Genomic DNA, 56,936 nt, shown 5'->3' on the forward strand with positions numbered 1-56,936 from the left:
GGTCCACAGGCTGCCGGCCCAGACTACGGTCAGCAGGAGAAAGATCCGATGCGGCAGCGGCGGCAGGCTCGAGTAGGAGGAGGAGAACACGCAGCCCCGTTCAGACGTAGCGAACCGTGATGACTTCGTACTCGCGCTCGCCGCCAGGGGCCAGCACGATCGCCACATCGCCCTCGAACTTGCCGATCAGCGCGCGCGCGATAGGCGAGCTGACCGAGATCTTGCCGCTGTCGAGGTCGGCCTCGTCGTCGCCGACGATCTGGTAGCTCACGGGCTTGCCCGACTCCAGGTCTTCCAGGTCCACGGTGGCGCCAAACACGATGCGGCCATCGGTATCGAGTTGGGTCGGGTCGATGACCTGCGCGGTCGACAGCTTGGACTCCACTTCCAGGATGCGGCCTTCGATAAAGGCCTGCTTTTCCTTGGCGGCGTCGTATTCGGCGTTTTCGGACAGGTCACCCTGCGCGCGCGCTTCGGAAATGGCATTGATCACCGCGGGACGTTCGACGGCCTTCAGGCGCTGCAGTTCCTCTTTAAGCAGCGCGGCGCCGCGCTTTGTAATCGGAATCGTGCTCATGTCTTCGTTCTGCAAAAAAATGAGCCGCAGCGGAGCTGGAGCCATGCACCGGCATCGCTGCCCGGGGCACTTCCGCTCAACCGCGGCCTTTCAGGTTGTCAGGTTGGATCGACCCATTGGCCGGACGCTTGCCCGGTCGGCGGATCGACGGTATTGCTGTTAGTTTAGGCCATGACGGCTGCCCGCAGCAACTGCGGGCAGCCCCAGGGGGCCCAAAGGGGCCGTCAGGCCAGCGAGGCGTGCAGGCCTTGCAGGTCGTAGACCTCCAGGCTCTGCATGTGCTTCAGACCCTCCACCGCGGCGCGCGCGCCGGCGATGGTGGTGTAGTACGGCACCCGGCTGGCCAGGGCCGAGATACGGATCGAACGCGAGTCGGCGATGGCGGTGCGGGTTTCGTCCACGGTGGTGAACACCAGCGCCAGTTCGCCGTTCTTCAGCATGTCGACGATATGCGGGCGGCCGTCCTTCACCTTGTTGACCACGCGCACCGGGATGCCGGCGGCTTCGATGGCCGAGGCGGTACCGCGGGTGGCAACGATGGGGTAGCCCATATCGTGCAGCATGCGCGCCACGCCCACGGCGTGCGGCTTGTCGCTGTCCTTCACGGTCAGCAGCACCGTGCCCTTCTCCGGCAGGCGCGAACCGGCGGCGAGCTGGCTCTTGAAGAGCGCTTCGCCGAAGGTCTTGCCCACGCCCATCACCTCGCCGGTGGAGCGCATTTCAGGTCCGAGCACCGGATCGACGCCGGGGAACTTGTTGAACGGGAACACCGCCTCCTTGACGCTGTAGTACGGCGGCACCACTTCGTCATGGATGCCTTGCGAATCCAGCGTCTGGCCGGCCATGCAACGCGCGGCGATCTTGGCCAGCGACAGGCCGGTGGCCTTGGACACGTACGGCACCGTGCGCGAGGCGCGGGGGTTCACTTCCAACACGTAGACGATATCCTCGCCGTTGACCTGCTGGATGGCGAACTGCACGTTCATCAGGCCGACCACGTTCAGGGCCTTGGCCATGGCGGCGGTCTGGCGCTTGAGCTCGTCCACGGTGGCTTGCGCCAGCGAGTACGGCGGCAGCGAGCAGGCGGAGTCGCCCGAGTGCACGCCGGCTTGCTCGATGTGCTCCATCACGCCGCCGATAAACACGCGCTGGCCGTCGCACAGCGCGTCGACGTCGCACTCGATGGCGTCGTTCAGGAAGCGGTCCAGCAGCACCGGGGAGTCATGCGACACCTTGACGGCTTCGCGCATATAGCGCTCGAGGTCGCGCGGCTCGTGCACGATTTCCATCGCGCGGCCGCCCAGTACGTACGACGGACGCACCACCAGCGGGTAGCCGATCTCGGTGGCCAGGCGCAGCGCTTCGTCCTCGGCACGCGCGGTGCGGTTGGGCGGCTGGCGCAGGCCCAGCTCATGCAGCAGCTTCTGGAAACGCTCGCGGTCTTCCGCGGCGTCGATCATGTCGGGGCTGGTGCCGATGATGGGCACGCCGTTGGCTTCCAGGTCCAGCGCCAGCTTCAGCGGGGTCTGGCCGCCGTACTGAACGATCACGCCGACGGGCTTTTCCTTGTCAACGATTTCCAGCACGTCTTCCAGCGTCAGCGGCTCGAAGTAGAGGCGGTCCGAGGTGTCGTAGTCGGTCGACACGGTTTCCGGGTTGCAGTTGACCATGATGGTCTCGTACCCGTCCTCGCGCAGCGCCAGCGCGGCATGCACGCAGCAGTAGTCGAACTCGATGCCCTGGCCGATCCGGTTCGGACCGCCGCCCAGCACCATGATCTTGCGATTGGTGGTGGGCTCGGCTTCGCACTCGCCATGCTCGGCTTCATACGTGCCATACATGTAGGCGGTATTGGTGGCGAACTCGGCAGCGCAGGTGTCCACGCGCTTGTACACCGGACGCACGCCGGCGGCATGGCGCGCGGCGCGCACGGCCTTGGGCTCGGCGCCCATCAGCTTGGCCAGGCGGCGATCCGAGAAGCCCTTCTGCTTCAGGTGGCGCAGCTCGGCGGCCGACAGGCTGTCCAGCTTGCGCGCCTTGACCAGGGTCTCGGTCTTGACGATGTCTTCGATCTGGGCCAGGAACCATGGGTCGATCGCGGTCTCGGCGTGCACTTCTTCCAGCGACATGCCGATGCGGAAGGCGTCGCCCACGTACCAGATGCGGTCCGGGCCGGCTTCGCCAATTTCCTCGACGATCTCGTCGCGGTCGGTGGACTTGTCGTCCAGGCCGTCCACGCCGACTTCCAGGCCACGCAGCGCCTTCTGGAACGACTCCTGGAAGGTGCGGCCCATGGCCATCACTTCACCCACGGACTTCATCTGGGTGGTCAGGTGGCTGTCGGCCTGCGGGAATTTCTCGAAGGCGAAACGCGGCACCTTGGTGACCACGTAGTCGATCGACGGCTCGAACGAGGCCGGGGTCGCACCGCCGGTGATCTCGTTCTTCAGTTCGTCTAGCGTGTAGCCCACCGCCAGCTTGGCGGCAACCTTGGCGATCGGGAAGCCGGTGGCCTTGGACGCCAGCGCCGACGAACGCGAAACGCGGGGGTTCATCTCGATCACGATCATGCGGCCGTCGGCCGGGTTGATCGAGAACTGCACGTTGGAGCCGCCAGTATCGACGCCGATCTCGCGCAGCACCGCCAGCGAGGCGTTGCGCAGGATCTGGTATTCCTTGTCGGTCAGGGTCTGGGCGGGCGCCACGGTGATGGAGTCGCCGGTGTGGATGCCCATCGGGTCCAGGTTCTCGATCGAGCAGATGATGATGCAGTTGTCCTTCTTGTCGCGGACCACTTCCATCTCATACTCTTTCCAACCCAGCAGCGACTCTTCGATCAGCAGTTCGCGGGTCGGCGAGAGATCCAGGCCGCGCTTGCAGATTTCCTCGAATTCCTCGCGGTTGTAAGCGATGCCGCCGCCGGAGCCGCCCAGCGTGAACGACGGGCGGATCACGATGGGGTAGCCGCCGGTAGCGGTTTCCTTGGCGATCTGCGTCTGCACGGCCAGCGCTTCTTCCATCGAGTGGGCGATGCCGGACTTGGCAGAACCCAGCCCGATCTTGGTCATCGCCTCCTTGAACTTCTGGCGGTCCTCGGCCTTGTCGATGGCTTCCGGCGATGCGCCGATCAGCTCGACCTTGTACTTGTCCAGCACGCCATGGCGATGCAGGTCCAGCGCGCAGTTCAGCGCGGTCTGGCCGCCCATGGTCGGCAGGATGGCGTCGGGACGCTCTTTTTCAATGATGCGCTCGACCACTTCCCAGGTAATCGGCTCGATGTAGGTCACATCGGCCGTGTTGGGATCGGTCATGATCGTGGCCGGATTGGAGTTGACCAGGATGACCTTGAAGCCTTCCTCGCGCAGCGCCTTGCAGGCCTGGGCGCCGGAATAGTCGAACTCGCACGCCTGCCCGATGATGATGGGGCCGGCGCCGATGATCAGGATGCTCTTTATGTCTGTGCGCTTTGGCATTGCACGCTCTCATTATTGGCCGGCCCCCACGTTCGCGCGGACCGCACCGGATATCAGGATTCGATTCAGTTCAGGGTGGCCGTCGCCAGCTTGGCGCCGAAGCCGATGAATATGGCGCCCACACCGCTCGCCATGCCCGCCGACAGGCGTCGTCGGCGGCGAAACGCCTCGGCCAGCCTGGCGCCCACGAAGATGATCGCGGTCAGGTAGGCGAAGCTGCACAACTGGCACACCAGCCCCAGCGCGACAAAGGACAGCGCCGGATAGCCGAACTGCGGATCGACGAACTGGATGAAGAAGGAGATGAAGAACAGGATGGCCTTGGGGTTGAGCAGGCTCACCACCAGCGCCTTGCGGAACGGGCTGACGGCACGGTCCACAGGCATCTCGCCCTGTGCCGACGCCCCGCCATCGCTGCCGCGGCTGGACCAGCCGCGCACGGCACCGCGCAGCATCTGGAAACCGATCCAGCCGAGGTAAGCGGCACCGATGTACTTCACCACGTAGAACAGGCCCGGGCTGGCCTTCAGCAGCGAGGCCACCCCCGCCGCCGACAGCACCATCAGGATGGCGTCGCCCAGGAACACCCCGCAGGCGCCCTTGTAGCCTTCGCGCACGCCACGCTGCGCGGCGACGGAAAGCACATACATCGAGTTCGGGCCCGGCAGCAGCACGATAAAAATCGTGCCGAGCACAAAGGTCCAGAAATCGGTAATGCCCAGCGCGGTATGCATGAAGGCGTTCATGGGATCGTCCTGCGGTCTGTCTGTCTACTAATCTTCTCGTCTTGTCTTCTTCGCTGCGCGCTTACTGGCGTGCGTCCGCCATCATCTTGGTGAAGCGGTCGAACAGGTAAGCCACGTCGTTCGGGCCCGGCGAGGCTTCCGGATGGCCCTGGAAGCAGAAGGCGGGCTTGTCGGTCAGCGCGAAACCTTGCAGCGAACCGTCGAACAGCGACACGTGGGTGGTGCGCACGTTGGCAGGCAGGGTGTCGGCGTCCACCGCGAAACCGTGGTTCTGCGAGGTGATCACCACACGGCCGTCCTCCACGTCCTTCACCGGATGGTTCGCGCCATGATGGCCGAACTTCATCTTCAGCGTCTTGGCGCCAACTGCCAGCGCCATGATCTGGTGCCCCAGGCAAATGCCGAAGGTGGGGATGCCACGCTCGATGAACTCGCGGGTAGCGCGGATCGCGTAGTCGCAAGGCTCGGGGTCGCCGGGGCCGTTCGACAGGAAGATGCCATCCGGGTTGAGCGCCAGCGCGTCGGCGGCGCTGGCTTGCGCCGGCAGCACGGTCACCTTGCAGCCGCGTTCAGCCAGCATGCGCAGGATGTTGAACTTGACGCCGTAGTCAAAAGCCACCACGTGGAAGCGCGGCGACTCCAGCTTGCCGTAGCCGGTGCCCAGCGCCCATTCGGTCTGGCTCCACTCGTACGGTTCCTTGACCGAAACCACCTTGGCCAGGTCCATGCCGGCCAGGCCGGGGAAGGACCGCGCCAGGTCGATGGCCTTCTGCACATTGTCCTCGCCAGCCAGGATGCAGCCGTTCTGGGCACCCTTCTCGCGCAGGATACGGGTCAGCTTGCGGGTATCGATGCCGGCGATCGCCACCACCTTTTCCTGCTTCAGGTAATGGCCGAGGGAATGTTCCTTGCGGAAGTTGGAGGCCAGAAGCGGCAGATCCTTGATGATCAGGCCGGCGGCATGGACTTTCGTGGCTTCGACATCCTCAGTATTGACCCCGACATTGCCGATATGCGGATACGTCAGCGTGACGATCTGCCGGGAATAGCTGGGGTCGGTGAGGATTTCCTGGTAACCGGTCAGAGCGGTGTTGAACACCACTTCGCCGATGGTATGGCCGGAAGCGCCAATGGAATAGCCACGAAAGACCGTGCCGTCTGCAAGCGCGAGAATGGCGGACGGAAAAGACGGTAACACGGGTAGGCTCCTGCTGGATTCACCCTGTGACCGACCTGCTCAACGCCTCTTGCCCCGTTGTCCGGCGGGGCGACAGGCAGCGTGATGGACGCGATGCTTGTCGCCGGGGCCGTTCGCCTGGTGCTCGAAACGCCACACAAACTAGTGCGGCGGAGCCAAGGCGAAATGGGGGCGGCGGAAGGTGGAATTCGGTAGGCGCTAGGGTGAGGGGTTCTGAAAGCGAAACTTTTGGATTATACCCCGCGCCACCCATTTTCTCAAGTTATCAAGGACTTGCGGACGCAGCAGGGCCGCTGCGCGCGTCCGCCGGCAGGCCGGAACGCCCGGCCGGCACCGCTCATTCGCTGGCAGGCACCACCGCCGTCACCTCGATCTCCACCTTGGCACGGGCCTCCACCAGATCGGCGACCTCGACCGCCGTCATGGCCGGGAAGTGACGCCCGATGGTGGCCCGGTAATGCTCACCGATGGCGCGGTAGGCGGCGACATATTCCACCTTGTCCTTCACGTACCAGGTCATGCGCACGATGTGATCGGGACGCGCTCCGCCCGCGGCCAGCACCGCCACGATGTTGCGCAGCGCCTGGCCGACCTGCTCGGCAAAGTCGTCGGTTTCGAACTCGCACTGGCCGTTCCAGCCGATCTGGCCGCCGACGAAGAGCAGGCGGCTGCCCACCTGCATCTCGGTCATGATGCCGTTCGAATAGCCGCGCGGCGCGGCCCAGTCTGGTGGCTGGAGAATCTTCATGGTCGGTCTTCCGTAATCAGTGATTGGGTTCTGGTTGGTTCGCACCACGCCTCAGACGGGCGCATGGGTGCGGGATGTCAGGCGGCGCGCGCTTACCGCGCCGCGGCTTCTTGCCCCGGCGCCAGGAAGCGCTCCATGCCGGCGCGGACCTCCGGCGGCAGCGCGCGCGGCATCATTTCGCCGGTATCGACGCACACCAGGCGCTGGGCGATCTCCACGCGGTGGTCCGCGGCAGGCCCGACGAAGCGCACCTGCAAAGAGAAACTGGTGCGCCCCAGCTGCGTCACACGCAGCTCCCGCGTCAGCAATTCGCCCAGCCGGCTGGGTGCCACGAAGCGGCAGGATACTTCCGCCGTCGGCACGCCGGCCTGTGCCGCGCCATGCATAGCGTCGAAGGACCAGCCGAGTGCCTCCCGGAACCAGTCCTCGACCAGGTCGTTAAGCATCTCGAAGTAGCGCGGGAAGAACACGATGCCGGCGGCGTCGCAGTCCTTGAAGCGCACCCGGACGGTGTTGGTGAACACTTCGCTCACGGCTGGCGCCCTCCTCCGGCCGCGCCGGCCTGTTCCGCCATCTGCCGCAGGCGGAAGCGCTGCAGCTTGCCGGTCTCGGTGCGCGGCAGCGCATCGACGAAGATCACCCGGCGCGGATACTTGTACGGCGCGATCTCGGCCTTGACGTAGGCCTGCAGCGCGGCGCACATCTCCTCGCTGGCCACCACGCCGGGGCGCAGCACCACGTAGGCGGCGACCACCTGGCCGCGCTCGGGATCGGCCATGCCGACGACGCCGCATTCGGCCACCGCTTCGTGCCGCATCAGCGCGCTTTCCACTTCCGGCCCGGCAATGTTGTAGCCGGCCGAGACGATCATGTCGTCGGAACGCGCCTGGTAGTAGTAGTAGCCGTCGGCATCGGCCATGAAGGTGTCGCCCGGCAGGTTCCAGCCGTCCCTCACATAGCTGGCCTGGCGCGGATCGTCCAAATAGCGGCAGCCGGTGGGGCCGCGCACCGCCAGCTTGCCGACCGTGCCGGGCGGCACCGGTTGCATCGACTCGTCGACAATCTGCGCGACATAGCCCGGCACCACCTTGCCGATGGCGCCCGGCCGGACTTCCGCACCGGCGCTGGAGATGAAGATATGCATCATCTCGGTGCCGCCGATGCCGTCGGTCATCTCGATGCCCGTGGCCGCCTTCCAGCTCTGGCGCGTCGCATCGGGCAGCGCCTCGCCGGCCGAGACGCTCTTCTTCAGGCTGGAGATGTCATAACCCGGCGCCAGCGCCGCCATCTGCCGGTAGAAGGTCGGCGCGGTAAACACGATCGTCGCGCGCCAGGACTCGATCAGCGCCAGCAGGCTCTCAGGCGTGAGCCGCTCGGCCAGCACGGTGGACGCTCCCACCCGCAGCGGGAAGCACAGGATGCCGCCCAGGCCGAAGGTAAAGGCCAGCGGCGGGGTGCCGCAGAAGATGTCGTCCGGCCCCGGCTTGAGCACATGACGCGGGAACAGGTCGCACATGGCGATCACATCGCGGTGGAAATGCACCGTGCCCTTGGGCTGGCCGGTAGTCCCGCTGGTGAAGGCGATCAGGCAGATGTCGTCGCTAGCGGTATCGCACGCGTCGAACGACTCGGGCTTGCCGGCCATGGCGGTTTCCACCGAGCCTGCGCCGCTGCCGTTGAAGTAGCGCACCTGCGCCAGGCTCTGGCAATGGTGCTCGTTGCCGGGATCCAGATTGGCTTCGAGTTCTTCGCGCAGGCGCTCGTCGCACAACGCCGCGCTGACCGCGGCACGGTCGATCACCTGCTTGAGTTCCTTGGCGCGCAGCAACGGCATGGTCGGCACCGCGATCAGCCCCGCCTTGACCACCGCCAGCCAGCACGCTGCCATCATCAGGTTGTTGGGGCCGCGCAGCAGCACGCGATTGCCCGGCACCAGCTTCATGTCGCCGGTCAGCACGTGGGCGATGCGGTTGGAGAGCGCTGCCAGTTCGGCATAGCTGACGCTGCGATGGGCGCCGTCCTGCTCGTAGCGGATCGCGATGCGCTCGCCCCGCCCTTCGCGCACATGGCGCTCGACCAGTTCCAGCGCGCAGTTCATGCGCTCCGGATATTGCGTGTCCGCGCTCAACAGCAGTTCCGGCCACTGCTGCGGGGGCGGCAGGCGGTCGCGTGCAAAGGTATCTAGGTGGGCTGTGCTCGCCATGGTTGTCTCCGCTTCCTTCATTCTGGTGATGCTGGTAAGGGCTGTCCGGCCGCGTCGATCACGCTATGCGCGATGCTGTGCCAGCGTTTCGCGCGCGATGATCAGCTTCTGCACTTCGGTGGCGCCTTCGTAGATCCGCAGCGAACGGATCTCCCGGTACAGGCTCTCCACGCGCGTGCCCACCTTGACGCCGAGCCCGCCAAACATCTGCACGGCGCGGTCGATGACCTGCTGCGCGTTCTCGGTGGCCACCATCTTGGCCATCGCCGCTTCGCGCGTGGTGCGCACACCGGCCACATCGCGCAGCCACGCGGCGCGGTAGGTCAGCAGCGCGGCCGAGTCGATGGCGGTGGCCATGTCGCCGATTGCCGCCTGGGTCAGTTGCAGGTCGGCCAGCACGCCGCCGAACATGGGCCGCGCGATGGCGCGCGCGAGTGCTTCGTCAAGCGCGGCGCGGCCGAAGCCCAGCGAGGCGGCCGCCACCGAGGCGCGGAAGATATCCAGCGTCATCATGGCCACTTTGAAGCCCTGCCCTGCTTCGCCCAGCCGCGCGCCAACCGGCACCCGGCAGTTCTCGAAACGCAGCGTGGCAAGCGGGTGCGGCGCCATGACATCGATCCGCTCGGCGATGGTCAGGCCCGGCGTGTCCGCGTCCACCACGAAGGCTGAGATGCCGCGTGCGCCCGGCGCTTCGCCGGTGCGGGCGAACACGCAGTAGAAGTCGGCGATGCCGCCGTTGGAAATCCAGGTCTTCTCGCCATCGATCACGTAGTGATCGCCGTCCAGTACCGCGCGGCATTGCATTGCCGCCACATCGGACCCGGCATCGGGCTCGGACAGTGCGAACGCAGCGATCGCCTCGCCGCGCGCCACGCGCGGCAGGTAGCGCTCGCGCACGGCGTCGCTGCCGGCCAGCGTGATGGCGCCGCTGCCCAGGCCCTGCATGGCGAAGGCGAAATCGGCCAGGCCGTCGTGACGGGCGAGCGTCTCGCGCAGCAGGCACAGCGAGCGCGAGTCGAGCGTTTCGAGCGCGCCGCCATAAGCAGCGGGCACGCAGTAGCGCAGCCAGCCGGCCTCGCCAAGCTGGCGCACCAGCGCGCGGCAGGCGGCATCGGTGTCGCTGTGATCGACCGCGAGCGAGGCCGTGGCCCACGCGTCGAGCCGTTGTTCCAGTTCGCGGTGCGCGTCGCCGAAGAACGGCAGGGAGAGATAGCTTTTATCGGACATGAAGTTCGTACCCTTTCAGTCGCCTTCGAACACGGGCCGCGTCTTGGCCACGAACGCGTCGTAGGCCCGGCGGAAGTCCTTGGTCTGCATGCAGATGGCCTGCGCCTCGGCCTCGGCCTCGATGGCTTCGTCCAGCCCCATGTTCCATTCCTGGTGCAGCAGCTTCTTGGTCACGCCGTGGGCGAAGGTGGGCCCGGCGGCGATTTGCGCGGCCAGCGACTGGGCTTCGGCGAGTACCGCGTCCGGTGCGTGCAGCGCGTTGAAAAAGCCCCATTGCAGCCCTTCCTGCGCATTCATCGCCCGGCCGGTGTACAGCAGCTCGCTGGCACGGCCTTGTCCGATCACACGCGGCAGCAGCGAGCAGGCGCCCATGTCCGCGCCTGCCAGGCCTACCCGCACGAACAGGAAAGCGGTCTTCGCCTGCTCGGTGCCCAGCCGCATATCCGAGGCCAGCGCCATCATCGCGCCGGCGCCCGCGCAGATGCCGTCGACGGCGCTGATGACCGGTTGCGGGCAGGCCCGCATGGCCTTGATCAGGTCGCCGGTCATGCGCGTGAATTCGAGCAGCTCGGGCATGGTCATGCGGGTGAGCGGGCCGATGATTTCGTGGACGTCGCCGCCCGAGCAGAAGTTGCCGCCGGCGCCGGTGATCACCACGGTCTTGATGTCCGTGGCGTAGCACAGCGCGCGGAACAGATCGCGCAGTTCGGCGTAGGAATCGAAGGTGAGCGGGTTCTTGCGCTCGGGGCGGTTCAGCGTCACGGTGCCGACCTTGCCGTCGGCCGAGACCGACCACAGGAAGTGCTGCGGCTGGTAGCCGGCAAAGCTGCGCTTGTGGTGGCGCATGTCCAGTGCTATTTCACTCATCTCGTCTCTCGCTTGCCTGTTCTGGTTTTCTCGAATTCGTTCGGGATCAACCCGCCATGACCTCGCCGCCGGCCACTGCGATGGCCTGCCCGGTGATCGCGCTGGCGGTGGGCTGGCACAGCCATGCGACCGCGTCCGCCACCTCGTCCGGCTGCACCAGCCTGCCCTGCGGATTGCCCTTGGACAACTCGGCCCGGGCCTGCGTCTCGGTGCGGCCGGTCTTGCTCATGATATTGGCAACCGCATCGCGCACGATGTCGGTCTCGGTATAGCCAGGGCAGACCGCATTGACGGTCACGCCGCTGCTCGCGACTTCCAGCGCCAGCGAGCGGGTCAGTCCGATCACGCCGTGCTTAGCCGCGCAGTAGGCGCTGACATAGCCGTAGCCAACCAGCCCGGCCGTGCTGGCCACATTGACGATGCGGCCCCAGCCGCGTTCCAGCATGCCCGGCAACGCTGTCTGCATGCAGAGGAAGGTGCCGGTCAGGTTGACCTCGAGCATGGATTGCCACAGGGCGAGATCCGTCCTGGCGAAGCTCGCGCTGCGCGCCTGCCCGGCGTTGTTGATCAGCAGGTCGATCGGGCCCGCGCGGCCGGACGCTGCCGCGAACGCCGCCGCCACGCTGTCGGCCTGCGAAATATCCGCCGTCACGGTGCCGAGCATGGCGGGCGCGACGACCGCCTCGGCGAGCGCATCGGCTGTCGCTGCCAGCGTGGCCGCGTCGCGCCCCAGCAAGGTGACGCTGGCGCCTTGCGCGAGCAGGCGGCGCGCAATGGCCGCGCCGATTCCGCGTCCGCCACCGGTGACCAGCGCGTGCCGGCCCTGCAGGGAAAGATAGGCGCTCATGCTCAGTGATCCTCGGGCTGACGGGCTTGCCGTGCCTGTTGCGCGGCCCGCTCCAGGTTGGTTTCCAGCTGGCGCTTGCCGGCCTGGTATTGCTTGGGCCATGCCAGGTCGCGATGGCCCAGCCGCGCGGCTTCGTGGATGGTCCAGGCGGGGTCCGCCAGGTGCGGGCGGGCAATCGCGCACAGGTCGGCACGGCCGGCGGCGATGATGCTGTCGACGTGGTCGGCTTCGAAGATCGCGCCGACAGCGATGGTGGCAATGCCGGCCTCGTTGCGGATGCGATCGGCAAACGGCGTCTGGTACATGCGCCCGTACACCGGCGCCTGGTCAGGACTCACCTGCCCCGAAGAACAGTCGATCATATCGGCGCCCGCAGTCTTGAAGGCACGTGCGATCTCGATTGCATCGTCCGGCGTGATGCCGCCTTCGACCCAGTCGTGTGCCGAAATCCGCACCGACATCGGGCGCTCCTGGGGCCACAAGGCGCGCACCGCCGCAAAGACTTCGAGCGGGTAGCGCAGCCGCGCAGCCAGCGAGCCACCGTATTCGTCGCTGCGCTGGTTGGTCAGCGGCGAGATAAAGCTCGAGAGCAGGTAGCCGTGGGCGCAGTGCAGCTCGAGCCAGTCGAAACCCGCCTCCGCGGCACGCCGCGCGGCGGCCACGAAATCGTCCCGCACCTGATCCATGTCCGCGCGGCTCATCTCGCGCGGCACTTGCGACACGTCCGGCATATAGGGCAACGGCGAGGCCGACATCACCGGCCAGTTGCCGCTGGCAAGCGGGTAGTCCATCGCTTCCCAGCCGAGCTGGGTAGAGCCCTTGCGCCCGGCGTGGCCAATCTGCATGGCGATGCGCGCGTCGCTGTTGGCGTGCACGAAATCGACGATGCGGCGCCAGGCGTCGCGCTGCGCGTCGTTCCACAGACCCGGGCATCCCGGGGTGATGCGCGCATCCGGAGAAGTACAGGTCATTTCCGCCACCACCATGCCGGCGCCACCGAGCGCGCGCGCGCCCAGGTGGGTCAGGTGGAAGTCGCCGGGCACGCCGTCCTCGCAGGAATACATGGCCATGGGCGACACCACCACGCGATTCTTCAGCGTGACGCCGCGTACGCGGAACGGCGTGAACATCGGCGGCACCGCGCGCGCATCCGCGGGTTGCCCGGCACTGGCAACGTTGGCCGCGGCCTGTGCCGCGAGCCAGCGCTCGAAGCCCTCGACGTAGCCCGAATCCCGCACGCGCAGGTTCTCGTGCGAGATGCGCTGCGAGCGCGTCAGCAGGGAATAGGCGAACTGCTCCGGCGCCATGCCCGCATAGCGCTCCACGTTCTCGAACCATTCGGTGGAGTTGCGCGCGGCATTCTGGATCTTGAGGACCTCGACGCTGCGGGTGGCCTGGTAGCGCTCCAGGGCCTGCGGCAGCACGTCGGCGCCGCCCGGCCCGGCATCGCGGATATTGTTGGCGAGGTCGATCGCATCTTCCAGCGCCAGCTTGGTACCGGAGCCGATCGAAAAATGCGCGGTATGCGCGGCGTCGCCCATCAGCACCACCGGCACAGGGCGGCCGTCGGCCAGCGTGTTCCAGTGCACCCAGGTGCCGCAGATCACACGCGGAAAGCGGATCCAGTTGGCCGAGCCGCGCAGGTGAGTGGCGTTGCTGATCAGCGCGTTACCGTCCAGGTAGCGGGCAAACAGGCGCTCGCAGAAGGCCACGCCCTCCTCCTGGCTCATCTGCTCGATGCCGGCGGCGCGCCAGACCGGCTCGGGCGCCTCGACGATAAAGGTGGAGGTGTTATCGTCGAAACGGTAGGCATGGGCCTGGAACCAGCCATGCTCGGTCTTTTCGAAGGCGAAGGTAAAGGCGTCGAACAACTTGCGCGTGCCAAGCCAGACAAAGCGGCACAGGCGGGTATCGATATCGGGCTGGAAGGTCTCGGCGTAGCGGCCGCGCACGCGGCTGTTGATTCCGTCGGCGGCGATCACGATGTCGGCCTGGTATTGCTGCGCCAGCGCCTGGTCATCCGTGACGTCGGTCTCGAAGACCAGGTGCACGCCCAACTCCTCGCAGCGAGCCTGCAGGATATTGAGCAGGCGCTTGCGGCCGATGCCGATAAAGCCATGCCCGCCGGAACGCATGGTGCGCCCGCCGATATGGATATCGATATCGTCCCAGTGGTTGAATGCCTCGTTGATCTGCTGCGCGCTGACCGGATCGGCCTGCTTGAGGTTGTCCATGGTGGCGTCGGAGAACACCACGCCCCAGCCAAACGTGTCGTAGGGCCGGTTGCGCTCCACCACGTAGACCTCGTTGGCGGGATCCCGCAGCTTCATCAGCAAACCGAAGTACAGGCCCGAGGGGCCTCCGCCGATACACAGTACTCGCATCTTGTCGTCTCCTGCGCGCCGGCCCGGATCCGGCTGGCCCGGCCCCTCGCGGCACATGCGATGCGCGGGAGCGCATCTAGATCATGCTTAAATAATTGATGCTTAAAATATTAGTCCGCATCAGACCGTCGTGCAAGCACAATCTCTGACGCGGTGCAGCGCGTGCCCCGGCAGGCCAGCTTAGCCAACCCGGCAGCGGCGGATACGCCGCGTTTCCAGCCCTAAAACATGCCTCTGCCGCCGCCCGCCCTCCGGCGCGCGGCGGCCAGAACAGCCTTCAGCCTTGCATCGCCGCCTGGAGTTGCGCCAGCGCGGTGGGATCTTCGATCGTGGTGAGATCGCCGGGGTTGCGGCCTTCCGCCACCGCCTGCATGGCGCGGCGCAGCAGCTTGCCGGAGCGGGTCTTGGGCAGCGCATTGACGAAGAACACCCGCGCCGGGCGCGCCACAGCACCCAGTTGCCGGTCCACGGTCTTCATCACGTCGCCTTCCAGCGCCAGCCGGTCGGCCTGGGTTTCGATGCGGCCCGCGTCACGCGCGATCACGAACGCCATAGCCACCTGCCCCTTCAGCGCATCGTGCACGCCCACCACCGCCACCTCGGCCACCGCCGGATGCGACGAGATGCTCTCCTCGATCTCGCGCGTGCCCAGCCTGTGGCCCGCCACATTGATCACGTCGTCGGTGCGGCCCAGAATAAAGATATAGCCGTCCTCGTCCTGCACACCCCAGTCGAACGTCGAATAGCAGCGGCGGCCCGGCACGCCGGACCAATAGGTCTTGACGAAGCGTTCATCGTCTCCCCACACCGTGGTCATGCAGCCCGGCGGCAACGGCCCGTCGATGGCGACCACGCCTTTCTGCCCCGACGCGCATTCGGCGCCGGTGGCTTCATCAATGATCTTCAGGTCGTAGCCATAGACCGGCACGCCGGGCGAGCCCAGCTTGGCCGGCAACGGATCGATGCCGCGCTGGATGGCGATGATCGGCCAGCCCGTCTCGGTCTGCCAGTAGTTGTCCACCACCGGCTTGCCGATGCCCTGCTGGATCCAGCTGGCGGTGGGTTCATCGAGCGGCTCGCCGGCCAGGAACAGCAGGCGCAGGCTGGAGAGGTCGTAGCGCGTGAGCCAGGCCGGGTCCTGCTTCTTCAGCACGCGAATGGCGGTGGGCGCGCTGAACATGATGTTCACACGGTACTGCTCCACCAGTTGCCACAGGATGCCGCCGTCCGGGCGCACCGGCGTGCCTTCGTACATCAGCGTGGCCATGCCGGCCAGCAGCGGCCCGTACACGATGTAGCTGTGCCCCACCACCCAGCCGATATCGGAGCTGGAGAACATGGTGTCGCCAGCCTTGCCGCAGAAAATGTAGTCCATCGAGGTAGCCAGCGCGACCGCGTAGCCGCCGGTGTCGCGCTGCACGCCTTTTGGTTTTCCGGTGGTGCCCGAGGTGTAGAGCACGTAGGATGGCTCGCTCGATTCGAGCCAGACACACGGCACGCGCGCCGCGCCCACGCGCTCGCGCCAGGCTGCGTAGTCTTCGTCGCGGCCGGGCGTGAGCGCCATCGGCGCGAGCTGGCGATCCACCAGCAGCACGCGTTCGGGCTTGTGCGCGGCCAGCGTCACCGCCTCGTCGAGCAGCGGCTTGTAGGGCACCACCTTGCCCGCGCGCGAGCCAGCGTCCGCGCTGACGATCACACGCGGCTGCGCGTCGTCGATGCGCGCGGCCAGGCTGACCGAGGCGAAGCCGCCGAACACCACCGAGTGAATGGCGCCGATCCGCGTGCACGCCAGCATGGCAAAGGCGGCCTCGGGAATCATCGGCATGTAGATCAGCACGCGGTCCCCCTTGGCCACGCCCATCTGCTGCAGGATCGCGGCCATGCGGTTGACCTCGTCATGCAGCTCGGCGTAGCTGTAGGTGCGATGCTGGCCGGTTTCGGTCGACACATAGATTAGCGCGGGCTGGTCCGCGCGCGCCGCCAGGTGACGGTCGACGGCGTTGTGGCAGAGATTGGTGCGCCCGCCAACGAACCACCGGGTAAATGGCGGACGGCTATCGTCCAGCACGGTCTCGAATGGGGTTTCCCAGTCGATGCGGCGAGCCTGTTCGGCCCAGAAACCTTCGGGATCGCTCACTGAGCGCGCGTGCAGGGCACGGGTAGCCGTCATGGCTTGTCTCCTCCGCTTGAATGCGGGTTGTCTATATGCAGTTTGTCTTTGTGTCTTTGCCGGGCGAACCACCTGATGCTGGCTGCTGCCGCCCGTTAGTTTGCCACCATTGCTGGCGCATGGCGGCCGGCTTGCCGCAGCCGAGCCAGCCCACCGGTACCTGCAGTCTGGGTACGCCGGCTTACGCAAGGCTTACCGCTGACGCACCGCACCAAGCAAAAAGGGCGTGCCATTGGCACGCCCTTGATCTGGCTCAAACCTGCTGGCTCAAACCCGTTGGCCCGAGCCCGGCCCGCGCGGTCAGCGCGCGTGCGCCTTGGTCTTGGCAGGCGCCGCGGCAGCCTTGCCGGCTGGCTTCGCGGACGGTTTGGCGCCGGCGCCCTTGGCTGCCGGGACCGCCGGAGCGGCTTTAGCCGTCCTGCCGGCTCCGGCAGCAGCCTTGTGCGGGACCGCCTCGACCGTCACACGTTGACGGCCCGCCGCGCGGCCCTTGGCGGTTGCCTGCACCGGCTCGCCGCGAACCGGTGCCGGGACGGAAGAAGTGGACGGCGTGTCAGGGCCACTGGCGAAACGGGCCGCCGAACGCGCGGGCACCATCAAGACCAGGCTCTGCCCCGCCACCAGCTTGGTGCCGGAAAGCTTGTTCCAGGATTGCACCTGCCCGGCCGACACGCCATAGCGATGCGCCAGCGAAACCACAGTGTCACGTCGACCCGCCCGCACCACCACACGGCGCGCGTCCGGCACATCGGGCTCGACAGCCATCATGGCGCTCTCCGCCAGCGTGGCGCTGATGTCCTGGCTGTGATTCTCCGAGCGCGGCACCACCACGGTGGAACCGGCCTTCAGCCGCATGCCCTTGGGAATGCGGTTGATCTCGCGAATGGTGTCCGCGTCGATATTCAGCCGCGCCGCCAGCGCCTCGATGCGCTCGCGGTTATCCACCGTCACCGCTGTCCAGCTTGACAGGCCGCCCCGGTAGGTGTTGAGGTTGTACTGGAAGCGCTCGGCGTTATCGAAAGGCAGCAGGATCTGCGGATTCGCCGCGCCCAGGATCACCGGCCGGTTGAAGGACGGGTTCAGCGCCTTGAACTCGTCGATCGGCATATTGGCGAGCTTGGCCGCCAGCGAAACGTCGATATCGCGCGAGGTGGTCACCGTGACGAAGTACGGGTGGTCGGGAATATCCGGCAGCTTCACCCCGTACATCTGGGGGTTGGCAATGATGTTCTTGACCGCCTGCAGCTTGGGGACGTAGTAGCGCGTCTCGTTGGGCATGGTCAGGCTGGCGTAGTCCGTCGGCAGCCCGCGCGCCTGATTGCGCGCGATGGCCCGGGAAACCGCGCCCTCGCCCCAGTTATACGCCGCCAGCGCCAGTTGCCAGTCGCCGAACATGTCGTACAGCCGCTGCAGGTAATCCAGTGCCGCGTCGGTCGAGGCCAGCACATCGCGGCGCTCGTCGCGGAACATGTTCTGCTTCAGGTTGTAGGTCTTGCCGGTGCTCGGAATGAACTGCCACATGCCGGCCGCCTTGGCCGTGGACTCGGCCTGCGGGTTGAAGGCGCTTTCCACGAAGGGCAGCAACGCCAGTTCCGTGGGCATCTTGCGGCGTTCCAGTTCCTCGACGATGTGATAGAGGTAGCGGCTCGAGCGCGCGACCATCCGTTCCATGTATTCCGGCCGCTGCGCGTACCACTGCGTGCGATCGTCAACCAGCGTGCCTTCCAGGTCCGGCATGCCGAATCCGCGGCGGATACGGTCCCAGATGTCGCTCGACGGCCCGCGCAACCAGTCGAGGCTGTCGCGGTCCAGGTTGATCACGGCCGCGCTGTTGATCGAATTGAGCGGATCGGGCTTCGAATACGCAGGTTTGGAAGCGGAGGCGGTCGTGCTGACGCCATCGGCGGCGCCGGGCGGAGTTGGCGTGCCGGCACACGCTGCGAGCAGCGCGGCACACGCAACGACCGCCAGTAATCGACCAATTTTCATTAAGTTCTCAAATCGTGACGCTAAAAATTTGCCTGATGCTAAGAAAAAGCGGCTTTCGCGTCAATGAAATTTTCCCTGCGGCGGCGCCAGGGCAGCGCCGCCAGGAACATAACGGGTACACGGAAATCGCCCTCCCGGCTTGCGGGGTCAACGGCTGGCGGGTCCGCCACGCCGGCATATGGCAATAAGGAATCAGCGGAAATTGTCTTTCCAGCCACGCAGCGCGCCGAAGGCCGCCGCGTCGTTGGCTGCCGGGCCACCCGCATGGGCCGCCACCGCCAGGCGTACCGAGGGTTCGCGCGAACGCAGGAAGGGATTGACCTCCCTCTCCTGCGCAACCGTGGTCGGTACAGTGGGCGTGCCGGCGGCGCGCAACGCATCCACGCGCGCCTCCCAGGCTGCCAGCGCGGCATTGTCCGGCTCTACTGCCCGCGCAAAGCGCACATTGCTGCGCGTGTACTCGTGGGCGCAATACACGCGGGTGGCGCCGGGCAGCGCCGCCAGCTTGTCCAGCGAGGCCAGCATCTGCGCCGGCGAACCCTCGAACAGCCGCCCGCAGCCGCTGGCGAACAGCGTATCGCCGCAGAACACGGCCGGACCGGCGCCGGGCAGATCCGCCACGTAGGCAACGTGACCGGCGGTGTGGCCCGGCACGTCGAGCACCTTGAGCTGCAGCGCGGGATGGGCCACCTCCACGGTGTCGCCTTCGCGCACGGCCACGGTACGCCCGCCGATGCGTTCGCCGGCTGGCCCGATCACGGGCAATGGCGTGCCATCCGGCGCCGCCGGATGCGCCGCCAGCAACTCGGCCACCCCGCCCTGGTGATCGCCATGATGATGGGTGATTACAATAGCGCCCAGCACCAGCCCCGCGCGTGCCAGGAAAGCCGCGACCGGCGCGGCTTCGCCCGGGTCCACCACGGCGGCGCAGTGACCGTCGTGGATAGCCCAGATATAGTTATCCTGGAATGCGGGAATCGGCTCCACCTTCAACATGCGTGCTCCTATGTCCAAGCGTCCGATTATAAATTGGGAAGACTGGCTTGCCTCGCCTCCCGGGCAATACATGCTCCAGTGGGAGCAGGGTCAGTACGACCGGACCGTCGTGGATATCTTCGGCTACCACGCGGTGCAGCTTGGCCTGCCGCACATTGACACGCTGCGCGAAAACCGCATGCCGTTCTCAGCGCTGGCGCTGGCCCCCGGCAGCGGCCCCCATGGCCCACGCGCCCAGGCCGACGCTCGCCAGTTGCTGTGCCGCTTCGACGAACTGCCGTTCGAAACGCAAAGTATCGATCTGATCACCCTGCCCCATATCCTGGAGTTTTCGGAAGATCCCCACGAGGTGCTGCGCGAGGTATCGCGCGTGCTGATGCCCGAAGGCCGCGTCGTGGTGACCTGCTTCAACCCCATGAGCCTGTGGGGCGCGCGCCAGGGCCTCAAGCGGCTGGGCGCCGATCCTTTCCTGCCCAACGACAGCCAGTCGATCGGTTTCGTGCGGATCAAGGACTGGCTCAAACTGCTGGGTTTCGATATCATCCGCGGCCGGTTTGGCTGCTATTGCCCGCCCTACCACACTGAGCGCTGGCTGCAGCGCACCGCCTTCATGGAAAAGGCCGGCGACCGCTGGTGGCCGATCTTCGGCTCAGTCTATATGATTTCGGCGGTCAAGCGCGTGCGCAATATCCGCCTGGTCGGCCCCGCCTGGAAGAGCCCCAAGACGGCACTCTCACCCGTCGCCGCGCCCGTGGCCTCGCCCACGGGCACCCACGGCAAGGCGCCCGGCGACGAGCATTGAGCGCCACTGGCGCACACCCAATCACCCCGGTCGGCACCGCGCGCTATTGCCGTGCCAACCTTAGCGACAACGCAATGCAACCCAACGAAATCGAAGACGTCATCATCTACTCTGACGGCGCCTGCAAAGGCAACCCTGGCCGCGGCGGCTGGGGCGCTGTGCTGGTCTCCGGCAGCAACGAAAAAGAACTATTCGGCGGCGAGTCCCTGACCACCAACAACCGCATGGAAATGACCGCCGTGATCGAAGCCCTGCGCGCGCTCAAGCGGCCGTGCCGGATCAAGGTCTACACCGACTCCCAGTACGTGCAGAAAGGCATCGGCGAATGGCTGCCGGGCTGGAAGGCGCGCGGCTGGAAAACCGCCGACAAGAAGCCGGTGAAAAACGCCGACCTCTGGCAGGAAATGGACAAGCTCGCGCAGCAGCACGATATCTCCTGGCACTGGGTGCGCGGCCACAACGGCCATCCGGGCAACGAGCGCGCCGACGCCCTCGCCAACCGCGGCGTGGACTCGCTCAAGGGTTAAGGACCGGCCCCGACGGCCGCCTGCCCCGCCCCTCCGGTTAGAATGCCCGCCATGCGACAGATCGTTCTCGACACCGAAACCACCGGCCTTAGCGCCGCCACCGGCGACCGCCTGATTGAAATCGGCTGCGTGGAGCTGCTCAACCGCCGCCTCACGGGCAGGCACCTGCACTTCTACGTCAACCCGGAACGCGATATCGACGAAGGCGCTATCGCGGTGCACGGCATCACCGTCGAATTCCTGGCCGACAAGCCCAGGTTCGCGGAAGTGGTGCACGAGATCCGGGAGTTCATCCAGGACGCCGAACTGATCATTCACAACGCGCCCTTCGACCTTGGCTTCCTTGACATGGAATTCAAGCTGGTCGGGCTGCCCCCGTTCCGCGAGCACGCGGGCAATGTGATCGACACCCTGCGCGAAGCGCGCCAGATGTTCCCCGGCAAGCGCAATTCGCTCGATGCGCTGTGCGACCGCCTCGGCATCAGCAATTCGCACCGCACCCTGCACGGCGCACTGCTCGATGCGGAACTGCTGGCCGAGGTCTACCTCGCGATGACGCGCGGCCAGAACTCGCTGGTCATCGATATGCTCGACGGCGGCGGCGCGCAGAGCGATGCCGTGGCATCCACTGACCTCTCGCGCCTGGACCTGCCGGTGCTGATGGCCAGCGAGGAAGAGACAACCGCGCACCTGGCCGTGCTCAAGCAACTGGACAAGGCGAGCGGCGGCAAGGTGGTGTGGCAGGAAGACGCGCCCGCGGCTGAAGCCGCGTGAGCCTGTCAGGAAAGCCCGAAGCGATTTTTTGCAGAAATTCCCAGAAAGGGCTTTACAAGATACAAGCGCGCTGACATAATCTTGTTTCTCTGCAGCACGGCAGCAACAACGCAGCAGCAGGGGTGGTTAGCTCAGCGGTAGAGCACTGCCTTCACACGGCAGGGGTCACAGGTTCAATCCCTGTACCACCCACCAAAATTCGGTGAGGAATGAAGGACTTGCGGCGACAGCCCAAGTCCTTTTTTCTTTGGGTGAAAAAATGACCGCCGAAGCCATTGCGACGCCTTGCACCGAAGATGCCGTCAAACCCAGGTGGGCGGCCCGATTCTGCGACTCCCCTGATTCCGTCCATTGTCCAAGCGGCGGCGGCCACTGCGGGAAGGTGCCGGGACCATGGCCATCCGGATTCCCCCACCGTCATTCCTTGGTACCATCCAGCCCCAGACTCGCACACAAGCCAAGATGCGCCGCGCTTCCTGCAATGAAATCCATGGAGATCATGCCGTGCAATACAAGAAGGTGTTGGCAGCGATGGCCTGCCTGATATCGGCGGCATGCACTACGACTACGCCCGCGCCATCTGCTGGCCGACAGATGTCAACGTATGACATGGACACCGAATACACGGTTGAATATGTTCCAGACGGCTTCACCCTGATGGTCAACTATCGCTATTCGCAGTTCATCGTGCGATCCAGCTCGGCCGATGCGGCGTGCAAGGCAGCGCTTGCCAGCGTAGCCAACAGCCTGGCCGAGCGCCGGCAACGGCCGATCGAGCCGGTCAACGAACAGCTCGTCAAGGTCACTACCACCAGGAGCTGGTCCGGCAAGGTGGCCGCCTGCTCCGCCTCCGCGCCGGTAGCCTGGAAACGCTGACACAGGGGCACAGGTCCACTTGAGAGGCCCCCGGCCCGGAGGGATGGCGACGGGAGGGCCTCCTGTGGAAGATGTCCGGCACGGCAGCGACGGCGCGCCGCCGCCTCAGCCGCCGCCCTTCGCGGCATCTGACATGGCCGGAAAGACGGTCAATCCTTGCGAAGCATCCAGTTTCTGGCGGAACTCCGCGCAGGCCTGATCTTCCTGGATTGGCAGTTGCCCAAACAAGCCCTTCCACAGGAATATGGAGAAGTAAATCTTCAGGTGCTCAGGATAGTCGGGCGCCTCTGGAGCCATTGCAACGCTGAGCGCAAACAAGCCTTCCAATCTGATGCTCCCCCAAGCTCCGGGAGCGCTTGTGGTGCAAGGACCTATCCCAAAGAGGAACTGAGTCGGGACGGACTGCTCAGGACAAGCCAGCACTAGGTCCGAGGGGCCCAAGGCCTCATCATGCTCATCAAGCCGCCCTACCGACGGGACACGATAGACCGCGACGAGATTCAGGCCGGTGATACGGCTCAAGGGCTCCATGAAGACGCTCTCGTCTGGCCGGTGGTCCAGGTGGACTTGCCCTGTTGCGTGATACGACAAGTTCCTGGTTTTCGGTTGCCCGATCCGGTCAGAATCGGCGCCCGCGCTTTCCTGAACGGTGCCGGCGCGGACGAACCGGATATTCAGCGAGCCCTCATCTTCGATTGCGTATCGCGCAAGCCGGCGGTAACCGCCTTTGCTACCCACTAGAATCCAACCGCCAACCTTCTCAGCCATTTCGCTTCCTGGGGTTTCCTGATCGTCCTGCCTGCCTGGCCGCGCCCGTCCACCAGCGGGACAGGATGGGCCTGCAGGAATTCGCGCCGCTCGCCCGGCACCTTAGAAATTCGCCACCACGCCACCCATCGGCGGCCGATAGTCCAGCAACCGCGACAACTCCGCCGCAGCCCCCCTCACCTGCTCCACCATCGTATCCAGCCGCTCCGGATCGATCCGCGAAGCCGGGATAGTGGCCCCAAGCGCCGCCACCACCTTGCCGCTGCGGTCGCGCACCGGCGCGGCGATGGTCGAGATGCTGGTTTCGAAAAAGCCCTCCTGCAGCACATAGCCGCGCTGGCGGTCGCGCTGAACCATGTCGAACAGGGCTTCCACGGTCTTCGGGGTGCTGTCCGAGAAGACTTCCAGTTGCGGCTCGGGATAAAGTTCGCGCAACGCCTCCAGTGTCAGGTCTTCAAGCAGCACGCGGCCGAGCACGGTAGCGTGCGCCGGCAGGCGGGTGCCAACGTTGACCGAACTGGCGAACGGCGTGGGCGCCACGGACTTGGCGACATAGACAATGGAGCGGCCGTCGCGCACCACGAGGTTGCACGGGTAGTTGATTTCGTCGCGCAGCCGGTCCAGCAGCGGGCGGCCCAGCTCGGTCAACTCCAGCGAAGCGAGGTAATCGAAACCGAGGCGCAACACCGCCATGCCGAGCCGGAACTCGCGGCCGCCGTCGGTGCGCTCGACAAAGCCCATCATCTCCAGCGTGGTCAGCAGGCGGAACACCGTGGAGCGCGGGACCTGGAGCCTGCGAGCCAGTTCGGCCGCGGACAAGGTCTTCTCGTTGCTGCTGAACTCGCCCAGCAAGCGCAGGCCGCGTTCAAGTCCCGGCACGATGTACTTGTCCTGGAGATCGGTTGGCTCGACAGCGTCTGTCATGGTGATATCTCTGCGAATGAAGTGCTTTGGCGTTGCTATATGGTACCGGCTTTGGGCCTGGCCCCGCCCGATGCGGGCCGCGCACCCCGACCCCGGCGCGCCATCCCGCGACTGACCGATATAACACGCCCGGCGTCGATCCTCCAGCACTTCAATCACCAGACCGGTGCCGGGACCCTACCCCTTCAGGTATTCCCGCAGCCAGGCCGCGCATTCGCCGGCGTGCTGCGCCGGCCAGCGCACGGTAATGGTCGCATTGGGCTGGCGGACCTCGATGCAGATATCCGTGAGTGGTCCCCGTTCCGGGCTTCCACCGCCGCTAGCGGCCGCCGGCGAAAACAGCCGCGACCACCAGCCTCCGGTGCCATTTCCGTTGACCCGCCCCGCTGGTGCCTGCGCGATCGCTGGCCGCGCGGGGATTGCCTCGCCAGCGGCAACGGGCGAAGCGGCGGCCACTGGCTCGGCCGGCAGTTCGGCGACCGCCTTCGCTTCCTCCGCGGCGGAGCCACCCGGCGCCGCAGCCTCTGCTGGCGCCACCAGCCGTGCCGACAGATTCGCACCGAACTCCTCCCACATCCGGTCCGCTTTCGTCTTCATCACGCTCAGCCCGAATGTGCCGAGCCGGCCCAGCACATCCACGTTGATTTTCATGCGCAGCTCGGTCTGGCCGTCCGGCTGCCCGGTCAGGAAGATCTCGCTGGACTGCTTGAGCGAACTGGCCACCGAGGCGTCCTCGCCGGTGCCTTCGCTGCGCAGGTAGTGGGGCGCTTGCATCTCGACGATGGTGGTCTTGATCTTGAAGCGCGCGCTGACAAAGGCGATCTTGACCTGGATGTGGGAGATGTACTCCACATCGCTGACCACTTCGATCGACTGCATGCCCGGCACGCACCCGCCCATCACATTGGGATCGAGCAGCAGTTCCCACACACGTGCCGGCGTTGCGCCGACGACAAGGGTTTTTTCAATTTCCACGCATCTTCTCCGCGGCGGACAGAATGGATTCGACGATGCCGACGTAACCGGTGCAGCGGCACAGGTTGCCGTTCAGTCCGGCACGGACTTCTTCTTCTGTGGGGTTGGGGTTGTGCGCCAGCATGGCGCAGGAGGTCATCAGGAAGCCGGGGGTGCAGTAGCCGCACTGCAGCCCGCCGCATTCCATGAAGCTTTGCTGCAGCGGATGCAGCTCGCCGCCGGCGCTCAGGCCTTCGACTGTGGTGACGTCGCGGCCGCGCACCTGCACGGCGAGCATCAGGCAGGACTTCACGACTTCGCCATCCACCAGCACGGAGCAGGCGCCGCAGATGCCGGTCTCGCAGCCGCGCTTGGTGCCGGTCAGGTTGAGATCGTCGCGCAGCAGGTCCGACAACAGGCGCCGCGCCGGCACGTCGACGCTGTGCGCTTCGCCGTTGACGGTGAGTTCGATATGGATCTTTTGCATGGGAAATCCTTATTCCGCCGCCAGCCCGAACAGCGTGACGATGCTTCGCCGCGCCACGGTCCGGACCATCTCGCGGCGATAGTCCGCGTTGCCGCGCATGTCGGAGACGGGGTCGATATCGGCGGCCACGATGTCAGCCGCCTCGGCCGCCACCTCCGGCGTGACGGCCTTGCCGGCAAGGAAGGCTTCGGCACGCCGCAGGCGTGCGGGAATCGGCGTGGACGCTCCCACTGCAAGCCGCGCCTCTATGCAGGTCGGCCCCGCGCGGCGTGCCAGCAGCGCCACGCTGGCCAGCGGCCGGTGTTCCGCGGCCGTGCGCAGAAAGCGGGCATAGTGGCCCACCGCATCGGGCGCGGGCGCCGGAATGCGGATCTCGGTCACCAGTTCATCGGGCTCGAGGGCCGTGGTGTAGTAGTCGACAAGAAACGCTTCCATCTCCAGCACGCGCTCGCCGCGCCGCCCGGCCACCACCACCTGCGCCTGCAACGCCATCAGGCAGCCCGGCGGATCCGTGGCCGGGTCGGCATAGCAGAGATTGCCGCCGATCGTGCCCTGGTTGCGCACCTGCGGATTGGCGACACGCCCGGCCATACTGGCCAGCATCGGATAATGCGCCTGCACCAGCGGCGAACGCGCTACCTGCGCATGCAAGGCAAGTGCGCCGATGCGCAGTCCGTTGCACGCGTCGTACTCGATCTTGCGCAGCGCATCGAGCCGGCCCAGCGATACCAGGTGCGCCGGCGTGAGCATGCGCTGGCGCATGCCGAGCATCAGCGCGGTGCCGCCGGCAATCACGCGGCACTCGTCGCCGAGGTCGGCCAGCATGTGCCCCGCCTCCTGCACCGAGCCCGGTTCCAGAAATTCGAAATCACGCATGGTGCGTCTCCTTTTCCTTGCGCTCGCGCAGCGCGGCCAGCACCTTCTCCGGCGTGATGGGCAGCGAGGTGATGCGTACGCCGATCGCGTCGTAGACGGCGTTGGCGATGGCCGCGGCGCCCGGCAAGATGGCGGTTTCGCTGGCGCCCTTGGCGCCGTAGGGCCCGTTCGGATCATTGGACTCGACCACCTCCGTGCGCAGCGCGGGCACGGCGTCGGCGGTGGGCATGGTGTAGTCGGCAAAGTTGCCGTTCAGGATGCGGCCATCCTCGATCTGCAGATGTTCGTACAGCGTCCACCCGATCGCCTGCACGGTGGCGCCATGCGTTTGCCCGTGCACCGCCAGCGGATTGATGGCCTTGCCGCAGTCGTCCGAAACGAAGCTGTCGATCACCGTGACCTGTCCGGTCACGGTATCCACTTCGACTTCAACCGCCTGCGCCGCGAACGAATAAGCCGGGGCAATGTTGCCGTAGTAGTTGGCGTCGTGCATCACCGTTGGCGCGTCGTAGGTGGCACGCACCATCAGCCCTTCGCCGCCATGACGGAAGATATGCAAGCGCGCGATCTCGGCGAGCGTTGCCTGCTTGCCGGCGTCGTTGCGGGCACGGATCATGCCGTCCGCGATATCGAGCTCGTCGCGGGGCACGCCAAGTTTTTCCGCGGCGACGGTCAGCAGCTTCTGCCGGGCCTCGCGCGCGGCCTTCATCACGGCGTTGCCCGAAATGATGGTCACGCGCGAAGCCAGCGATCCCAGGCAGAACGGCGCCACATCGGTATCCGGCGCGCAGACGGTGACATGCGACAGCGGAATGCCAAGCTCCTGCGCGCAGATCTGGCTGAGCATGGTGTTGGCGCCCTGCCCCATATCGCACTCGCTGGTGAGCAGCATGGCGCGCCCGTCCTCATTGACCTTGAGCACGATGGTGGAGCCGTCCCAGTTGCCCAGGGTGCGATTGCCACTGACGTGCATGGCGGCGGCGACACCAAGTCCGCGCCGGCGCGTGCCGGTTTTTCCCGACGCATCGGCACGGCGCGCATCCAACCGGATGGCCGCGCGCGTTTGCTCGAGGCATTCCACCGGGCCGCCGCTGCCGATCTTCCAGCCATGCACGCTGGTGTCTCCCGTGCGGATGGCGTTGCGCTTGTGGACTTCGATGGGATCCATGCCGAGCATCTCCGCCAGCATGGTGAGATGGCTATTCAGCGGGAACTGCATCTGCTGGCCGCCAAAGCCGCGAAACGCGCCGCGCGGCTGCGTGTTGGTATAGGCGAGCACCGCGTTCGAGCGCACGTTCTCCACGCGGTGCATATTGTCGCTGCGCATCGCGGTGACGTGCATCACGTCGCCGGCCAGGCCGGCATAGGCGCCGCACTCCGCCACGATCCTGGCGTCCTTGGCGACGATCATCCCCTGCGCATCCAGCCCCATCTTCAGCCAGACCCTGGCCGGCACGCTGGCGCGCGCGCCTAGAAAATCCTCTAACCGGTTGTTGACGAAGCGCACCGGCCGCTCCAGCCGGCTCGCCAGCAAGGCCGCGATCAGGCTGTTGTTCTCCTCCACGATCTTGGCGCCGAAGCCGCCGCCGGTGACCGCCTGGATCACGCGGATGGTAGAGGCGGGACGATCGAGCGCTTCCGCCAGGCGCGCGCGGGCAAGGAACACCGATTGCGTCGACGCCCATACCGTCAGTCGGCCGTTGCCGTCCTGCGCCGCCACCGTGGCCATCGGCTCCAGATAGCCGGGATATTGCGACTGCATGTCGTAGGTGGCCTCGTAGACCACCGCGGCGCGGGCGAAACCGGCTTCGATGTCGCCGCGCTCGATATGCATCTCGTGCGCGATATTGCGCGTGCCCGCGTGCACCTCGGACGCGCCGCCGGCAAGCGCGGCCTCCGGGCTCAGGATGGCGGGCAGTTCTTCGTACTCCACGCGGATCAGGTCCAGCGCGTCGCGCGCGGTTTCCTCATCGATGGCAGCGACCGCGGCAACTTCCTCGCCCACGTAGCGGACCACGCCGGCGGCCAGGATGCGCTGCTCCTTGCGATGCGGCCCCCACAGCCGCGCGGGCGTGTCGCCGCCGGTCAGCACCAGCCTGACGCCCGGTAGCGCACGCGCCGCCGAGGTATCGATGCGAACGATGCGGGCATGCGGATACGGGCTGCGCAGCACCTTGGCGTGCAACATGCCGGCCTGCTTGATATCGCCGGCGTACACGGCCCTGCCCAGCACCTTCTCCCGCGCCGTCACTTGCGGCGTGGATGTTCCCACTGTCGACGTGCTCAAGCCGACCTCCTGCTAAGTCTGAAAACGATAGATAAGCCGGCGCAACCGCCGCCGGCCCGCGTCACTCGGCGGTGATGCCGAAATCCCTGATGACCTTGCCCAGCCGCTCGTAGTCGGAGGCGTTGACCTTCTCCAGCACGGCCGGCGCGCCACCCACCGGGACCGCGCCGAAGGTGGCCATCTTCTCGGCGATGTCGGGCAGCCTGAGGATCTCGTTGAGCTGTTCGTTGAGCAGCTTCACCACATCGGCGGGCGTACCCTTGGGCGCCATGACGCCGTGCCAAGCGCCGACGACCACGTCCCGGTAGCCGAGTTCCGACAGCGTCGGCACATTGGGCAGCAGCGGCGAGCGCTTGGGATCGGTCACGGCCAGTGCGATCAGCTTGCCGGTGTTGATGTACTGCGCGACCGGCCCCAGCGTCACGTAGGCGAAGTTGACATGGCCCGCGACCACATCGTTCACGGCGGGCGCGACGCCCCGGTACGGCACGTGCTGGATCTTCACGCCCGCCGCGCGGTTCAGCCATTCGCCGGCGATATGCATCGGCGAGCCGGCGCCGGGGCTGGCGTAGGTCAGTGCCTTGCCGGCCTTCGCCGCGGCAACCATCTCCTGCACATTCTTGATGCCGCCACCGGGATACGCCACCAGCAGCACGGTCTGCGTGCCGGTCTGGATCACGGGCGTGAAGCCATGCAGCGCGTCGTACCTGGCGTTGGGCGGCAGCTTCAGCACCATCGGCGCGGTGGTGAAGGGGTTGGGCGTGAACAGCAGCGTGTAGCCATCGGCGGGCGCGCGCCCGACCAGGGCGTTACCCACGACGCCACCGGCGCCCGGTTTGTTTTCGACGATGACGGGCTGCTTCAGGCGGATCGACAGCTTCTCCGCGTACATCCGCGCCATGGAATCGGTATCGCCGCCGGGCGGATATGCGACCACGATCGTGACCGGCTTGGCGGGATAGGCATGCGCGAGCGCGCTGCCGGCGCCAAGCGCTATCGCGGCGATCGCCGATACAAGGATCTGACGTCGGGCAAGGTTCATCTACGGCTCCTGTGGGGACGCACCACGTTTGCGGGGAATGGCTTCGTGGATGCAGTGTTCGGCACTAAGAAAAGGTCGGGAACGCATTCGACGTGCGTTTTGTTAGTAAGACACCAGTTCAGGAGAGGAACACGGAAGCCATCGTAGATTGCGACTGTTGACTACTCAACTTACGTTAAACCCCAATTGACATAACAATCGGATGTTTCCTAATTCCGGATCGTCAAGCAGCCCGCGAGGCGGTGGAAGGCGCAGCCCCTGTGAGACAATCGGGCCCCGATTACTCGTCGCCCGGCGTGTGGCTCAAGAGACATGGATCAAACGAAGCGCGAAGCCAGCCCCGCCGAGGGCACGACAGTGCACCCCGAGGCGAATTGCCCCTGGGAGTCGCTCGATGAGGAAGGTAACGGGCTGGTCGTCGACGACTTCCTGACGACCATGCTGAGTCAACTGGTGAACGCCTTGCGGCGCACCGTGACCATGCCCTATGCGGAACAGTTCGAACTGACGGTGCCCGAATGGCGCCTGCTGGCGCTGCTGGCCCACGCGCGACAGTTGCCCTTTGCCGAGCTGGTGGTGCAATCGACTTCGGACAAGGCCCTGGTCAGCCGCACCTTGCGCCTGCTGGAAAGCCGTGGACTGGTGAAGATCGACGCCGAGGGCAATACCCCGCGCAAGAAACTGATCTGCAGCATCACGCCGGAAGGCCTGGCGCTGCACGAACAGGTGATGCCGTTGGCCAGGAAGGGCCAGGCGGAGGTGATTCGGCTGCTGGAGCCGGAAGAGCGCCGTGCGATGTACCAGGCGCTGAGGAAGCTTCACGGCTTGTGCGTCGCGCCCGGCCGCAAGGACGCGATCCCGGGCGAGTAAAGAGCGAGCGCTCTGGGGAGCGCCCGCAACCTTGCACCGCTCGCTTCAGGCCTCGAGTTGCTCGAGCACCTTGCCCTTGGTTTCGATGCCAAGGAAGTGAATCGTCAACGCGGCCAGGAACGGCACCAGCGCGAGCGCATAGAACGCGCTGCTGAGGTTGCCCGTGCCGATCGTATTGGCGACCAGCGTCGGCGCGAAGATCGCCGCCAGTTTCAGCCAGGCGCCCCCGAAGCCGCAGCCCATCGCGCGGATGCTGGTGGGATACAGTTCCGGCGTGTACACGTAGGCCGTGATAAAGCCGCTGGCCAGGAAGCCAAGGGACAGCGCGCACAGGCCTGCCACCACATACACCGACTCCGCGTGAAACACGCCTGCCAGCGCAAGCGACAACGCGCACAGGACAAACGAGACGTTGATCACCGGCTTGCGGCCCACCTTGTCGACGATCATCGCGCAGACCAGCGAGCCCACCACGCCCAGCACCGACGCGCCGGCGGCGAGATTCAGCGCCAGTTGCAGCGGCGCGTGATACACGGTCTTGTAGATCGTCGGCAGCCAGGTGGACAGCCCGTACTGGATAAAGCCGCAGGTGGCCCACAACATCCACACCGCCAGCGTGCGCCCGATATAAGCCTTGCCCAGCAGGTCCTTGACGCTGCGGCGCGGATGCTTGTGGGTCATCGCATCGTAGGCGGATACATCGCCCAGCGGCGCCAGCGGCCCCTTGGCGCGCGCCTCGAAGACCTGCAGCGCGCGGTCGGCTTCCGCCATCCGGCCCTTCTCCGCCAGCCAGCGCGGCGACTCCGGAATGGCCCGGCGCAGGATGAAGAAGAGTATGACCGGGGCGCCGCCGATGAAGTACATCACGGTCCAGCCGAACTTCGGCACCAGCCATGCGCCGACGGCATTGGAGATCAGCAGGCCGATCGGGAACACCACTTCGTACAGCAGCACGAAGCGCCCGCGCCCGTGCGCGCGCGTGACCTCGTTGATATAGGTGGCGGCCACCGGCAATTCGCCGCCAAGCCCAAGGCCCTGCACGATGCGCAGCAACGCGAAGATTTCGAACGATGGCGCGAAGCCGCAGGCAATGCTCATCAGCCCGATAATGCCGGCGCTCCAGCCAATCGAATGCAGCCGGCCGAAGCGCTCGGCGAGATAGGGGAACAGCAGCGCGCCAATCAGTTGCCCCACCGACGGCGCCGCGATCAGGAAGCCGACCTGGGTCGGCGTAAGCGACCACATCGAGATCAGCAGCGGCAGCGTGGCCGCAATCGCGATCACATCAAAGCCGTCGAAGAACGTGGCCAGGCCGATCAGCAACCGGGCCCGGACATGCATGCCATTGCTGGGCAGCCGCTCGATGCGCGCGATGATCTCGCCGCGCGTGGCCGGCGCACCGGCCGTGCGCGCGCCGCCGTCTGCCGTCATGTTGCTGGATGGGGTCGCCACGCCCTCGGCGTTCGCATCGGCGAACGGGGCCTCTTGTCTCTGGATCAACACAGTGTTTCTCTTCAAAAGTATCCGAGGCACGCAGCCGCCTCGCGCTGGCGCATCGCGGGATCTACCCCGCGCTGGCCACCACCGCCGTCGCCGCATCCGATGCGGTGCGCGGTAGCGCTTGGAGGTCGCTCAGAGGTCCAGCACCAGGCGCTTGCCCTTGCAACCCGACACGCACACCATCATGGTCTGGTTCGATTCGCGTTCGCTCTTGCTGAGCACGCCATCGCGGTGTTCGGGAATGCCTTCCAGCACGCGCGTTTCACACGAGCCGCACACGCCTTCCTTGCAGCTGTGCTCGACGGCGATGCCCGCTTCGAGCAAGGCATCCAGCAAGGACTTGCCTGCCGGCACTTTCAGCTCGCTGCCCGTGCTTGCCAGTGCCACGGTGTACTCGCCTTCCTGCACCGCCGCCACCGACGGGTCGGCCGCAAAGCGTTCGATGTGCACTTCGGCATAGCCGTGTCCGGCGCAGGCGGCTTCGAAGGCATTCAGCATCGGGCCGGGGCCGCAGCAGTAGAAGTGCGTGCTGTCCGCTTGCCCCGCCAGCAGCGCGGACAGGTCCGGCGGGCTGCCCGCCTCGTCGTCGAAGTGCATGCGCACCGCGTCGCCATAGGCGGCCAGCTCGTCCGCGAAAGCCGCTTCCGCACGAGACCGCGCGCAGTACAGCAGCGTGAAGGAGCGCCCCAGTTCATGCAGCCGCCGCGCCATGCAGACGATGGGCGTCACGCCGATCCCGCCCGCTACCAGCACCGTGTGGGCCGCGCCCTCTTCCAGCGCGAAGTGGTTGCGGGGCACGGCCACGGCAAGCGTGCTGCCCACGCGCAGTTGCTCGTGCACATAGCGCGAGCCGCCGCGGCTGGCGCGGTCGAGCAACACACCCACCACGTAGCGGTCGCGCACTTCCGGCGCGCCGCACAGCGAGTAGCTGCGTACCAGGCCATTGCCCAGATGCAGGTCGATATGCGCGCCGGGCGCGTACGCCGGCAACTCGCGCCCTTCCGGGTCGCGCAACTCCACGCTGACAATGCCGCGCGCTTCGAAGCGCATGGCCTGCACGCGCAGGGTGAGGGATTGGCTGGTACTCATGGCACTTCCTTGTGTTGCTTTGTGTTGCTATGTGTCGCTTCGTATTGCTTCGTATCGCCTTGCTGCCTGTATTGCTACGCTGCCTGCCACACCGTATTCAGCGCTTCTCGGTCAAGAACTTGCCCTGGGGGCCGCTCGCGTTCTTCTGCCGGCGGGTGTTACCGTCCAGGCCGCCTTCCACCGCCCATTCCGCGAACATGGTGGGACCCGGCTCGAAATCGCGCGGCTCCCATTCGGCGTCCAGCTGGTCCTCGTCCGCGTAGTACTCGATCAGGCCGCCGGCCGGATTCTTGAAGTACCAGAAGTAAGCCGAGGAAATCGGATGCCGGCCCGGGCCGAGCTGCGTGTCCCAGCCGCTGCGCGACACATGCAGGCCGCCGCCGAATACCTCATGGATATCGCGCACGGTGAAGGCCACATGGTTCAGGCCGCTTTTGGCTTGCGGCAGCTGCAGCAGGAACAGGTCATGGTGGCCGCCGTCCGGCGCGCAGCGCAGGAAGGCGCCACGGCCGGGATAGTGGTCCGACGGCACGAAGCCAAGCTTCTCCGTATAGAAGCGCTCGGTCGCCGCCACGTCCTTGACGAAGAACACCACGTGCCCCACCTCGATCGGCGTGGCGCGCTCGTAGATCGGGCTGCGCTGGTTCAGGCGCGGCTTGTCGTTCCATGTATTCATCGTGGCGCATTCGACTTCGACCTCGCGCTTGCGGGTCAGCTGGAAGCGCACGGCCAGGCCGTTGGGATCGGTACAACCCACGCGCTCACCCGGGCTGACAAAGCCCGGCTCGGCGCGAATGGCATCCGCGATCTTGTCCAGCGCGGCCTGCGTGTCCACGCCCCACACCACTTCGCGCAGCGTCGGGCCGTCTTCCATCGCCGCCGGCAGCGCCGGGTCGTCGGTGCGGCGCACCAGCACGCGGCAGCCGTTCAGCGTCTCGAAATCCAGACCGGCCTCGTCCTCGCGCACCAGCGTGAGGCCCCAGTCGGCGAAGAAGCGCCGGCAGGCGTCCAGGTCGTCGGCACCGTAGACGATTTCGTCGATGCCCAGAATCGTGTTCATTGTTCCCATCTCCTGCTGTGTCGCTTGTGTCGTTGCCAACGTCGTCGGGGTCACTCAGTTAGCCCACGGCAGCGGTTGTTCATGCATGCCCCAGTACACGCTCTTCTGCTCCATGTACTGCAGGATGCCCAGCCTCCCCTTCTCTCGGCCCAGGCCGCTGTCGCGCCAACCGCCAAACGGCGTCGAGATGGAAAACTGCTTGTACGTATTGATCCACACGTTGCCCGCCTGCACCGCGCGCGCAAAGCGCCATGCGCGCTTGTAGTCGCGCGTCCACACGCCGGCCGCCAGCGCGTACACGCTGTCGTTGGCCTGCGCGATCAGGTCGTCCTCGTCGTCGAAGGCCATCGCCACCAGCACCGGCCCGAAGATTTCCTCCTGGCACACGCGGGCGCTGTTATCCAGCCCTTCGATGATGGTGGGCGTGTAGAAGTAGCCGTTCTCGCAGCCCGCCACCGTCGGGCGGATGCCACCCGTGCGCAGCTGGCCGCCTTCGGATACGCCAAGCGCCACATACGATTCGATCGAGTCACGGTGGCGGTCGCTGATCAGCGGCCCCATCTGGGTGCGCTCGTCGGCCGGGTCGCCCACGCGCAGGCGCGCCGCGCCCTCGGCCAGGCGGTCCATGAAAGGCTCGTACAAGGAACGTGCCACGAACAGGCGCGAGCCCGCGATGCACGATTCGCCCGAGGAACTGAAGATGCCGTACAGCACACCGTTGACCGCATGATCCAGGTCCGCGTCCTCGAACACCATCGTCGGCGACTTGCCGCCCAGTTCCAGCGACACCGGCATCATCTTGTCGGCGGCGATATGCGCGATATGGCGTCCCGTGGTGGTGCCGCCCGTGAATGACACGCGGCGCACCAGCGGGTGCTTGGTAATGGCGTCGCCGATCACCGAGCCCTTGCCGGGCAGCACGCTGATGAGGCCCTTGGGCACGCCGGCTTCTTCGCAGATGGCCGCCAGTTCGAGCGCCATCAGCGGCGTGATCTCGGCGGGCTTGATCACCACCGCATTGCCGGCTGCCAGCGCCGGCGCCAGCTTCTGCGCCTCGCTGGCGATGGGCGAGTTCCACGGCGTGATCGCCGCCACCACGCCCATGGCTTCATGCACGCTCATGGTGAGGAAGTCACCACGAGCGGGCGTGAGCGTCTCCTCCAGCGTCTCGCAAGCCGCGGCGAAGAACTGGAAGGTGCCCGCTGCGCTGGCAACCAGCGCGCGCGTCTCGCTGATGGGCTTGCCGTTGTCCAGGCGCTGGCGCTGAGCGAGGGGCTCTGCGCGCGCGCGGATCAGGTCGGCCACGCGATGCAGCACGGCTGCGCGCTCGTGCGGCTTGCGCTGGGCCCAGCCGCTGGTGAGGAACGCGCGATGCGCACCCTGCACGGCCTCTTCCACGTCGTCCAGGCTGGCCGCGTTCAGTTCCGCGACCACTTCGCCGGTGGCTGGGTAGCGCGTGGCGTAGCGCTCGCCGCCGCCCACGCGCCACTCGCCTGCGATACAGATGGGGAGAATCTCTTGCTTCATGATGATTGCCTTGCTGCGCTGCTTAAATCGACATGGCGTGGGCACGGTTGCCCAGCGCACGCACCACGCTGAACACCGTCAGCGCCGAGGTCTTGGGATTAGCCGCCAGCGGCTTGCCGCGCATGGTCAGCTCGAAACCACCGAAAGCGCCGCGCGCTTCCACATGGTGCACGTTCTCATCCACGCCAGGATCGGCCAGCAGCCTCACCTGCGTGTGATCCAGCCCGAGCCCGGCCATCGACAGCGTGGCGGCCACATTGGCATTCTTGGGATAAAGCCGCGCCGCTTCGCGGGCGGTGCCTTCGAAGATCACCGTGGCTTCGGTCAGCGCATCGAGATTGAACAGCGCTTCCGCCGGCGTATCCTTCCACGCGCCAGGCGGCTTGCGCCCGGTGTAGACCACCGCATCGAGGCCGCCCACGCGCGCTGCCGCCAGCGCATCGATGGCGCCGATCGCGCCGGACAGCAGCTGCACCTGGGTGCCGCCGCGCCGTGCCGCCGCTTCCAGCCGTTCCGCCAGGCCGGGCGCCGACAACGCGCCCACCGACACCACCATGCAGGCGATGCCGCGCTCCAGCGCCGGCACGATGTGCTCCTCCAGCGCATGGTGGCCGGCGCATTCCACCAGCAGGTCGGGCCGTCCGTCGGCCTGGCTCAGGCTGGAGGCGACGCGCGCCCGCGGCGCCAGCGCGGAGACGGCGTGGCGGGCCTGGTCCATCTGGGCTTCCGGCACCACCACCACGTCGAATACAACATCCGGATCGCTCTTGAGCAGTTCGAGCACGCCGAGCCCGATCGCTCCGCACCCCACCATCGACACGTGCAGCATGTTGCGTCTCCCTCAGACAGTCACGGTGCTGCGTTCGGCCGCGCGCGCGCTCTTCTCGGCGTCGGCTTCCTTGTTGACCGGCGGGCCGGCGAATGCGGTCTTGAAGGTGCCGATGGACAGCATGTCGACCTCCAGCAAGAACGGACCGGATTCGGCGGTCGCCTCTTCCAGGGCGGCGCCGACATCCGCCAGGTTGCTGACGCGGCGATGGCGCAGCGCCAGCGATTGCGACAGTTGCGCGTAATCAGGCGTATGCAGGTCCACGTAGTGGCGGCGGCCGCCGTACTGCGCGTCCTGGATGTTCTTGATCACGCCGTAGCCCTTGTCGTTCATCAGCACGAAGACCACGTCGGCGCGTTCCTGCACCGCGGTGGCGAGTTCGCCCAGGTTCAGGATGAAGCCGCCGTCGCCGGCCAGGCAGAAGGTCTTCTTGCCCGATGAAGTCACCGCCGCGCCCACTGCCGCGCCGATGCCCATCGCCAGGCCCTGGCCGATGCCGCCGCCCAGCGCATGCACGCCGGCGCGGGAGTCGAAAATACGCAGCTGGCGATTGCCCCAGGTGCTGTTGGAGACGGTGACGTCGCGCACCCAGTTGAAGTTGCGGCCTACCGCGCCCTGCAGCGCCTCCACCAGTGCCGAATACGGGCCCAGGCCGTCGATCAGGCCGCTCATGGCGGTCTCGTGCGCGGCGCGCAGGTCGGCGGCGAAATTCGGGTCGACCTTCAGCTTGCCTTCCAGGCGGTCGGCCAGGCCATCGAGCGCCAGCGCCGCATCGCCGCTGGCGAAGTAGTCGCTCTGGTAGCAGCGGCCTTCGGCGGAGGCATCGGCGTCGACGCGGAACAGCGGGCGCGGCAGCTTCAGTTCGTACTTCAGCGTTTCATTGCCGCGCAGGCGCGAGCCCACCACCAGCATGGCGTCGCAGCTTTGATAGAACTGTTCCACCGGCTTGTGCAGGTTGAAGGCGCCCAGCGAACGGGGATCGTCTTCCGCCACGATGCCGCGGCCTTGCGTGCTCGTGACCACGCCGAAGCCCAGCGCCAGCAGCCGCTTGACCTGCGCGCCGGCGTGGCGCGCGCCGCCGCCCAGCCACAGCAGCGGGCGCCTGGCCTTGGACAGGCGTTCGGCTAGTTCGTCCAGCGCATGGGCCGAGGGCACATGCGTGGGCACGGCCAGCGGGCGCAGGTCGGTCGGCATCGGGATCAGCGCGGCCTGGATGTCGATGGGGATTTCCACGCTGACGGGACCGCTCGGCGCGGTCAGCGCGGTCTGCACGGCGAGCTTGATCGTGCTGAGCGCGGTATCCGCGCTGCGGATGCGGAACGCGGCCTTCGAGATGGCCTTCAGCATGGTGAGCTGATCCGGTGCTTCGTGGATGTAGGCCAGGCTCTGGTCCAGGTACGGGGTTTCGATCTGGCCGGTCAGGTGCAGCAGCGGCGTGCCGGCGGTGAGCGCTTCCACCATGGCGCCGGCGGCATTGCCGGCAGCGGTGCCGGTGCTGGTCAGGCACACGCCCAGGCCACCCGTGGTGCGGGCGCAGGCGTCGGCCATATTGGTGCCGCCCGCTTCGCCGCGCGCGGGGACGAAGCGGATCTTGCCGCGCTCGCCCATCGCGTCGAGGATGGGCATGTTGTGGATCGAGATGACGCCGAACGCAGCCTTGACGCCGCATTGTTCGAGGAAGGCGGCGATGGCGTAGCCCACCGTGACTTGTTGCTGTTCGTTACGCATGACGGGAAAGTCCTCCGGAAATATCGATGTGGCTGCCCGTGGTGTACGAAGACAACGGCGAGGCAAGGAACAGGATCGCGCGCGCGGCTTCCTGCGGCAGGCCAAGACGGCCAAGTTGAATATGCTTTTGCTGCGCCAGGCGCGCGGTCCACGCGGCCCAGTCGAGGTCGCGCTCGGATTCCGGGCGCGCTTCGAAACGCCGGCGCCACTGGCCCGACTCGACCAGGCCGAGCAGGATGCCGTTGACGCGGATGCCCTTGGGGGCGAATTCGGTTGCCAGCGAGCGCACCAGGTTATGCACGCCGGCACGCGCCGCAGACGTCGCCACCATATGCGGCTCCGGTTGCACGGCCAGCAGCGAGTTCACGCAGACGATGGCGGCGCTGTCCGAGCGCTCCAGCTGCGCAAGGAACGCGCGCGTGGCATGGATCACCGAGAAGAACTTGAGCTGCAGCTCTTCGAGCCACGCAGCGTCCTCGGTGTTCGCGAACGTGGAGACGCGGCCCTGCCCTGCGTTGTTGACCAGCATGTCGGCCGGGCCGAGCGCGGCCTCGCTGGCGGCGGCAAAGGCGGCCACCCGCGCGGGATCCAGCACGTCGCAGGCGGCGGCGTACAGGCGGGCTTCGGGGAAGCGTGCGCGCAGATGGCTTTCCGCTTCGCGCAGCCGCGCTTCGTTGCGGCCGCACAGCGCCACGGCGGCGCGCGCTTCCAGCAGTTGTTCGACGGTGGCCAGGCCGATGCCCGAGGATCCACCCGTGACGACGGCAACCTTGCCGTCGAGTTCAATCATGGACATCGTCCTCACTCCCGATACAGGTTGACCACCTTGCCGTGCTCACGCGGCCGGTAGTCCAGCAGGCGGGACAGCTCGCCCGCGGTGTCTCTGACTTTGTCTTCCATCATGTCCAGTTGCTCCGGATCGATGCGCGAGGCCGGGATGGTCACGCCCAGCGCCGCCACCACCTTGCAGGTACGATCCCGCACCGGTGCCGCGATGGTCGAGATGCTGGCCTCGAAGAACGCTTCCTGCAGCACCACGCCCCGCTCGCGGTCGCGCTGCACCATCTCGAACAGTTCTTCGACCGTGCCCGGCGTGCTGGGCGAGAACGCTTCCAGGCGCGGCTCCGGATAGAGCTGGCGCAGCTCGGCCAGCGTCAGGTCCTCGAGCAGCACGCGTCCGAGCACGGTGGCGTGCGCCGGCAGGCGGGTCCCCACGGTGACGGAACTGCTGAACGGCGTGGGCGCCACCGACTTGGCCACATAGACAATCGAGCGGCCGTCGCGCACCACCAGGTTGCACGGGTAACGGATGTCGTCGCGCAGGCGATCCAGCAGCGGCCGCCCCAGCTCGGTAAGTTCCAGCGAAGCCAGGTACTCGAAGCCCAGGCGCAGCACCGCCATGCCGAGGCGGTAATCGCGGCCGCCGTCGGTGCGTTCGACAAAACCCATCATCTCCAGGGTGGCCAGCAGCCGGAACACCGTGGAGCGGGGCACCTTGAGCCGGCGCGCCAGGTCGGCCGCCGACAAGGTACGGTCGCGGCGGCTGAACTCGGCCAGCAGGCGCAGGCCACGCTCCAGTCCGGGCACGATGTACTTGTCCTGGCTGTCTTCCGGAAGGCGTTCTTGAGTCATGAGAGGTTCGTGTTCCACTGGGTCCGGCGCACGGCCGCGGTTGCTTTGGCGCGCCGGCTTCTCGCTTTTCAGCGCTTGACCTTGGTGAGCGGATGCTCGGGCGGGTACGTCGGCGTGATCGGCTTCTTGGCACCGAGCATCACGCACATCAGCGCGTCTTCCTCGCCGATGTTGATTTCCTCGCGGTACACGCCGGGGGGCACCGAGACCAGGTCGCGGTCGGTCAGGATGGTTTCGTAACGCTCGCCGTCCTTTTCCAGGATCAGCTTGATCTTGCCGCGCATGACGAAGAAGACTTCTTCCACATCCGTGTGCAGGTGCGACGGGCCTTCGTGGCCGGCCGGGATGATCATGGTCGAGAAGGTGAAATTCTCGGACGGCACGGTATTGGTGTCGGTGGCCACGCCGGTGCCGCCGGTGCCGAGGTAACGCATCTGCGCGCGGCGGTACTTGGGATCGTAGTCAGCCTGGAACTTGAGTGCGTCCCAGTCGTAGCGGCGGGTGGAGAAGCGCGCGACGCGAGTCTCCATCCACTGGTCGAAGGAAGCGCCGGACGGCTGCTCCCAGGAACGCTTGATGTTGTCTTGTTGGGAAAGATCGCTCATTTGGATTCCTTGTTGACTCAGTGCATGACGAAGCCGCCGTTGACGGCCAGCGTCTGGCCCGTCACGAAGCGGGACAGATCCGATAGTGCGAACAGCACGGCCCCGGAAACATCCTCGGGTAGCTGTTCGCGGGAAATCGCGCGTTGCTCGCGATACAGGTCGCGCCTCTTCTGGGGCACGTATTCCGTCGCCTCCACCATGGTCAGCCCCGGTGCGATGGCATTGACAGTGACCTGGTCGTCGCCCAGCTCGCGCGCCAGCGAACGGGTCATGCCGATGATGGCGCTCTTGCTGGCCACGTACGCCAGCAGGTTGGGCGCGCCCCACAGCGGCGTGTCCGACGCGAGGTTGACGATGGCGCCGCGGCGCGAGGCGCGCAGTGCCGGCAGGCAGGCGGTAGTCATCAGCCAGGTACCGCGCACGTTGATGTTCATCACGCGGTCCCAGGTGGCGATGTCGATGGCGCTGGCGTCGCGGCCGCCGGAGTCGGTGACCGCGGCGTTGTTGACGAGCCCGTCCAGGCCGCCAAGCCCGGCCACGGCGGCGGCGGCGCAGGCCGTCACCGATTCGGGATTGCCGAGGTCAAGCGCGAGCGGCAGCGCCGTCAGGCCACGGGCCTGCAACGCGGCGGCTTCCTCGTGCAAGCGGTCGGCGAGGATGTCGGCCATCGCGACGGCGGCGCCGGCTTCGGCGATCGCGGTGGCAAAGGCCAGGCCCAGCCCGCGCGCCGCGCCGGTCACCAGCACGCAGCGGCCGGCCAGCAGGTTGTTGCGGTCGATCTCAGGCATGGCTTGCCACCCCGCCCACGGGCTTCAGCATGGCGACCGGCTCGTCGGCGACTTCCTGGTCGGCACGGCGGCGCAGCAGGCGGCGCACGCGCGTGATGCCCACATCATGCTGGTACAGCGCTTCATGTTCGCGCGCGTTCGGCGCCATCATCTCCAGCACCACGCGGTCCTGCTCCAGCACGTCCCAGTGCAGGCCTTCCAGGCGGTTGCGGTACAGGAAGCGCCAGACATCGCGCTCCCAGCCCTGCACGTGGCGGGTACGCCAGAAGAACACCATGCAGTGCTCCTCGTCGACCGGCGTGGCGATGCCGACGATGCCGAACGGGCCGCCGGGGCCCACCTTGGCGCGGTAGGGAATCGCCAGCCGCAGCCACAGGGTGCCGGTCTCGCCGAATTCCACCCAGTCGAAGTTCACGCCGCGCTGGCCGGTCTTCTCGAATACCAGGCCGGTATCGGTTTCGCGCACGGCCATCACGGCCTGCTTTTCACCCGAGGCCATCGAGTGCGACACCGCATGCAGGTAGGCGCCGTGCATCGGGTCCATGACGTTGTCGATGGCGTAGCGGTAGTTGCAGTCCCAGTGCGCCACGCACAGGAAGTTGCTGTGCTCGTCGCTCTCCAGTTCCTCCGGCAGGCGCAGCGCATTAGCACCGCCCTCGCCTTCCACCGGAGCGCGCTCGCCGAACCACAGGAAGATGGCGCCAGCCTTTTCCCGCACGGGGTAGCTGCGCACGCAGGTCTTGCCTTCGAGCGGGCAGTTGTCCACGGCCGGCACGCTCTTGACCTGGCCGTCGCCGCCGACTTCCACGCCGTGGTACCAGCAGGCCACGCGGTCGCCGAGGTTCCAGCCCATCGACAGGCGCGCGCCGCGGTGCGGGCAGCGGTCTTCCAGCGCGTGCACCTGGCCGGCGCCGTCGCGCCACAGCACAATGTTCTGGCCCAGGCGCGTAATGCCGATCGGCGCATGCGTGACCGCCCACGCGGCCGATACCGGATACCAGTAGTTATGCAGGCCGGCGTTCAGGCGCGCCTCAGCACGCGCTTGCTTGTTCGATTCCATTGTTTGCTCTCTTGCGGGTACCGGATCGGATCGCTATCTCGGAAGGGCATGCCTTGTTTCGCCGCCCGTCATGACGCAATCGCGTTGATGTTCTTGAACTGCCTCTTGGCTTCAGCCTCTCAGGCGCCAAGGCGGCGCATTTCGGCGAGGAAGCGCTCTTCGGTCCAGGCCAGGCCATCCGCGCCCAGCAGGCCAGCGTCGTTGAACGCTCGCACGATGTCCGCGGGGCTCTTGGCACCGCCCTCGAAAGCGGCCTCCAGGGCATCGCCGAGCGCGTCTTCATAAGCGGTGGGCGCAGCGGCGCGGGTCTGCCACAGGATATTGGCCACCTTGCCGGGCTGCTCGATGTGGCCCTTGCCGGCGACATTGTTCGGAGCCGGACGCTCCCAGGGCGCCAGGTTCGGGTTGTATGCGAGGTTCTCCATTGCGCTGCTCCTTTGACCTTGTTGCCAGTCTGCTGATCTAGCGTTTTGTTTCACCTATAAAACGCTGATTTAAATATTGAACACAGACACCACTATAGGCAACGAAACTTTAAAAATAGAGTGGGGTATACCCTGGAGATAAGCCGATGCCACTTGGGACTGGGCACGGGGCCGGGGATCGGCCGGAAGCACGCCGGAGGCGAGATGGATGCGGGCGGGGAAAAGCGGTGCGGAAAGGCGCGGCAAGGCTGCGCGCAGCCGTATCCGCGCCCGGTGGCTGTGTCAGGCGAGCGCGCTGCGAATCCAGCGGGCGACAGAACCTGCCTGCTCCACATAGCAGGCATGACCGGCATCGGGCACCAGTTCGAACGGCAAGGCGAAGCGTTCCGCCAGCGCCGCGCATCCTGGCGGCGGCGTCACGATATCCAGGGCACCACAGCCGACCCGCGCACTGACGCCTGGGTCCCGACGCGCGAGATATGCGCCGATATCGTCTCCGCACAGCATCGCCACGGCTTGCCGGTAGCCGTCCGGGTCCAGGCGGCGCATATTCCAGCGCACCCAGGCCTGCGCATCGGCGCCGGCCGCGGTGCTCAGCAGGCGGCCCGGACCACGCTCGGCCAGGCCCTCCACTCCCACTGCCGCAAGTGCGTCGAGCCGCTGGCGGGCCACCACTTTTGCCTTGTCAGCCTTGCCGGGACCGCCGTAGCCCTGGGCCGGGCTGAGCAGCAGCAGCTGTCGGGGAAGCTGCGCCGGGCCCGCTTGCGCCACATAGGCCGCCGCCATCAACGCGCCGAGCGAATGGCCGACGATCACATCGGGCCGCACATCCAGTGCGCGCAGCAGGCCCGCCAGGCTCCGGGCGTAGTCGGCTGCCGCGGGCGCAGCGGTTTGCAACGCTTGCGAATTGCCATAACCGGGTGCATCCCACGCGATCACACGGGCATCGGCTGCCAGCAGGCTCGCGCATGGCAACCAGGAAGCCGCGCCGGAACTGATGCCATGCAACAGCACCACGACCGGCCCGTGGCTTCCGCCGCGACGGTAAGCGATTTGCGCGCCGTCGCTGCCGGTAGCCACTCGCCGCTCCGTAAAGCCGGTGTCGAGCGCCCGGAGCAGCGCTGCAGCAGGCTGGATTGCCTGGGATGGGTCATTTTGTTCCATATATGAAACCGTAGTTTGCGAATAAAACCTAGGGAATATAGACCGGCGGCTGCTGGAAATTGATCAGGGTTAACCCCTTGCAAAAAAACTTCCCTAAACCGCAGCGCTGTCACGTTTTGGTGCAGGCGGACATGCGCCGGCACGCTGGCTGTCGCCGGTCCCAGCGGCCGTGCGGTTTGCCAGCGCACGGCGGAGTCTTGCCCTACCGAACCATCGCACCGTTCTTGTGCACCACTGTGCCGCGGATGCCGCTTATGCGGCGCTATCTCGTCGCTTCTCCACATCACTAGGGATTTCCCGCCCATGTTTTTCCGGAAATGAACGGCTATATTTTGCTCGTTGTTTCTTATGTAATCTGATGTTTCACATATAAAACAAAAAGCCGGAACGTGCACAACCCGAGATGCACCCATCCGGCCCGGGTAATGGTCTGGCGAAGCATGGCGACGCCAACAAAACGATACGGTGGACAAGGAAGAGGAATCGATCAATGAAACTTGGACGGATTGCGCTGGCTGCCCTTGCAGTCGCGGTACCCCTGCTGGCCTCGGCCCAATCGACGGTGACGCTGTACGGCGTGGTCGATACCGGCGTCGAGTACGTGAACAATATTGGCGCGGCTAAGGACAACGTGTTCCGCATGAACACCCTGACCGGGACGGTGCCGTCACGTTGGGGCATCCGCGGCACGGAGGACCTGGGCGGCGGCCTCAAGAGCCTGTTCGTGCTCGAATCCGGTTTCGCGCCAGACTCCGGCACGTCCAACCAGGGCGGCCGGCTGTTCGGCAGGCAAGCCTTGGTGGGCCTCTCCGGCCCCTGGGGCCAGGTGGCCCTGGGCCGCCAGTACACCATGCTGTTCTGGGCCACGCTGGACCCGGACATCCTCGGTCCCAACGTGTACGGCTCGGGATCGCTCGACAGCTATCTGCCGAACGCGCGCGCCGACAACGCCGTTTCCTACAAGGGCACGTTTGGCGGTTTCACGCTGGGCGCCACCTATAGCTTTGGCCGCGATGTGGTGAATGCGGGCCCGAGCCCGGCCGGCACCAATTGCGCAGGCGAAAATCCGGCCGACTCAAAGGCTTGCCGCGAATGGTCGGCATTGCTCCAGTACGACAACAAGTGGTGGGGCGTGGCAGCGGCCTATGACTCGCTGCGCGGCGGACCCGGGGCATTCGGCGGCCTGACCAGGAGCAACCAGTCGGATGACCGGCTCTCGCTCAACGGCTATGTGCTGCTGTCCAAGACCAAGATGGGCCTGGGCGTGATCCGCCGCGACAACGATGGCAGTCCGACGCCGCGCAGCGACCTCTGGTACGCCGGCCTGGCGTATGACATCACGCCCGCGTTCACGCTGGCCGGCCAGGTCTACTACCTCAAGTATCACAACAGCGACAACAAGGCGATGCTGTACGCGCTGCGTGGTACCTACGCCTTCTCCAAGCGCACCTCCGTGTATGCCACGGCCGGCTTCATCGACAACGGCGGCCAGCTCGCCCAGTCGGTCAGCGGCGCCCAGACAGGCTCCAACCCCAAGCCCGGCGGCAACCAGCTGGGCACGATGATCGGCATCAAGCACACGTTCTAAAGCCCGCGCGCCGCCACGCGGCGCAAGCCGGATGGAACGGATCATCCCATCCGCCGCGAAGTCTACCTAGAGGCGTCTCATCATGAAGTTTGCAACCCGCAACCTGTTTGCTGCCCTCGCAGCCACGGCCGCCGTGATGGCGGCAGGCACCGCCTGCGCGCAGGCCTACCCCAACAAACCCATTGCGCTGGTCGTCGCCTACCCCGCCGGCGGCGATACCGACGTGCTGGCCCGCCTGCTCGCGGAAAAGCTCTCCGCGCGCCTGCACCAGTCCGTCGTGGTCGAAAACCGCACTGGCGCGGCCGGCACGATCGGCAGCGCTTACGTCGCCAAGGCAGCGCCCGATGGCTATACCTTGCTGGTCGCGCCCAACACGGTCGCCATCGCGCCGCTGGTGCTCAAGAGCGGCACCGGGGCCGCCTACGACGTGCGCAACGATTTCACGCCCATTGCGCAGATCGGCATCCAGTCGCTCTTCGTGGTCGTCAATAAGAACTCCGGGATCACCAAGCTGCCCGACCTGGTCGCACGCGCCAAATCCGGCAGCCTGCAAACCTACGCCAGTCCGGGCAACGGTTCGCCCATGCACATTCTTGGCGAGTTGTTCAACAAGGCGGCTGGCGTAAAGATCTCGCAGGTGCCGTATCGCGGCACGGCGCCGGCGGTGGTCGACGTGCTGGGCGGCCAGGTGCCGATGACTTACTCCACGCTCGGCGCGGTGGGCCAGTACATCACTGCCGGCAGCATCGTGCCGCTGGCCGTGGCCGACCTGAAGCGCTCGCCGTTCGCACCGAACGTGCCGACGCTGCTCGAACTGGGCTACAAGGATGTGGACGTCGGCGCCTGGCAGGCGCTGCTGGCGCCGAAGGGGCTTTCGCCGGAACTGGTGAAGACGCTGAACGCGCACGTCAACGACATCCTGAAGATGCCCGACGTGGTAGCGCGCATGGCCACCATCGCGGTCACGCCCGTTGGCGGCGAACCCGGCACGCTGGGCAAGCTGATCGCGTCCGATTCGACGCGCTATGCAAAGATCGTCAAGGAGTTCGGCATCCAGGCTGACTGACGCGAACAGGCGATGACGGCCCGCCCCTTCCGGCGGGCCGTTTTTCGTTGATTTTTCGCTTTCACCGTGACTAGCGCTGCCCGAAGCTGGCATCGAAAAACAGATCCTTGTACTCGCGTGGCTGCGAACGCCAGTACTGCTTCGGCGCATGGACCTGCGCGCCAAGCCTGGCCGCGGCGTGCCACGGCCAGCGCGGATCGTAGAGCATGGCGCGCGCCAGCGAAACCGCATCCGCTTCGCCGTTGGCGATGATGGCTTCGGCCTGCTCGGGCTCGGTGATGAGCCCCACCGCGATGGTCGGCAAGCCGACCTCGGCCTTGACACGCTGCGCATAGGGCACCTGGTAGCCGGGCCCCAGCTTGATGGCCTGCGCCGGCGAGACGCCGCCGGTAGTCACGTGGATCGCCGCGCAGCCACGCGCCTTGAGCGCCTTCGACAGCGCCACCGTGCCTTCGATATCCCAACCGCCGGGCACCCAGTCGGTAGCCGAGATGCGCGCCCACACCGGCTTGTCGGCGGGAAATGCCGCGCGCACCGCGTCGAACACCTCGATGGGGAAACGCATACGGTTCTCCACGCTGCCGCCATACTCGTCCTCGCGCTTGTTAGCCAGCGGCGACAGGAACTGATGCAGCAGGTAGCCATGCGCGAAATGCAGTTCGATGCCGTCGAGCCCGAGACGCGCCGCGCGAACGGCGGCGGCGACGAAATCGTCGCGCACCTTGTCCATGCCTGCGCGATCCAGCGCCAGCGGCGCATCCTCGCCCTCCGCGTGCGGCACAGCGGATGGCGCCACCGTCTTCCAGCCCAGCGGCTGGTCGGGCCGTATCTGACTGCCGCCGTCCCAGGGGGCGTGGCTGGATGCCTTGCGCCCCGCATGGGCAAGCTGTATCGCAAGTGCAATCGGCGCGTGCGCCCTGGCTGCGCTGATCACTTTTCCAAGGGCCGCCTCATTCGCATCCGAATAGAGGCCAAGATCCCCCGGCGTGATGCGCCCTTCCGCCGACACGGCAGATGCCTCGATGATCATCATTCCGGCGCCGGACAGCGCGAGCTGGCCGAGATGAATCATGTGCCAGTCGCCGGCCGAGCCCTCCTCGGCGGAGTATTGGCACATCGGCGCAATCACGATGCGGTTTTCCAACCGCAGATTGCCAATGGATAAGGGTTCGAATAACCGGCTTTGACTCATGGGAACGACTCCTTGCTGTTTTTCCTGGCGATTGTCTGTGGCGTGCGTGGCGCCCGTCCATTCTAGGACGCCTTCCTGTTTTCCTCAGGACGCGGCAACTGGCTGCGGCCTGCGCCCCGTGAGGATGTCGGCGGTCAGCGCCAAGGCCAGCGCCACCGCGCCGCACAGGAAGATCAGCGCATAGTTGTTGTGCGAAAGCGTGAACAGGTACGAGTAGCCGTAGCCGGCGAGGGCCTGGAACAAGGCAAAGGCCGTGGTGGCGCGGCTCCACACGGCGCGCTGCTCGATATGGTCGTGCGGCACCATTTCCTGGATACGCCCAAGCACCAGCGGCACGATGCCGGGCGTGAAAATGCCCAGGACCACGGTAGCGACGCCAATGAGAATCGGGTTGCCGGACAAGGCGAGCGTGGCTACGGCAATCGCCTGCAGCAGCAACGCGATGCGATAAGCCGGCCCGAAGCCGATGCGATCAGCCACATTGCCGCACACGACAGGTCCCGCGATGGCCGCGACACCGTACAAGACCCAGTACCCGGCACCGGTCTCCGCACCCCGGCCCAGCCCGCGCGCCACATAGTCCACCAGCAGCACCATGGCAGGCACAAGCCCGAGCGCGTTCGCGGCGTACTGGGCGTACAACACGCGCAATGCCGTGTTCCCGCGCCTGACCGGCTGCGTACCGGCACCCGGTGCCGGCGCTGCCGGGGCCGAGCCCGGCCAGCCGAACCAGCTCACGGCGGTCAGGATGGCCGCGAACACGCCGAGACCGATCCAAGTGTCCTTCAGACCCAGCTGCAACAACCTGGGAATGATGGTGCCCGAGGCCGCAATGCCGAGTCCGAGCCCCAGGAAGATCATGCCGCTGGCAAAGCCGCGCCGGGCGGGTGGGATATGCGGCAGGATCGTGGTCGCCACCAGCACCATGATGGCGCCGCCCGAGACGCCGGACGCGAAGCGCCAGGCAAAGAACCAGCTCACCGACAACGGGTGCGCGCAGGCAAAGAAGGCGGCCGTTGCGATCAGCATCAACAGCCGCAACGCATGGCGGTTGGATAGCGCATTGGCAATGGGACGACCCAGCAGCGCGCCGGCCAGGTAGCCGGCGAAATTCGCCGCGCCGAGCGTCACCGCCTGCGACGACGTGAACCAATGCGCCTGGATCAGCGGCGGAATCAGCGGCGTGTAGGCGAAGCGCGCGAGGCCGATGGCTACCAGGCTGCCGCACAGCCCGGCGAGGGTGGCGAACAGTGCGCGGGCATCGAGCGTCGACGCCATGGGGCTTGGGATCGTGGCTGTGTTTTCAGACATGATGCATTCCTGCGGATTCGATACGTGGTTCGCTGTGCCGGCAAGCGTCTCATGCCGTGCTGGCCGCGACGGGCAGCGGCGGCAGGCCGAGCAGGCTCAGCGCCGGACTGACGGCGCCGGTGAGCAGCGCGCGTTCCGGCCTGACCCGGGCGAGCACTCGCACCCCCAGCAGGACCGCCAGCAGGTGCGCGCCCGCGTCCGCTGCCGGGAGGCGCTTCGGCACCTCGCCGCTTGCCTGCGCTGCCGCCATGCAGCGCTGGAAGAAAGCCTGGATCTGGGCAAGTTCGCCGGCGATGCCCTGGCGGCATGCCTCGTCGCCCGGCGTCGACTCCACGGCAGCATTGACCAGCATGCAGCCGCGGTGCCGCGCGTCCGCAACGGAACGATCGACGATCTCGCCGAAGAAGGCCGCGATGGCATGGCCGGGCGTTTGCGACGATTCCAGCCGTGCAATCCGCTCGTGCAGCGTGCGCTCCAGGTAATGCTCCAGCGCGCGCAGGAACAGCCCGCGCTTGTCACCGAAGGCGTTGTAGAGGCTGGGCTGCGTCAAACCCGTGCACTTGACGAGATCGCGCGTGGAGGTGGCTTCGAAACCGTTCGCCCAGAAGGCATCTCCGGCTGCTTCCAGCACCTGTTGTTCGTCGAATTCGCGGGGTCGTGCCATGGTTGCTCCGGCTTGGCTGGCTAAGGTGGAACTGGATGGATACGTTTTGTATCATACGATACAAAATCGATTATATATCGGACGATATAGAACGCAAGGTAAATGCGAATGACCGTTAGTGTGCCAGGGGAATGTTCATCAAATGATCAACATGAAATGCGGCCAGATAGCGGCATTTGCGCATGTGCGAAGCCGTGGCAGGCTATTGCGCCGTGAAAGCCACCCGGACGGGCATAGGATGTCGAGACAGACAGCGAACCGCCGCTGCGCGCGCAGCGCCGCAGCTACAGCCATCGTCGGATCTACGTGGACAACGGGAAGGTGATGCCAGGGATGCCTGGAACACCAACTGAACGCGCTTCGGCTGATGGGTAGCTAGATGAAGTTTTGGCGGCAGCGCCGGTGCGACGGCAAGCCATCGCCCAGGCGGCGTGCCCGCCCGGCACATCCGGCGTCCGGCGCGCGGGGCGGGCAAACGATCAACGCGTGACGTGTTGAAGCACCCGCGGCGGCTGGCTGATCACCCCTGTCCGCAACGCAGGCAGCCGCAGATCGGGCGCCGGTTCAGCCCAGGCTGGCGGCCGCCACTTGTGGCGTGGCCTGACCGCTGGTGACCCGGTCGATCGCGGCGAGCACCTCATCGACCTCGGGCACCACGCCGCGGGCGCCCACGGAGACAGACTGCCCCGGCGTGTCGATCCCGAAATGCTGGCTGTCGGTCACCGTGAACAGCATCACCGACGGCTTGCCCAGCGCATCGGCCAGGTGGACGAAGCCGGTGTCGGTGCCGACCACCAGCGCGGCGGCGTCCACCCGTTGCGCGCATTCGGTAATGGTCATGCGCGGCAAGACCTCGGCGCCGGGTATCTCGGCAGCAAGCGCCTCCGATTGCTCGCGCTCGGCGGGCGAGCCCCAGGGCAACTGGATCTTGTAGCCACGTCCGGCCAGCGTCCTGCCGACCGAGATCCACCGCTGCTGGGGCCATTTCTTGGCCTCGACCGAGGTAGCGTGGAACAACATGGCGCGCGGCACGCCGTCGGCATTGAGCGGTGCGGCGGGCGCAGGCACGCGCAGTGCGTAATGTTCGACGGGATCCAGTGCGTAGCCAAGCGCGTTGGCGACCACCATGCGCATCTTGTGGCGCGCGGTGGCGTCTCCGTGCGGCCCGAAGATCTGCGTATAGGCGAACACGGCACGCGCCTCGCCCAGATACTCGGCGGCGTAGCCCAGGCGCCGGCTCGAGCGCGCCAGCCAGGCCACGATGGCGCTTTTATACACGCCGTGCACATCCACCACCACATCGTACTTTTCGCGGCGCAATGCCCACAGCGCGCCGAAGATGGCACGCAGGTCGGCCCAGCTACGGGACTTCTTGAAGCCGCGCAGCGGCGGCGCGATCACGCGGTCGACGCCCACGGCCCAGCGGGGAATATCGGCGCAGGAAGCATCGGCCACCCAGTCGATCTTGGCCTCGGGATAAGCGCGGCGCAGGTCGGACACCAATGGCAAGGTGTGCACCATATCGCCAAGCGAGGTGATCTTGATGAGGAGGATGCGTTTCATGGATATGGCGGGGGTCGGGTTGCGGACAAGCTTCGCCGGCTTGCGGCGAGGCCGTAGTATGCACCAGGGCCATAGCCCGCGCACGCATTACGCAACGTGTGTCAGCCTGAGATGGGGTCCGCGCGGCACTCGCCACGCGCCCGCGCCATGCCATCTTTTCCTTCGACTTCCGCTAAAACGCACCCCGGTCCGGGATATGTGGCCAGCGAAGGATCCGCCACGCAATCAGCGCTGACTTGCGTGCTGCGTAGCGGCTTGCCGGCCGTCACTCTTGCGCTGAACCGGGCTCCGCGTGGCGCATGCGCAGCCCGCCCCGCCACTCAGCGCCAGGCGGCTGCGCTGGCCACCACCGTGGCAAAGCGGTCATGCAGGGCGGCCAGCGAGCCGCGGTGCACTTCCGCCGCCGCGAGGGGCGCTCCGCCCAGCGGGTCCGGCAGGTCCCGCGTGGCGCAGGCCGAGGCCACCACGGTGCTGCGATAACCATGATCGAGCGCGGACCGCACCGTTGCGCTCACGCACATATGGGTCTGGAAGCCCGCCACGATCAGTTCCTTGCGGCCAAGTCTTTCCAGCAACGCCGCCAGGGTCGTACCGGCAAAACTATTGGGCAGGCCCTTGACCACGGTATGTTCACCGGCCTGCGGTTCCAGCCCCGCGACGATGGCCGCGTAAGGCCCTTCCGGATCGAAGGCACCACCACCGGCCCGGCCGTGATGCACCACGTGCACCACCGGGCTGCCGCGGCGGCGCGCCAGCGCCAGCAGTTCGCCGCAGGCCGCGATGGCCGCCGGCATGCCTGTCAGCGGCAGCTTGCCGTCCACGTATTCGCGCTGGTGGTCGATCAAGACCAGGGTAGCTGCTTCCCAGGCCGAAGGAGCGCGGCTGGCACCGGCGAGGTCGAGCAAGGTGAAGGGTGCGGCCATCGTGATTCCTTTCGAAGTCGGTATGTGAGCCGGTACTGAGCGGCTATTGATCGGGTACAGGCAGGCGCCACGGTGGCGGCATCCATGCAAGCGATGATAAGCCGCGCTATCCTGTTCGCCAATTCTCAATTGCCTCACAACCATTGTGCAAAAACGCTCACTCCACTGGGACGACCTGCTGACCCCTGTCCACGCTGATCCGGACTGGCAACTATTCGGCCTGTGCCCGCGAGCTGGAGGTCACGCACGCCACCGCGATCCGCCGCATCCGCCGGCTTGAGACCGCGCTCGGCAAGCCCGTGGCGACGCGCACCGACGGCGCCTTCGCGCTGTCCGCGGCCGGCCGCGCGGCACTGGCGGCGGCGCAGCAGATGGAGAACTCGGTCGAACGCCTGCTGCGCGAAGTGGAGGACGCCGGCAGCGGCGTTTCCGGCGTGGTCGGCATTGCCTGCACCGCGACGCTCGGCAGCCACTTCCTGACGCCGCGCATGTTCGCGCTCTATCGCGCGCACCCGCAACTGGAAGTCCGGCTGGAAACGGACAATCGCATCGCCAGCCTGGCCCGGCGCCGCGCCCACATCGCGGTGCGTCTGGCGCGGCCGCAGGAAAGCGACGTGATCGCGCAGCGCGCCGGCAGCATGAGCTTCGGCCTCTATGCCCCGGCACGGCCAGCCGGTGCCGGCGCCTGGAACGAGCAGGATCTCGCTGCCGCGCCGCTGTGCGGCCTGCTGGACGAAGGCCTGTCCCTGCCGGAATCCGAATGGACCCGGGCGCTGGCGGCACGCAAGGGTTTCCAGTCGAACAACCTGCTGGCGGTGCTTGAGGCAATCCGCACCGGTCTAGGCATCGGCCTGCTGCCACATTACCTGGCGCGCGACGATACGCGGCTCACGCTGGTGCGCGAGGTGCCAGAGGTGTTGCGGGAGATCTGGCTGGCCTATCCGCAGGAATTTCGCGGCGCTTCACGGTTCCGGCCGGTCATCGACTGGCTGGCCGGTGAGTTGCGGCAATGCCCTTGAACCTTGCAACACGGACGTTGGCCGACGCCGCCGGTGACGGCGGAATCCGTTGAAAGCGCGGGGGCAGGCAGTATAGTTGGCTAAGGCACGCCGTAGCGCGCTCATTGCGATCATTGGCCAGCCGGCTTGCCGCCCTCGGCAACCCGGCCGCACCGGGAGCACCACCATGGACCGGGACTCACCGGCAAAGCTGGATGCAGGCGCGCTCGGGCTGGGCGAATCCGTGGTGATGGGCGTGGCGGGCACGGCACCCGCCTTCAGCCTGACGGCAACCACGGCCACCCTGGTCGCCACGGTGGGGGTCCTGGCGCCGGCCAGCTTGCTGTACTGCGGGCTGATCATGTTCGGCGTGACGCTGTCCTACCAGCAACTGAACAGGCTGCATCCCAACGCCGGCGCCTGCTATACCTGGGTGTCCGAGATCTTTCATCCTGTGCTGGGTTTCTTCGCGGGCTGGACGCTGCTGGTGGCCTCGGCGGTATTCATGGTGTCGGGCACCGTTCCCGCCGCGACCGCCACCTTGCTGCTGTTCGATCCGGCGCTGGCCGAACGCCCGCCCGTGGTCACGCTGGTCGCAGCGGGCTGGCTGCTGGCGGTAAGCGCCGTCGTGATCAAGGGCATCAAGCTGACCAGCTATACCCAGGTGGCGATGACGCTGGTCGAGGTGGGCGTGCTGGCGGCAATCGTGCTCGCAGCCCTGCTACGGGCGCCGTTGCCGCTTGCGCATCCGCTCTCGCTGTCATGGTTATCGCCAGCCGGCTTTACGCCGCAACTGTTTGCCAATGGCGCGCTGGTGGCGCTGTTCTTCTTCTGGGGCTGGGACGTGACGGCCAACCTGACAGAGGAAACGCGCGATCCGGAGCATGCGCCCGGCAACGGGGCCGTGCTTTCCATGCTCATCGTCCTTGCGCTGTTCCTGGCCTTCGTCGTCGCCAGCCTGGCGGTGTTGAGCGACGAGGACATCCGCCGTGCCGGCACCAATACTGTGTTCGCCCTCGCCGCCCGGCTCTTGCCGCGCCCGTGGGACTATCTGGCCGTACTGGCCGTCATGCTCAGCACCGTGGGTACGCTGGAAACCTCGATCCTGCAGTTCACCCGCACCCTTTACGCCAAAGGCCGCGATGGCTTGCTGCACCCGCGCTATGCCGCATTGCATCGCACCTGGCGCACGCCGTGGGTGGCGACAACCGCGATTGCATCGTTCGGCTTGCTGTTGCTGGCCCTGTCCGCGGGCTTCAGCAGCGTGGGCCAGATCATCCAGGACTCGGTCAACGCCATCGGCTTCCAGGTGGCGTTCTATTACGGACTGGCAGGATTCGCCTGCGCCTGGTACTCCCTGCGCCATGCCGCCCGCACGCCGGCCAGACTGTTGTTGCGGGTGCTCTGGCCGGCTGGCAGCGCGGCGTTCCTGTGGTTTATCGCGCTTTACAGCATCCCGAGTTTCGACCTGGCCACGCGCGTGGTCGCCCTGGGCGGCATCGCCGCCGGCGCCGTACCGCTCTGGCTGAACCGGCGGCGCCAACTGGCCGCCTAGGCAGCGACAGACGCCATCAGCAGATCCGACGCGGCTTCGATACGCTGGGGGGCGCCGAACAGGCGCGCCACCACCAGCCCGTTCTGCAGGGCGCCGAAGACCGCTTGCGCCATCGACTGAGGAGGCAATGGCATGGCATGGCTCTGCGTACCCCGCCTGTTCCGCGGCACGCTTTCGAGCAAGCGGGTGAGCCAGCCTTCATTCAGCCGATAGAAATCCTTGAGGATGCGATGCACCGCCTCGGGCAGCAGCAAGGCTTCCGTGGAAAGCATGCCCACCAGGCAGATCGCGTCACCGCCCGCCGTAGCGTGCCAGGGCTTCAGATACGCGCGAGCCTGCTCGGCCACGGGCAGGCTGGTGTCGATGTCGCGCACATAGCTGGAGTTGCGTGCGCTGTATTCCGTCACCGCCGCCGTCAGCAGGTCCTCTTTGGAGGGGAAGTAGTAGTGGATGCTGGAGGTCTTGACCCCTACCCGCTCGGCGAGGTCCCGATAGCTGAAGCCATTGAAGCCCCGCTGCCGCACCAGCACCAGGGTGTGCTCAAGCAGTTGTTCGCGTACGGATTGGGTTGTCATATGGCATGCATCCACCTTTCGGCGGACCCTCGGAAAACGGTGGCGGTGCCCTTGCCGGAGGTTGTTCCCGGCATCAATGGCAAAAAGCCGGTGCTACCGGCTCTTTGCATGCACCACCAGACTCATTGGCTGACAGGTTGATTCACTTCACGACATCGTTCAGGCGTTGGCGCCTTCGGTGAATACATCGAACTTGCCGGTACGGGCGCCATCCGTGTAGGCATCGACGCTACGGGCCGGGGAAGCCGACACGCCGGTGCGGTCCAGGCCGGCGACGATACGGGCTCCGTCGGTGTAGGGGTCGGCCTTGCCGACGCGGGCACCTTCGGTGAACGGGTCGAACTTGCCGCTACGGGCGCCTTCGGTATAGCCATCGACGCTGCGAGCCGGGGAAGCCGACACACCGGTGCGGTCCAGGCCGGCGACGATGCGGGCGCCGTCGGTGTACGGATCAGCCTTGCCGACGCGGGCACCTTCGGTGAACGGGTCGAACTTGCCGCTGCGGGCGCCATCGGTATAGCCATCCACGCTGCGAGCCGAGGAAGCCGACACGCCGGCGCGGTCCAGGCCGGCGACGATACGGGCGCCGTCGGTGTACGGATCAGCCTTGCCGACGCGGGCACCTTCGGTGAACGGGTCGGCCTTGCCGCTACGCGCGCCGTCGGTGAACGCGTCGGGCGTAGCGCTGCGGAACACATAGCCGTACTTGTCACCGGCAAACGTGCTGTCCTTCGGGCCCGAGGCTTGCGCGGTGCCGGCAACGAAGGCGGCGGCAAGGGCGGCGGCGGTGATCAGGGTCTTGGCGAAGAGGTTCGAGGTCATGATGTTCTCCATTCACTTTGAGGATCCGCGCTGGGGCGGAATCGAATCGGTACGCTTTGGAAGCCTTCGTTCTTTCTGGCCGTTATCTACTAGTAGATAGACTGGCTGGCCCAAAAAAACGGGGATTCCCCGGGTGTTGCGCTGGATCCTCTTTCCTGCTTCAGCTTTCTCGCTGGGGCGGAGCAGTGGCTTCCATGTGCTGAATATTACCTACTAGTAGATAGACAGTCAAGGAATTTTTTCAACATCCTTAATGTCGATGAGGGGGCACTTCGTTCAGGACGGAAAAACGGCGGCGCAACGTCACCGTTGCACCGCCGCGTTCAGGGCCAAGCGACCACTATCCAGATCGCCTTACCGCACCCGCCCTTCCTTCCAGGCCTGCAGCAGCTTGTCGTAGGCGATGGTCTCGCCCTTGGGCTTCTCGTTGGCCAGCTTCTTCCAAGGCGCGTGGTCATCCGACAGCCATTTGGCGGGATCGCTCTTGGCGTTCAGTTTGGGCGCGCAGTTCGTCATGCCGGCGCGCTGCAGCCGTCCCATCACCTGGTCCATTTCCTCGGCCAGGTTGTCCATGGCGGCCTGCGGCGTCTTCTCTCCGGTGACGGCTGTCGCCACGTTCTTCCACCACAACTGCGCCAGCTTGGGATAGTCAGGCACGTT

The 56,936-nt window shown here is 66.4% G+C and carries 52 protein-coding genes and 1 tRNA gene (2 of these 53 cut by a window edge); 10 read left to right on the forward strand and 43 right to left on the reverse strand.

The features are described from left to right. From ACZY0R_RS29600 to gloB, 15 genes are all read right to left on the reverse strand, one after another. On the reverse strand, positions 1-90 hold the 5' end (the start) of the coding sequence (locus ACZY0R_RS29600; RefSeq protein ID WP_035860548.1) for a DUF4149 domain-containing protein. The gene continues 414 nt to the left of window position 1, outside the view; 90 of the gene's 504 nt are visible here — the first part of the coding sequence; it begins with the start codon at positions 88-90; its stop codon lies off the left edge, out of view. A 10-nt stretch (positions 91-100) separates the two neighbouring features. Then, complete coding sequence (gene greA, locus ACZY0R_RS29605) at positions 101-577, reverse strand: transcription elongation factor GreA (RefSeq protein WP_045238424.1); 477 nt, start codon at positions 575-577, stop codon at positions 101-103. 224 nt (positions 578-801) lie between these two features. After that, complete coding sequence (gene carB, locus ACZY0R_RS29610) at positions 802-4,050, reverse strand: carbamoyl-phosphate synthase large subunit (RefSeq protein WP_488863392.1); 3,249 nt, start codon at positions 4,048-4,050, stop codon at positions 802-804. 65 nt (positions 4,051-4,115) lie between these two features. Further along, a complete protein-coding gene (gene leuE / locus ACZY0R_RS29615) occupies positions 4,116-4,796 on the reverse strand; it encodes a leucine efflux protein LeuE (protein ID WP_488863394.1) in 681 nt (226 codons plus the stop codon). Between the two features lie 61 nt (positions 4,797-4,857). Next, positions 4,858-5,994, reverse strand: a complete 1,137-nt coding sequence (gene carA / locus ACZY0R_RS29620) for a glutamine-hydrolyzing carbamoyl-phosphate synthase small subunit (protein ID WP_488863396.1) — start codon at positions 5,992-5,994, stop codon at positions 4,858-4,860. 337 nt (positions 5,995-6,331) lie between these two features. Further along, positions 6,332-6,742: a RidA family protein gene (locus ACZY0R_RS29625; protein ID WP_035860557.1), complete on the reverse strand. Its 411-nt coding sequence runs from the start codon at positions 6,740-6,742 to the stop codon at positions 6,332-6,334. Positions 6,743-6,834: 92 nt separating this feature from the next. Beyond that, positions 6,835-7,275, reverse strand: a complete 441-nt coding sequence (locus ACZY0R_RS29630; protein ID WP_488863398.1) for an acyl-CoA thioesterase — start codon at positions 7,273-7,275, stop codon at positions 6,835-6,837. Next, entirely contained in the window at positions 7,272-8,945 is a 1,674-nt protein-coding gene (locus ACZY0R_RS29635; RefSeq protein WP_488863400.1) for an AMP-binding protein, read from the reverse strand. Before ACZY0R_RS29635 ends, ACZY0R_RS29630 begins: the two co-directional genes overlap by 4 nt. Before the next feature lie 63 nt (positions 8,946-9,008). Beyond that, positions 9,009-10,172: an acyl-CoA dehydrogenase family protein gene (locus ACZY0R_RS29640; RefSeq protein ID WP_045238388.1), complete on the reverse strand. Its 1,164-nt coding sequence runs from the start codon at positions 10,170-10,172 to the stop codon at positions 9,009-9,011. A 15-nt stretch (positions 10,173-10,187) separates the two neighbouring features. Then, positions 10,188-11,039 carry an enoyl-CoA hydratase family protein gene (locus ACZY0R_RS29645; RefSeq protein WP_045238389.1) on the reverse strand — a complete coding sequence of 284 codons (852 nt, stop codon included), beginning with the start codon at positions 11,037-11,039 and terminating at the stop codon, positions 10,188-10,190. A 46-nt stretch (positions 11,040-11,085) separates the two neighbouring features. Continuing rightward, positions 11,086-11,886, reverse strand: coding sequence for an SDR family NAD(P)-dependent oxidoreductase (locus ACZY0R_RS29650; protein WP_488863403.1), 801 nt, complete (start codon positions 11,884-11,886; stop codon positions 11,086-11,088). 2 nt (positions 11,887-11,888) lie between these two features. Further along, positions 11,889-14,270, reverse strand: coding sequence for a bifunctional salicylyl-CoA 5-hydroxylase/oxidoreductase (locus ACZY0R_RS29655; RefSeq protein ID WP_488863405.1), 2,382 nt, complete (start codon positions 14,268-14,270; stop codon positions 11,889-11,891). 277 nt (positions 14,271-14,547) lie between these two features. Continuing rightward, the gene (locus tag ACZY0R_RS29660) at positions 14,548-16,512 is read right to left on the reverse strand and encodes a propionate--CoA ligase (RefSeq protein ID WP_488863407.1); all 1,965 of its coding nucleotides are present in this window, start codon (positions 16,510-16,512) and stop codon (positions 14,548-14,550) included. A gap of 228 nt (positions 16,513-16,740) precedes the next feature. Beyond that, complete coding sequence (locus tag ACZY0R_RS29665) at positions 16,741-18,429, reverse strand: transglycosylase SLT domain-containing protein (RefSeq protein ID WP_488863409.1); 1,689 nt, start codon at positions 18,427-18,429, stop codon at positions 16,741-16,743. Positions 18,430-18,621: 192 nt separating this feature from the next. Beyond that, positions 18,622-19,425 (reverse strand): hydroxyacylglutathione hydrolase, encoded by an 804-nt coding sequence (gene gloB, locus ACZY0R_RS29670; protein WP_488863411.1) that lies wholly within the window; start codon positions 19,423-19,425, stop codon positions 18,622-18,624. A gap of 10 nt (positions 19,426-19,435) precedes the next feature. On the opposite strand from gloB, the gene ACZY0R_RS29675 reads away from it, so the two are divergent. The 5 genes from ACZY0R_RS29675 to ACZY0R_RS29695 all read left to right on the forward strand — a co-directional run bounded on the left by ACZY0R_RS29675 (position 19,436) and on the right by ACZY0R_RS29695 (position 22,404). After that, positions 19,436-20,227: a class I SAM-dependent methyltransferase gene (locus tag ACZY0R_RS29675; protein ID WP_035860582.1), complete on the forward strand. Its 792-nt coding sequence runs from the start codon at positions 19,436-19,438 to the stop codon at positions 20,225-20,227. 89 nt (positions 20,228-20,316) lie between these two features. Beyond that, positions 20,317-20,754 (forward strand): ribonuclease HI, encoded by a 438-nt coding sequence (gene rnhA / locus ACZY0R_RS29680; RefSeq protein ID WP_488866254.1) that lies wholly within the window; start codon positions 20,317-20,319, stop codon positions 20,752-20,754. A 51-nt stretch (positions 20,755-20,805) separates the two neighbouring features. After that, positions 20,806-21,528 (forward strand): DNA polymerase III subunit epsilon, encoded by a 723-nt coding sequence (dnaQ, locus tag ACZY0R_RS29685; RefSeq protein ID WP_488863413.1) that lies wholly within the window; start codon positions 20,806-20,808, stop codon positions 21,526-21,528. 120 nt (positions 21,529-21,648) lie between these two features. Further along, positions 21,649-21,723 (forward strand) — tRNA-Val (locus tag ACZY0R_RS29690). A 399-nt stretch (positions 21,724-22,122) separates the two neighbouring features. Further along, the gene (locus tag ACZY0R_RS29695) at positions 22,123-22,404 is read left to right on the forward strand and encodes a hypothetical protein (RefSeq protein ID WP_488863415.1); all 282 of its coding nucleotides are present in this window, start codon (positions 22,123-22,125) and stop codon (positions 22,402-22,404) included. Positions 22,405-22,509: 105 nt separating this feature from the next. Here the strand turns inward: ACZY0R_RS29695 and ACZY0R_RS29700 are convergent, their stop codons facing one another. The 7 genes from ACZY0R_RS29700 to ACZY0R_RS29730 all read right to left on the reverse strand — a co-directional run bounded on the left by ACZY0R_RS29700 (position 22,510) and on the right by ACZY0R_RS29730 (position 29,742). Then, entirely contained in the window at positions 22,510-23,172 is a 663-nt protein-coding gene (locus tag ACZY0R_RS29700; RefSeq protein WP_488863417.1) for a hypothetical protein, read from the reverse strand. Positions 23,173-23,274: 102 nt separating this feature from the next. After that, entirely contained in the window at positions 23,275-24,096 is an 822-nt protein-coding gene (locus ACZY0R_RS29705; protein WP_488863419.1) for an IclR family transcriptional regulator, read from the reverse strand. A gap of 177 nt (positions 24,097-24,273) precedes the next feature. After that, positions 24,274-25,071 (reverse strand): SRPBCC family protein, encoded by a 798-nt coding sequence (locus tag ACZY0R_RS29710; protein ID WP_488863421.1) that lies wholly within the window; start codon positions 25,069-25,071, stop codon positions 24,274-24,276. After that, positions 25,061-25,537, reverse strand: coding sequence for a (2Fe-2S)-binding protein (locus ACZY0R_RS29715; protein ID WP_488863423.1), 477 nt, complete (start codon positions 25,535-25,537; stop codon positions 25,061-25,063). The genes ACZY0R_RS29710 and ACZY0R_RS29715 overlap by 11 nt, the downstream gene beginning before the upstream one ends. Before the next feature lie 9 nt (positions 25,538-25,546). Then, positions 25,547-26,413: an FAD binding domain-containing protein gene (locus ACZY0R_RS29720; protein WP_488863425.1), complete on the reverse strand. Its 867-nt coding sequence runs from the start codon at positions 26,411-26,413 to the stop codon at positions 25,547-25,549. Then, positions 26,406-28,700 carry a xanthine dehydrogenase family protein molybdopterin-binding subunit gene (locus ACZY0R_RS29725; protein WP_488863427.1) on the reverse strand — a complete coding sequence of 765 codons (2,295 nt, stop codon included), beginning with the start codon at positions 28,698-28,700 and terminating at the stop codon, positions 26,406-26,408. Before ACZY0R_RS29725 ends, ACZY0R_RS29720 begins: the two co-directional genes overlap by 8 nt. 61 nt (positions 28,701-28,761) lie before the next feature. Further along, positions 28,762-29,742, reverse strand: a complete 981-nt coding sequence (locus tag ACZY0R_RS29730) for a Bug family tripartite tricarboxylate transporter substrate binding protein (protein ID WP_488863429.1) — start codon at positions 29,740-29,742, stop codon at positions 28,762-28,764. A 312-nt stretch (positions 29,743-30,054) separates the two neighbouring features. Between ACZY0R_RS29730 and ACZY0R_RS29735 the strand changes: the two genes are divergently transcribed. Continuing rightward, complete coding sequence (locus ACZY0R_RS29735) at positions 30,055-30,612, forward strand: MarR family winged helix-turn-helix transcriptional regulator (RefSeq protein ID WP_488863431.1); 558 nt, start codon at positions 30,055-30,057, stop codon at positions 30,610-30,612. Positions 30,613-30,657: 45 nt separating this feature from the next. On the opposite strand, the gene ACZY0R_RS29740 is transcribed toward ACZY0R_RS29735, so the two are convergent. From ACZY0R_RS29740 to ACZY0R_RS29800, 13 genes are all read right to left on the reverse strand, one after another. Beyond that, on the reverse strand, positions 30,658-32,043 hold the full coding sequence (locus tag ACZY0R_RS29740) for an MFS transporter (RefSeq protein WP_488866256.1): 1,386 nt from the start codon (positions 32,041-32,043) through the stop codon (positions 30,658-30,660). A gap of 201 nt (positions 32,044-32,244) precedes the next feature. After that, positions 32,245-33,201 (reverse strand): PDR/VanB family oxidoreductase, encoded by a 957-nt coding sequence (locus ACZY0R_RS29745; RefSeq protein ID WP_488863433.1) that lies wholly within the window; start codon positions 33,199-33,201, stop codon positions 32,245-32,247. Between the two features lie 97 nt (positions 33,202-33,298). Next, positions 33,299-34,261 (reverse strand): VOC family protein, encoded by a 963-nt coding sequence (locus tag ACZY0R_RS29750; RefSeq protein WP_488863435.1) that lies wholly within the window; start codon positions 34,259-34,261, stop codon positions 33,299-33,301. A gap of 54 nt (positions 34,262-34,315) precedes the next feature. Next, on the reverse strand, positions 34,316-35,788 hold the full coding sequence (locus tag ACZY0R_RS29755) for an aldehyde dehydrogenase (RefSeq protein ID WP_488863437.1): 1,473 nt from the start codon (positions 35,786-35,788) through the stop codon (positions 34,316-34,318). 22 nt (positions 35,789-35,810) lie between these two features. Continuing rightward, the gene (locus tag ACZY0R_RS29760; RefSeq protein ID WP_488863439.1) at positions 35,811-36,617 is read right to left on the reverse strand and encodes an aspartate dehydrogenase; all 807 of its coding nucleotides are present in this window, start codon (positions 36,615-36,617) and stop codon (positions 35,811-35,813) included. Between the two features lie 12 nt (positions 36,618-36,629). Further along, positions 36,630-38,345: a thiamine pyrophosphate-binding protein gene (locus ACZY0R_RS29765; protein WP_488863441.1), complete on the reverse strand. Its 1,716-nt coding sequence runs from the start codon at positions 38,343-38,345 to the stop codon at positions 36,630-36,632. After that, positions 38,338-39,141, reverse strand: coding sequence for an SDR family oxidoreductase (locus ACZY0R_RS29770; RefSeq protein ID WP_488863443.1), 804 nt, complete (start codon positions 39,139-39,141; stop codon positions 38,338-38,340). Before ACZY0R_RS29770 ends, ACZY0R_RS29765 begins: the two co-directional genes overlap by 8 nt. 5 nt (positions 39,142-39,146) lie before the next feature. After that, positions 39,147-39,977 (reverse strand): IclR family transcriptional regulator, encoded by an 831-nt coding sequence (locus ACZY0R_RS29775; RefSeq protein ID WP_035860620.1) that lies wholly within the window; start codon positions 39,975-39,977, stop codon positions 39,147-39,149. Between the two features lie 68 nt (positions 39,978-40,045). After that, positions 40,046-40,582, reverse strand: coding sequence for a cupin domain-containing protein (locus ACZY0R_RS29780; RefSeq protein WP_035860623.1), 537 nt, complete (start codon positions 40,580-40,582; stop codon positions 40,046-40,048). 17 nt (positions 40,583-40,599) lie between these two features. After that, positions 40,600-41,370 carry an SDR family oxidoreductase gene (locus ACZY0R_RS29785; protein ID WP_488863446.1) on the reverse strand — a complete coding sequence of 257 codons (771 nt, stop codon included), beginning with the start codon at positions 41,368-41,370 and terminating at the stop codon, positions 40,600-40,602. Then, positions 41,363-42,430, reverse strand: a complete 1,068-nt coding sequence (locus tag ACZY0R_RS29790) for a Rieske 2Fe-2S domain-containing protein (RefSeq protein ID WP_488863448.1) — start codon at positions 42,428-42,430, stop codon at positions 41,363-41,365. Before ACZY0R_RS29790 ends, ACZY0R_RS29785 begins: the two co-directional genes overlap by 8 nt. 119 nt (positions 42,431-42,549) lie before the next feature. Beyond that, positions 42,550-42,855: a recombinase-like helix-turn-helix domain-containing protein gene (locus ACZY0R_RS29795; protein WP_488863450.1), complete on the reverse strand. Its 306-nt coding sequence runs from the start codon at positions 42,853-42,855 to the stop codon at positions 42,550-42,552. Between the two features lie 282 nt (positions 42,856-43,137). Continuing rightward, positions 43,138-44,019: an alpha/beta fold hydrolase gene (locus tag ACZY0R_RS29800; RefSeq protein WP_488863452.1), complete on the reverse strand. Its 882-nt coding sequence runs from the start codon at positions 44,017-44,019 to the stop codon at positions 43,138-43,140. Between the two features lie 490 nt (positions 44,020-44,509). On the opposite strand from ACZY0R_RS29800, the gene ACZY0R_RS29805 reads away from it, so the two are divergent. Beyond that, the gene (locus ACZY0R_RS29805) at positions 44,510-45,607 is read left to right on the forward strand and encodes a porin (RefSeq protein ID WP_488863454.1); all 1,098 of its coding nucleotides are present in this window, start codon (positions 44,510-44,512) and stop codon (positions 45,605-45,607) included. A gap of 82 nt (positions 45,608-45,689) precedes the next feature. After that, positions 45,690-46,673: a Bug family tripartite tricarboxylate transporter substrate binding protein gene (locus ACZY0R_RS29810; RefSeq protein WP_488863456.1), complete on the forward strand. Its 984-nt coding sequence runs from the start codon at positions 45,690-45,692 to the stop codon at positions 46,671-46,673. Between the two features lie 70 nt (positions 46,674-46,743). Here the strand turns inward: ACZY0R_RS29810 and ACZY0R_RS29815 are convergent, their stop codons facing one another. From ACZY0R_RS29815 to ACZY0R_RS29835, 5 genes are all read right to left on the reverse strand, one after another. Next, complete coding sequence (locus tag ACZY0R_RS29815; protein WP_488863458.1) at positions 46,744-47,865, reverse strand: NADH:flavin oxidoreductase/NADH oxidase; 1,122 nt, start codon at positions 47,863-47,865, stop codon at positions 46,744-46,746. A gap of 84 nt (positions 47,866-47,949) precedes the next feature. Next, positions 47,950-49,176 (reverse strand): YbfB/YjiJ family MFS transporter, encoded by a 1,227-nt coding sequence (locus tag ACZY0R_RS29820; RefSeq protein WP_488863460.1) that lies wholly within the window; start codon positions 49,174-49,176, stop codon positions 47,950-47,952. Between the two features lie 49 nt (positions 49,177-49,225). Continuing rightward, complete coding sequence (locus ACZY0R_RS29825) at positions 49,226-49,840, reverse strand: TetR/AcrR family transcriptional regulator (protein ID WP_488863462.1); 615 nt, start codon at positions 49,838-49,840, stop codon at positions 49,226-49,228. Between the two features lie 564 nt (positions 49,841-50,404). Next, entirely contained in the window at positions 50,405-51,403 is a 999-nt protein-coding gene (gene waaC / locus ACZY0R_RS29830; protein ID WP_488863464.1) for a lipopolysaccharide heptosyltransferase I, read from the reverse strand. A 320-nt stretch (positions 51,404-51,723) separates the two neighbouring features. Then, positions 51,724-52,326: a cysteine hydrolase family protein gene (locus ACZY0R_RS29835; protein WP_488863466.1), complete on the reverse strand. Its 603-nt coding sequence runs from the start codon at positions 52,324-52,326 to the stop codon at positions 51,724-51,726. A gap of 233 nt (positions 52,327-52,559) precedes the next feature. On the opposite strand from ACZY0R_RS29835, the gene ACZY0R_RS29840 reads away from it, so the two are divergent. Further along, a complete protein-coding gene (locus tag ACZY0R_RS29840) occupies positions 52,560-53,345 on the forward strand; it encodes a LysR family transcriptional regulator (protein ID WP_488866257.1) in 786 nt (261 codons plus the stop codon). Positions 53,346-53,511: 166 nt separating this feature from the next. After that, entirely contained in the window at positions 53,512-54,879 is a 1,368-nt protein-coding gene (locus tag ACZY0R_RS29845) for an APC family permease (protein ID WP_488863468.1), read from the forward strand. Here ACZY0R_RS29845 and ACZY0R_RS29850 read toward each other — a convergent pair. From ACZY0R_RS29850 to ACZY0R_RS29860, 3 genes are all read right to left on the reverse strand, one after another. Continuing rightward, positions 54,876-55,454, reverse strand: coding sequence for a TetR/AcrR family transcriptional regulator (locus ACZY0R_RS29850; RefSeq protein ID WP_488863470.1), 579 nt, complete (start codon positions 55,452-55,454; stop codon positions 54,876-54,878). The genes ACZY0R_RS29845 and ACZY0R_RS29850 overlap by 4 nt on opposite strands. Before the next feature lie 159 nt (positions 55,455-55,613). After that, positions 55,614-56,276 carry a copper resistance protein CopQ gene (locus tag ACZY0R_RS29855; protein ID WP_488863472.1) on the reverse strand — a complete coding sequence of 221 codons (663 nt, stop codon included), beginning with the start codon at positions 56,274-56,276 and terminating at the stop codon, positions 55,614-55,616. A 354-nt stretch (positions 56,277-56,630) separates the two neighbouring features. Continuing rightward, on the reverse strand, positions 56,631-56,936 hold the 3' portion of the coding sequence (locus ACZY0R_RS29860; RefSeq protein WP_488866259.1) for an ABC transporter substrate-binding protein. Its footprint extends 1,425 nt past the window's final position; 306 of the gene's 1,731 nt are visible here — the last part of the coding sequence; its start codon lies beyond the right edge, outside the window — the gene reads right to left on this strand; its stop codon occupies positions 56,631-56,633.

It is taken from the genome of Cupriavidus sp. F041, from assembly GCF_057814235.1.

Excerpts from the sequence above, each read along its gene's own strand:
- ACZY0R_RS29790 (WP_488863448.1), bottom strand. The coding sequence starts at position 42,430 with ATGGAATCGAACAAGCAAGCGCGTGCTGAGGCGCGCCTGAACGCCGGC.
- ACZY0R_RS29825 (WP_488863462.1), bottom strand. The coding sequence starts at position 49,840 with ATGGCACGACCCCGCGAATTCGACGAACAACAGGTGCTGGAAGCAGCC.
- ACZY0R_RS29700 (WP_488863417.1), bottom strand. The coding sequence starts at position 23,172 with ATGGCTGAGAAGGTTGGCGGTTGGATTCTAGTGGGTAGCAAAGGCGGT.
- ACZY0R_RS29715 (WP_488863423.1), bottom strand. The coding sequence starts at position 25,537 with ATGCAAAAGATCCATATCGAACTCACCGTCAACGGCGAAGCGCACAGC.
- ACZY0R_RS29640 (WP_045238388.1), bottom strand. The coding sequence starts at position 10,172 with ATGTCCGATAAAAGCTATCTCTCCCTGCCGTTCTTCGGCGACGCGCAC.
- ACZY0R_RS29735 (WP_488863431.1), top strand. The coding sequence starts at position 30,055 with ATGGATCAAACGAAGCGCGAAGCCAGCCCCGCCGAGGGCACGACAGTG.
- ACZY0R_RS29675 (WP_035860582.1), top strand. The coding sequence starts at position 19,436 with ATGTCCAAGCGTCCGATTATAAATTGGGAAGACTGGCTTGCCTCGCCT.
- ACZY0R_RS29720 (WP_488863425.1), bottom strand. The coding sequence starts at position 26,413 with ATGCGTGATTTCGAATTTCTGGAACCGGGCTCGGTGCAGGAGGCGGGG.
- ACZY0R_RS29795 (WP_488863450.1), bottom strand. The coding sequence starts at position 42,855 with ATGGAGAACCTCGCATACAACCCGAACCTGGCGCCCTGGGAGCGTCCG.
- ACZY0R_RS29755 (WP_488863437.1), bottom strand. The coding sequence starts at position 35,788 with ATGAAGCAAGAGATTCTCCCCATCTGTATCGCAGGCGAGTGGCGCGTG.
- gloB (WP_488863411.1), bottom strand. The coding sequence starts at position 19,425 with ATGTTGAAGGTGGAGCCGATTCCCGCATTCCAGGATAACTATATCTGG.
- ACZY0R_RS29650 (WP_488863403.1), bottom strand. The coding sequence starts at position 11,886 with ATGAGCGCCTATCTTTCCCTGCAGGGCCGGCACGCGCTGGTCACCGGT.
- ACZY0R_RS29625 (WP_035860557.1), bottom strand. The coding sequence starts at position 6,742 with ATGAAGATTCTCCAGCCACCAGACTGGGCCGCGCCGCGCGGCTATTCG.
- greA (WP_045238424.1), bottom strand. The coding sequence starts at position 577 with ATGAGCACGATTCCGATTACAAAGCGCGGCGCCGCGCTGCTTAAAGAG.
- ACZY0R_RS29655 (WP_488863405.1), bottom strand. The coding sequence starts at position 14,270 with ATGCGAGTACTGTGTATCGGCGGAGGCCCCTCGGGCCTGTACTTCGGT.
- ACZY0R_RS29770 (WP_488863443.1), bottom strand. The coding sequence starts at position 39,141 with ATGTCCATGATTGAACTCGACGGCAAGGTTGCCGTCGTCACGGGTGGA.
- ACZY0R_RS29695 (WP_488863415.1), top strand. The coding sequence starts at position 22,123 with ATGTCAACGTATGACATGGACACCGAATACACGGTTGAATATGTTCCA.
- ACZY0R_RS29745 (WP_488863433.1), bottom strand. The coding sequence starts at position 33,201 with ATGAGTACCAGCCAATCCCTCACCCTGCGCGTGCAGGCCATGCGCTTC.
- ACZY0R_RS29845 (WP_488863468.1), top strand. The coding sequence starts at position 53,512 with ATGGACCGGGACTCACCGGCAAAGCTGGATGCAGGCGCGCTCGGGCTG.
- ACZY0R_RS29850 (WP_488863470.1), bottom strand. The coding sequence starts at position 55,454 with ATGACAACCCAATCCGTACGCGAACAACTGCTTGAGCACACCCTGGTG.
- ACZY0R_RS29855 (WP_488863472.1), bottom strand. The coding sequence starts at position 56,276 with ATGACCTCGAACCTCTTCGCCAAGACCCTGATCACCGCCGCCGCCCTT.
- ACZY0R_RS29835 (WP_488863466.1), bottom strand. The coding sequence starts at position 52,326 with ATGGCCGCACCCTTCACCTTGCTCGACCTCGCCGGTGCCAGCCGCGCT.
- ACZY0R_RS29800 (WP_488863452.1), bottom strand. The coding sequence starts at position 44,019 with ATGGAACAAAATGACCCATCCCAGGCAATCCAGCCTGCTGCAGCGCTG.
- dnaQ (WP_488863413.1), top strand. The coding sequence starts at position 20,806 with ATGCGACAGATCGTTCTCGACACCGAAACCACCGGCCTTAGCGCCGCC.
- ACZY0R_RS29635 (WP_488863400.1), bottom strand. The coding sequence starts at position 8,945 with ATGGCGAGCACAGCCCACCTAGATACCTTTGCACGCGACCGCCTGCCG.
- ACZY0R_RS29815 (WP_488863458.1), bottom strand. The coding sequence starts at position 47,865 with ATGAGTCAAAGCCGGTTATTCGAACCCTTATCCATTGGCAATCTGCGG.
- ACZY0R_RS29705 (WP_488863419.1), bottom strand. The coding sequence starts at position 24,096 with ATGACAGACGCTGTCGAGCCAACCGATCTCCAGGACAAGTACATCGTG.
- ACZY0R_RS29785 (WP_488863446.1), bottom strand. The coding sequence starts at position 41,370 with ATGCCTGAGATCGACCGCAACAACCTGCTGGCCGGCCGCTGCGTGCTG.
- waaC (WP_488863464.1), bottom strand. The coding sequence starts at position 51,403 with ATGAAACGCATCCTCCTCATCAAGATCACCTCGCTTGGCGATATGGTG.
- ACZY0R_RS29765 (WP_488863441.1), bottom strand. The coding sequence starts at position 38,345 with ATGCGTAACGAACAGCAACAAGTCACGGTGGGCTACGCCATCGCCGCC.
- ACZY0R_RS29760 (WP_488863439.1), bottom strand. The coding sequence starts at position 36,617 with ATGCTGCACGTGTCGATGGTGGGGTGCGGAGCGATCGGGCTCGGCGTG.
- ACZY0R_RS29740 (WP_488866256.1), bottom strand. The coding sequence starts at position 32,043 with ATGACGGCAGACGGCGGCGCGCGCACGGCCGGTGCGCCGGCCACGCGC.
- carB (WP_488863392.1), bottom strand. The coding sequence starts at position 4,050 with ATGCCAAAGCGCACAGACATAAAGAGCATCCTGATCATCGGCGCCGGC.
- ACZY0R_RS29810 (WP_488863456.1), top strand. The coding sequence starts at position 45,690 with ATGAAGTTTGCAACCCGCAACCTGTTTGCTGCCCTCGCAGCCACGGCC.
- ACZY0R_RS29805 (WP_488863454.1), top strand. The coding sequence starts at position 44,510 with ATGAAACTTGGACGGATTGCGCTGGCTGCCCTTGCAGTCGCGGTACCC.
- ACZY0R_RS29645 (WP_045238389.1), bottom strand. The coding sequence starts at position 11,039 with ATGAGTGAAATAGCACTGGACATGCGCCACCACAAGCGCAGCTTTGCC.
- ACZY0R_RS29730 (WP_488863429.1), bottom strand. The coding sequence starts at position 29,742 with ATGAACCTTGCCCGACGTCAGATCCTTGTATCGGCGATCGCCGCGATA.
- leuE (WP_488863394.1), bottom strand. The coding sequence starts at position 4,796 with ATGAACGCCTTCATGCATACCGCGCTGGGCATTACCGATTTCTGGACC.
- ACZY0R_RS29820 (WP_488863460.1), bottom strand. The coding sequence starts at position 49,176 with ATGTCTGAAAACACAGCCACGATCCCAAGCCCCATGGCGTCGACGCTC.
- ACZY0R_RS29665 (WP_488863409.1), bottom strand. The coding sequence starts at position 18,429 with ATGAAAATTGGTCGATTACTGGCGGTCGTTGCGTGTGCCGCGCTGCTC.
- ACZY0R_RS29775 (WP_035860620.1), bottom strand. The coding sequence starts at position 39,977 with ATGACTCAAGAACGCCTTCCGGAAGACAGCCAGGACAAGTACATCGTG.
- ACZY0R_RS29750 (WP_488863435.1), bottom strand. The coding sequence starts at position 34,261 with ATGAACACGATTCTGGGCATCGACGAAATCGTCTACGGTGCCGACGAC.
- ACZY0R_RS29780 (WP_035860623.1), bottom strand. The coding sequence starts at position 40,582 with ATGAGCGATCTTTCCCAACAAGACAACATCAAGCGTTCCTGGGAGCAG.